Here is a 56180-nt window from a genome sequence, read left to right as displayed (position 1 = left end):
GCATGGTGCTGACGGCCATCGTCATCACCGTCGGCATCGCCGCCTTCATCCTGGCCCTGACCTTCCGGTTGTTCCAGATCAACCAGGCGGCCGAGGACGAGGAGATGCCGCCGGGCGCCGAGATCGCCACCGACGACGAGCTCGGCGACGACGAGGAGGACGTCAAGATCCTGTTCGGCACCCCGGACTCGCAGCCGGACCGCGACCGCAGCGACGACCCCCGGACCGGCGCGGACACGGTGGTCGGCGACCTGTTCGACAAGCGCGGCAACCCGCTGACCGCCGACGAGTTCATCGCCGCCCACGTCAACGTCCACGAACCCGACCTGATGCCCGAGGACGCCGACGTCCTGGAGCATCTGCCCGACGACGGCGACGAGATGCCGCACGACGACGACGCCTCCGACGACGACGATGAGAGCGAGGTGATCCGATGACCTCGCACGTGTCCGCCGCGCCGAGTCTGGCACCTACGGCCTCCTGGATTCCGGTCCTGATCGTCCTGCCGACCCTGGTGCCGATGCTGGCGGCCGCGGTGACGCTGCTGGCCGGGCGCAGCCCCAAGATCCAGCGCGCGGTGACCGTCACCGCGATCACGATCGCCATGGTCGCCTCGTGCCTAATGCTGTACCTGACCGCCGGGCACGGCACGTTCGCCGTCGACATCGGCGGCTGGAACGACCGCGGGTTCGCCGGCACCGTCCTCGGCATCACCCTCGTCGTCGACCGGCTGGCCGCGCTGATGCTGGTGATCTCGCTGACCGTGCTCCTGTGCGTCGTCGTGTACGCGATCGGGCAGGGCATCCGCGACGGCACCACCGAGCAGCCGGTGTCGATCTTCCTGCCGACCTATCTGATCCTGACCGCCGGCGTCTGCAATTCATTCCTCGCCGGCGACCTGTTCAACCTGTACGTCTCGTTCGAGGTCCTCCTCGCGGCGAGCTTCGTGCTGCTGACGCTGGGGGCCAGCGCCGACCGGGTCCGCGCGGGCGCGTCGTACATCATGGTGTCGATGGTGTCGTCGCTGATCTTCCTGGCGGGCATCGCCTTCGCCTATGCGACCACCGGAACCCTCAACCTGGCCGAGATGGCGGTGCGACTGGACGACGTCCCCGACGGCACCCGCAACGCCCTGTACGCGGTGCTGCTGGTGGCCTTCGGGATCAAGGCCGCGGTCTTCCCGCTGTCGACGTGGCTGCCCGACTCCTACCCCACCGCGCCCGCGCCGGTGACCGCCGTCTTCGCCGGTCTGCTCACCAAGGTCGGCGTGTACGCGCTGATCCGCACCCACACGCTGCTGTTCCCGGGCGGCTCCATGGACGACGTGCTGATGATCGCCGGTCTGCTGACGATGCTCGTCGGCATCTTCGGCGCCATCGCCCAGTCGGACATCAAACGTCTGCTGTCGTTCACTCTCGTCAGCCACATCGGCTACATGGTCTTCGGCATCGCCGTCGGCTCCCAGCTGTCGACGTCGGCGGCCATCTACTACGTCGCGCACCACATCCTCGTCCAGACCACGCTGTTCCTGGTCGTCGGGCTCATCGAACGTCAGGCCGGTTCGGCGTCGTTGCGCCGACTCGGCGGTCTGGCGGCCAGCCCGCTGCTGGCCGCACTGTTCCTGATCCCCGCCTTCAACCTGGGTGGGATCCCCCCGTTCTCCGGGTTCATCGGGAAGGTCGCGCTGTTGGAGGCGGGCGCCGAGGACGGCTCGGTCCTGGCCTGGCTGCTGGTCGCCGGCTCGGTCGTCACCAGCCTGTTGACCCTGTACGTGATGGCCCGCATCTGGACCAAGGCGTTCTGGCGTGCCCGCGCCGACGCCCCCGAAGGCGATCGCGCCTCGAGCACCGCATCCGCGCTCATCGAGGAGGGCACCGACGTGCTCCTCGAAGAACGCGAAGACGTGGGGCGCATGCCCGCGACGATGGTGGTGCCGACGATGGCGATGGTCGCGGCCGGGCTGGCGCTGACCGTCTGGGGCGGGCCGATCTTCGGCTTCACCGACGACGCCGCCGACGCCGTCATCGACCGCGGCCAGTACATCTCGACGGTCCTGCACGAACCCGCGGAGGCACCCCGATGAGCAAGACCCCGTACCCGGACCGTCCGCACGCCAAACCGGTCGGCAAGCGTCCGGTGGCCGCCTTCTTCGGCAACCTGTGGCGGGTGACGCTGGTCAATCTCGCCTGGCCGGCCGTGCGCGCCTACGTGTGGTTGAGCGAGCACATGCGGGCGCCGTCGTGGGCGGGCAACTCCCTGCGCGAGTTCGGCCTGCGCCTGTGGGGATTCGCGTGGCTGACCTTCGTGTGGGTGCTCCTGTGGGGCGAGATCACCTGGGGGAACATCGTCGCCGGGGCCGTCATCGCCCTGCTCGTCATGGTGCTGCTGCCGCTGCCTCGGGTCGCGGTGGAGGGCCGCTTCCACCCGCTGTCGGCGCTCAAGCTCGTCGTCACGATGATCTACAACTTCTTCATCTCCAGCGCGCAGGTCGCGTGGGCGTCGATCAAGCCCGGCGAGCCGCCGCTGGGTGCGGTGGTCCGGGTGCACATGGCGATCAAGTCCGACCTCACGCTGACCCTGGCGGTCGACTACATCAACCTCGTGCCCGGCACGATGGTCGTCGAGATCGACCAGCCCGCCCGCATGCTCTACATCCATGTCTTCGACGTCCGCAAGCAGAGCCACATCGACGAGTTCATGAAGCAGATGGCGTATGTGGAACGCCAGTTCATCAAGGCCTTCGAACGTGACGACGAGTGGCGCCCCAGCCCGCTTCACGGCATCGACGACGACTTCCACCACGTGCCGTACGCCGACCGTCGGCGCGTCGCCGAACAGGACCGAGCCCGGAAGGAGAAGCCGTGACCGTCGTCTGGATCATCAGCGCCGCCATGCTGCTGACGGCCGTGTTGCTGACCACGTACCGCACCCTGCGCGGGCCGAGCACCCTGGACCGACTCGTGGGGGTCGACGCGCTCGTCGCCATCACCACCTGCGGACTGGCCGTGTGGGTCGCGTACACCACCGACACCACGGTGGTGCCGGGGATCGTCGCGCTGAGCCTGGTCGGCTTCATCGGCTCGGTGGCCGTGGCCCGCTTCCGAGTCAGGGACGATCAACTGTGATCGTCGACGTCGTCGCCGCCGTGCTGATCCTCGTCGGCTCGCTGCTGGCCCTCACCGCCGCCATCGGCATCGCCCGGTTCCCCGACACGCTCAGCCGCATGCACGCGGCCACCAAACCGCAGACCTTCGGCATGATCCTGGTGCTGATCGGCGCCTTCATCAAACTCGAAGGACACCCGGACGGCGGCATGCTCGTCCTCACCGGACTGTTCACCCTGATCACCGCGCCGGTGGTCGCTCAGCGGGTGGGACGCCTGGTGTACCGCGAACAGTCGCTCGGCGAAGACGTCGTCGACGAAGACGAGTTCACCTGCCCCACGACGAGAGAACGCTGACGCCCGGTCAGGAGAGTTCGGCGACCACCGAGTCGACGACCGTCCGCATGTCGCCCGTCTCGGCGAACACCGCGCGCTGACGCTGGTAGCTGGCACCGCGGGCGATGATGTCGGCGACGCCGCCGAGCTCGTCGAGACAGCCCAGCGAGGCCGCGACCGGCTCCAGCCGCACCAGCAGCTCGGCGAGGTCGTCGGTGACGAGCCGCTCGGCGCAGTCCGCGTCCTGAATGACGATCGCGTCGAGCCCGTAGCGCGCGGCCCGCCACTTGTTCTCCTGGACCAGCCAGGGCGCCATCTGCGGAAGCTGCTCGCCCGCGGTGAGCCTGCGGTCGAGATCGACGATCAGGCAGTGCGTCAGGGCGACGATCGCGGCGAGCTCCCGCCGGTTCGAGACCCCGTCGCAGACGCGGACCTCGATGGTCCCCAGGCTCGGCGAGGGCCGGATGTCCCACCGGATCTCGTTGAGGTGATCGATGATCCCGGTGGTCTTCTGGTCGTGCACGAAGTGCTCGAACTCGCCCCAGCGATCGAATTGGAAGGGCAGCCCGGCGGTCGGCAACTGCTGGAACATCATCGCCCGGTTGCTCGCGTAGCCGGTGGAGCCGCCGGCCCACATCGGCGACGACGCCGACAGCGCGAGCAGGTGCGGATAGTACTTGAGCAGCGAGGACAGGATCGGGAGCACCTTGTCGCGGTCGTCGATCCCGACGTGCACGTGCACGCCCCAGATCAGCATCTGCCGTCCCCACCACTGGGTGCGTTCGATCAACTCGGCGTACCGGTGACCTTCGGAGAGCTGCTGGGCGGACCATTCGGCGAACGGGTGCGTGCCCGCGCCGTAGAGGTCGACGCCGATCCGGTCGCACAGCCCGCGGACCACTTCGAGGGACGACCCGAGATCATCCATCGCCTCGCCGACCGTGGTGCAGATCCCGGTCACCAGCTCCACCGTGTTGCGCAGCAGTTCCCGATGGATCCGGCCCTGCTCGGCAGGGTGGTCACCGACGCGGGCGTCGACGAGACCGAACAGCTCGTCGGCCGCATTCGCGAGATCACGACTGGTCTTGTCGACCAGTGCCAGTTCCCACTCCACGCCCAGCGTCGGCCGCGGCGACCGCGTGAACGCGATCGGCGCGGGGAAGCTCACCGGTGACCCCCTGCTCGGCGGATCAGCTGGTCTGCGAGATGACGCCGCAGGCCAGGCGCGGCGCCTCGGCGTCGCCGTTGGCGAGGTCGTGCAGGATCAGCGACTTGCCGCGGATCTGCTGGACGTTGAACGCGTCGGTGGTGTAGGTGCCGGAAGCCGTGCCGTCCTTGAGGACGTTGAGGTTCACCAGGTCGCCGCTCTCGGGCTTGCCGGTGTGGCCGTCGGCCTGGAAGTGGCCGCCCGCGGTGGTGAAGTTGGTGGCCGCCTCGCACTTGCCGGTGGTGTGGATGTGCAGTCCGTGCTCGCCGGGCTTGACGCCTGCCACTCGCGCGGACACCTTCACCGCGTTGCCCTCCTGGGTGAAGCTGACGAAACCGACGCGGTTGCCGTCCTTGTTCACCAGGGTCGTCGACGCGGACTGGGCCTGGTTGCCTGCCGGGATGTTGTCGGCGTTCACGACGTCGCCGGGAGTCACCTGGTCGCCGGTGACGACGGCGGGGGTGGTGCCGGGAACGTCGGTCGCGTGCTCGTTCGGGGTGCAGGCCGACAGCGCGAGGGCCGCGCCGCCCGCTGCCGCGACGGCCGCGATGACCCGGACGGTCGAAGCGCGATTGCTACGGACGGTCATGTGTGCTCCTTAGTCGTCGGCACGATGCTCATCGTCGGGCGGGCTGGCCCGCTCTGCTGGGCACCGGGGAGTTGCCGTGTTCACCGATGGTTCTGTTCGCCACTAATTATGACCGGTGCGTCCGGTCGACGTGCTACCGGCTCACCACGATGACCGCCAACTCGTCGGCGCAGCGCGTGAAGACGGCCGGCCGGGCCGCGAGATCGGCTCCGCCGGGCACCGCGGCGGCGACCTTCTTGGCCGCCTCCTCCTGGTCCGGGTTGAAGAAGATCGTGTTCTCGCTGATGCTGCCCGTGCTGAGGTTCGCGGTCTCGCCGACCTTGAATCCCGCGTCGGTCAGGGTCTTGCTGACCTCGCCGGCGAGTCCGGTGACATTGCCCGCGTTGAGCACGCACAGCTTCGGCACGCCCGCGGTGTCGGCGGTGCGCGCGCTGGTCTGCGCGGGCGTCGACGACGGCGCCTCCTGCTGCGATCGTTCCGCCGAGGCCGCGGCCTGTGCGCTCTCGCCTGCCGCCTTGAGCCCCGCGTCGGGGGCCTCATCGCTCATCGTCAACTGGTGGATGCCGAGCCCGAGGCAGACGACCGCGATCGCCAGCAGCAACATGGCACCCGCGCGAAGCGGAAGTCGGTTGGTTTCTCGATCAGCGTTCATCACGGCAACTCTAACCCACCGACCATCCGGCGGACCGGACCGCCGACGAAGCAGACATACCGCCGGACACTAGGTGATGTCGAAGCCGAGGCGACGCGCGGCGCGCGCCTTCTGACGCGAGGCCCGCAGGCGGCGAAGCCGTTTCACGAGCATCGGATCGGCCGCGAGCGCTTCGGGCCGGTCGACGAGCGAGCCGAGGACCTGGTAGTAGCGGGTCGCCGACAGGTTGAACAGTTCTTTGATCGCGTCTTCCTTCGACCCGGCGTACTTCCACCACTGTCGTTCGAAGTTCAGGATCTCCCGTTCACGCCTGGTGAGCCCGTCCGGGCCGAGTTCGTGAGGGTCGAGGTCCGCAGACCGGTCGCGAGCTCCCTCGACCGAGGCGGGCGTCACCGAGACCGGTTCGTCTCCCTTTGGACTACGCGCCGTTGCGCCGTTCATCTTGCTCCTCAAACAGCTGAACCATGCATCCACACCGCGTCCGTTGCGAGCTCTCGACGGACGAATTACGTCGGTGTGGTCCCGCCGAATATCTAACCACGGCCTGCAGCCCGTCACCGGGCGACGCACCGCAGCGAGGTCGGCCGTGTCGCGCAGTAGACTGTGCTGTCATGGCAATTCTCCCGATCTGCATCGTCGGCGAACCCGTCCTCCACCAACCGACCGCGCCCGTCGACCTCGACGGCGACCGCAAGCCGTCGGCCGAGATCGTGGCGCTCCTCGACGACATGTACGAGACGATGGACGCCGCCAACGGCGTCGGCCTCGCCGCGAACCAGGTGGGCCGCGGGCTGCGGATGTTCGTCTACGACTGCCCGGACGTGGGCGGCCGTCGGCGCGGCGAGGTCATCAATCCGGTGCTGGAGACCTCCGAGATCCCCGAAACCATGCCCGACCCCGACGACAACGACGAGGGTTGCCTGTCGGTGCCGGGCGAGGGATTCCCCACCGGTCGTGCCGAGTGGGCGAAGGTCGTCGGCACCGACCGCAACGGCGACCCGGTCGAGATCGAGGGCGAGGGCTTCTTCGCCCGGATGCTGCAGCACGAGACCGGCCACCTCGACGGCTTCCTGTACGTCGACGTGCTCCTGGGCCGCAACGCCCGCGCAGCCAAGAAGGCGATCAAGCGCAATGGCTGGGGCCGGCCCGGGCTGAGCTGGCTGCCCGGCAGCGTCAGCGACCCCTTCGGCCACGACGACTAGTCGTGTCGACCGACGACGCTGCGCGCCACCGGCCGGCCGCCGGTGCCTCGTCGTCCCCGGCGCCGACCGTCGGGGACCGCGTGGTGATCCGCTATCGGCTCGGCGCCGACGCACCGGCCGACTGGCGCGGTTCGGCGAATCCGCCGGTGGCCGAAGGTCGTCCCGGACAGTCCGACATCACCGGCATCCTGCGTGACCGCGACGCCGAAGCGGTGACCGTGGAACGCGACGGCGTCGCCCACCGGGTTCCGGCGGCGGCGATCTCATCGATCCGGCTGCTGTCGCGCCGGGTGGTCCGCAATTCGGAGATCCGCGAGATCGAACGCACGTTGATGCTCGCCGCGGCGACCGCCGAACACGGGTCGATCGACGGCTGGCTCGCCAATGGCGCGGGCCCCGACCTGCGGTCCGGGGCCGTCGCACCGATCGACTTCGGGTCCACCGCGGGCGGCCTGCGCCCGGCACTGGACTGGCTCGAGGCGCGCGGCCTGCCCGGCCGCGTCGTCCTGGCGGACCGGCTGCTGCGCCCCGCCGGGCTCGGCGCGGCGACCACCACCGCATACGAGGTGCTGGTCGGTCCGCAGCCCCGCCCGGACTCCGAGCCGGCCGACCTCGGCCCGTGGTCCCTCCTCTCCGACGGCGTGGCCGCCGCCACCGTCGCGGCGACCGACGATGCGGCCCGCGCCGCGTGGCGGTCGCGCGGCTTCGAACTGCACCACACGTGCCGTCTGCTCACGTTCTGACCGCGCGACGATGATTTACCGTGGAGGACGATGTCGAACTCCCCGCAAGACCCGGATCTGACTCGCCGTCGCGCCACCGCGTCGGTGCTCGCCGTCATCGCGCTGCTGGCCGTGGTGGCCTTCACCTGGTGGATCGACGGGCGCGACAGTCCCGACGGGGCGGCACCCGCGGCCGTCTCGTCGTCGGCAGCCGCGTCGCCGGTCGCGCCGATCGGCCCACGCACCTCGGCCCCGCGCACCTCGGCTCCCCGCCCCTCGGCGCCCCGGACGACCGCCGTCCCCGAGACCGGCCGGAACATCCCCGCGCGAGTGACCAAGACACTCGGCCAGATCGACTCCGGCCGCTGGCCCGAAGCGGCGAACGCTCCCGGCACCCGGGGCGGCGACACCTTCCGCAACAACGAACGTCGGCTTCCGATCACCGACTCCAGCGGACGGCGTATCGCGTACAAGGAGTGGGACGTCAACGCCAAGAAGGCCGGCCGCGGCCGTGATGCCGAACGCATCGTCACCGGCAGCGACGGGTCGGCGTGGTACACGCTCGATCACTATCAGACCTTCACCCTGATTCGAGGACCGACCGCATGAGTGCAGTGCTACCGCCCGACCTGCTGACCGGACCGGGACCCGCCGTGGCTCTGGCCGTCGGCGACATCGACACCTACGGTCGCGGCGCGGTGGTGCGCCGGCTGCCGGGCGCACAGATGCGAACCCTGGCCGGACTGTACGAGGTGTTCGCCGAGAGCTGGCGCTTTCCAGCCCATTTCGGCCATAACAAGGACGCCTTCGACGACGCCGTCGGCGATCTGCCGGTCGGCCTGCGGACCGCCGCGGGCGCCCCGGCCACCGGCTTCCTGACGGTGATCGACGACGCCGATCAACTGCTCGCCGACGCCGATCCGGACGACTTCGCGTGGTTCGCCGAATCCGGCACCCACTGGCGCGAGCGCCAGGCACGGAACGGCCTCGGATTCGGAATCGTCCTGGTCGCGCCCACCGAGGCTGCGGCGAGCGCTGTCGCCGCCCACTGGGAGGCCGCCGACGCACCGCTGATCCGGCTACGGCAGGATTGACCTCCATGCGCCTCGCGACGTGGAACGTGAACTCGATCCGCGCCCGATCCGAGCAGGTCGTGGCATGGATGAACCGGCATGCGATCGATGTGCTCGCGATGCAGGAGACCAAGTGCACCGACGACCAGTTCCCGGTGATGAGTTTCCTCGCGCACGGATACGACGTCGCCTTCCACGGGACCGGCGCATACAACGGGGTGGCGATCGCCTCCCGGCTCGGTGTCCACGAGGTCCACATCGGGTTCGACGGTCAGCCCGCGTACGACGGCGTCGTCGAAGCGCGCGCGATCTCGGCGACCTGCGGCGGCGTGCGGGTGTGGAGTCTGTACGCGCCGAACGGCCGCGAACCCGAGCATCCGCATCTGCAGTACAAGCTCGACTGGCTCGGCGCGCTCGCCGACGTGACCTCGCTGGAGCTCTCGCATGATCCCGCCGCCCAGGTCGCGCTGGCCGGCGACTGGAATGTCGCGCCGACCGACGACGACGTCTGGGATCCGGAGTACTTTCGGGGTCGCACGCACGTCTCCGACGCCGAGCGCGCCGCGTTCGGGCGGTTCATCGACGGCGGTTTCGCCGACAGCGCGGCCCCTTTCACCCCCGGCCCCGACGTCTACACGTTCTGGGACTACCAGTCGGGCCGCTTCGCGCGCAACGAGGGCATGCGCATCGATTTCGCCCTGTGCTCCCCCGCCCTCGACGACCGCATCCACGACGCCTTCATCGACCGCGCCGCCCGCGCCGCGGCGGGCGCCAGCGACCACGCCCCCGTCGTCTTCGACATCAGCTGAGCCAACGAGCAGCGCAGCCACAGGCTGGTCGAGCAGCCAGCGGAGGTAGTGAGCGAGCTCGTCTCGATGCGCGGCCTCCGCTGCGCTCCGGTCACTTACTCGACAACCCTGGAAAAGGCTCACCGGCAACTCACAAGCCTCAACCCGGCCGAACAACACGCGAGCGCCAATAGGCTGGTCGAGTAGCCCGCGAACGTAGTGAGCGAGCGTATCGAGACCCCGCACCACGTCTCGATGCGCGGCCTCCGCTCCGCTCCGGTCGCTTACTCGACAACCCTGGGGACGACAACCCCAGGAACAACCCTTCCAGGCTGGTCGAGTAGCCCGCGAACGTAGTAAGCGAGCTCGTCTCGACGCGCGGCCTCCGCTGCGCTCCGGTCGCTTACTCGACAACCCTGAAAACGACCCCTCCCAGGCTGGTCGAGTAGCCCGCGAACGAAGTGAGCGAGCGTATCGAGACCCCGCAGCCTCGATGCGCGGCCTCCGCTGCGCTCCGGTCGCTTACTCGACAACCCTGGGAACGACAACCCTTCCAGGCTGGTCGAGTAGCCCGCGAACGGAGTGAGCGAGCGTATCGAGACCCCCGCAACCCGATCAGGCGGGGGCCATCGCCACCATGCCCGGATGGGCGTCGAGGAAGTGCTTGGTGAAGGTGCAGAGCGGGCGGACCTTCAGGTTGTTCTCGCGCATGTAGGCCATCGCGCTGCCGGTGAGCCGGGTCGCCAGGCCGTGGCCGCTGTACTCGTCGTAGAGGACGGTGTGCAGGATCGTCACGACCTTGCCGCCGGGGCCCTCGTCGATGCGGTAGCCGAGCACACCGACCAGGTCGCCGGCGAGCCACAGCTCGAAGCGTTCGCGGTCGGCGTTGTGCGTCACCTGCGAGATCTGGTGCAGCAATGACCGCGCCGACTGCGGCGGATGCGCCTGACGAACCTTGCGATGCATTACTTCCTCCTGTGATCAGCATCACAAGGATATGGGCAGCCTCAAGTGAGATGCAAGTCACATCAGTCACATCTGCATCACGATGTGCCCTCGGCCGCGGCCGTGAGTAGGGTGGACCGCGCACAACTTCACACGCGGGGGCTCCCACGGAACCGGGGGCTGAGATGGCGACAGGCGGTCGTCGACCGCCTGAACCTGTCCGGATAATGCCGGCGTAGGGAGGAATTCTCATGGGTACGTCCATGCCCGAAAACACCGTCTCCGCTTCCGCGGAGGTCACCTGCGGTCCCATCGAAGGCAGCACCAAGCACTACCTCGACGTCGACGGCATGGCCGTCCCGCAGCGGCGCGTGCATCTGACCAACGGCGAGCACCTGGACCTGTACGACACGTCCGGCCCGTACACCGACGCGACCGCGACCATCGATCTGGAAGCGGGACTGCCGCGGACCCGCGATGCCTGGGAGCGACCGGCCCCCGTCGCCGTCCCCGCGAACGCCGACCGCGGCACCGCCGGTCACAACGCTCACACGCAGCTGGCGTGGGCGCGCGCCGGAATCATCACCCCCGAGATGTCGTTCATCGCCGCCCGCGAGGGCGTCGACGCCGAGCTGGTCCGCGACGAGGTCGCGGCCGGCCGCGCGGTGATCCCGGTCAACCACCGCCACCCCGAGTCGGAGCCGATGATCATCGGCAAGAAGTTCGCGGTCAAGGTCAACGCCAACATCGGCAACTCGGCGGTCACCTCGTCGATCGCCGAAGAGGTCGAGAAGATGGTGTGGGCGACCCGCTGGGGTGCCGACACGATCATGGATCTGTCGACGGGCAAGGACATCCACCTGACCCGCGAGTGGATCATGCGCAACTCGCCCGTCCCGGTGGGGACCGTGCCGATCTACCAGGCGCTGGAGAAGGTCAACGGCGACCCCACCGCCCTGACCTGGGAGATCTACCGCGACACCGTCATCGAACAGGCCGAGCAGGGCGTCGACTACATGACCGTCCATGCCGGCGTGCTGCTGCGCTATGTGCCGCTGACCGCCGGCCGCGTCACCGGCATCGTCTCGCGCGGCGGGTCGATCATGGCGGCGTGGTGCCTGGCCCATCATCGCGAGTCGTTCCTGTATACCAACTTCGACGAGCTCTGCGAGATCTTCGCCCGCTACGACATCACCTTCTCCCTCGGCGACGGTCTGCGCCCCGGTTCGATCGCCGACGCCAACGACGAGGCCCAGTTCGCCGAACTGCGCACCCTCGGCGAGCTCACGAAGATCGCCAAGGCGCACGGCGTGCAGGTGATGATCGAGGGTCCCGGACACGTCCCGATGCACAAGATCGTCGAGAACGTCCGCCTCGAGGAAGAATGGTGCGAGGAGGCGCCGTTCTACACGCTCGGGCCCCTCGCCACCGACATCGCGCCGGCCTACGACCACATCACCTCGGCGATCGGCGCGGCGATGATCGCCCAGGCGGGCACGGCCATGCTCTGCTATGTGACGCCGAAGGAACACCTCGGCCTGCCCGACCGCGACGATGTGAAGGTCGGTGTCATCACCTACAAGATCGCCGCGCACGCCGCCGACCTCGCCAAGGGCCATCCGGGTGCGCAGGCGCGCGACGACGCTCTGAGCAAGGCGCGCTTCGAGTTCCGGTGGACCGACCAGTTCAACCTGGCGCTCGACCCGGACACCGCCCGTGAGTACCACGACGAGACGCTGCCCGCCGCCCCCGCCAAGACCGCGCACTTCTGCTCGATGTGCGGCCCCAAGTTCTGCTCGATGCGGATCTCGGCCGATGTGCGCGCCTACGCGGAGGAGAACGGCCTGGTGACCCAGGCCGACATCGATGCTCGCCTGGCCGAGGAGATGGCGGGCAAGTCGGCGGAGTTCACCGCCGCGGGCAGCCGCGTCTACCTGCCGATCGACGAGGCTGCACCGGCCCGATGACTCCCGATCAGGCCGCGCCGCGACTGCCCCTGCCCGCGGCGGGCGCCACCCCGGTGCGGGTGATGACGGTCGCCGGGTCGGATTCCGGCGGCGGGGCGGGCATTCAGGCCGACATGCGGACCTTCGCCCTGCTCGGCCTGCACGCCTGCGTCGCCGTCACGGCGGTCACCGTCCAGAACTCGACCGGAGTCAGCGGCATCGCCGAGATCGATCCGGCGGTGGTCGCCGCGCAGATGCGCTCGGTCGTCGACGACATCGGCGTATCGGCGGTCAAGACCGGGATGCTCGCCTCCGCGCCGATCATCGCCGCGATCGCCGAGGCCGCCGCCGACCTCGGGATCGGCGGCGACGGAGCGCTCGACGAAGGCGGAATGCCGCTGGTGGTCGACCCGGTCTGCGCGTCGATGCACGGGGATCCGCTGCTGGCCGCCGACGCCCTCGGCACGCTGAAGGAGCAGTTGTTCCCGCTCGCCACGGTGGTGACCCCGAACCTCGACGAGGTCCGGTTGCTGACCGGCATCGACGTGGTCGACGCGGCCACCCAGCGCGAGGCCGCCGTCGCCCTGCGCGACCTCGGCGCCCGCTGGGCGCTGGTGAAGGGCGGACACCTGCGCGGCAGCGACCGCAGCCCGGACGTGCTGTACGACGGGATCGAGTTCCGGGAGTTCCCCGGTCCTCGCATCGACACCCCGCACGATCACGGCGCCGGCGACACCCTGGCCGCCGCGATCGTCGGTGCGCTGGGCCACGGCTACTCCGTCCCCGACGCGGTGGCCTTCGCCAAGGCCTGGGTCACCCGCGGGTTGGCCGCGGCCTATCCGCTGGGTGCGGGGCACGGCCCGGTGAATCCGCTGTGGCGGTTGTCCGCGCAGTAGCCGCTCCCCCGGAAGACGTCTCGAGCCCCGTCCAGCGGACGGGGCTCGAGACGTCGGGTGCGACCGGACTCAGGCGCGCACGCGGTGCCGGTACTCGACCGGCCCCACCCCGTAGCGGGCCTTGAAGCGGTTCCGGAAGGTCGCGACCGTCGGGAACCCGGACGAGAACGCGATGCTGCTGATCGACGCCGACGGATTCTGCACCAGCAGTTCGTGAGCGGTCTGCAGCCTGCGGTCGGCGATGCGACCGGCCAGCGAGTTGTCGCAGTTCTCGAAGTAGCGGTACAGCTGGCGCCGGGACAGGTGCAGGTGTTCGGCGATCACGTCGGGGGTGAAGCCGGCGTCACGGTGGTGACGGTCGATCAGATCGCTGGCCGCCTCCTGCACGAACAGTGCGTTGTCCTCCATCCCGGAGGGCGATCCCTCGAGTTCGGACAGCGCGGCGACCAGCAGGTCGACGGCGGCCTGCTCGGACACCGCACCGGTCGACGGCGTCGACTGCATCACCGACGTCTCCGCGGCGAACCGGCGCACGAAGACGGCCGCGGCGCGGGCCAGCGGGGTGTTGGCGGCCACCGGTCGCTGCAGGCGCTCGGCCACATGCCGGTGCTTGCCGAGACGGCTGAACGGGATCAGCATGCCCGCCGGGTCGGACACCGCGGTCGAGACGATGCTGTAGGGCGCCGCATTGTTGACGAAGATCAGGTCGCCGGGACCGTAGGTCGATTCCCGACCGCCCTGCCGGATGATCGAATGTCCGCGCATCCCGCTGACGCTCACCAGCAGGGCCTCGGACGGATCGGTGCGCACCCGCTCGGCGGTCCGCTCCAGGACCATCGCGGGCTGCAGCGCGCAGTAGGTGGCGATCGACGAGAGGTTCTGCGCGAAGCGCATCGCGTGGAACGACTCGGGCTCGGCGATCCGCACGTCGACGGTCGGACTGTAGGTGACGGTGCCCGCAGAACCGGTGAAGCGGTCTGCGCGGGGCCGAGGCGAAGCATTGCCGACACCCAGACGCGCTTCCCATTCGGCGACGGTGCGCGGCGTCAGCCGCGTCGCCAGGGTGGGGCGGCCGCCGGACGATGCGAGCGGACGGTTTTTGGGCAGGGTTGAACCAACGGGCATGGGGAGACCTTCTACGCATGGGGGACATGACGAGATGCGGCCTGGCTTTGGGAGGGAGCCTTGCGTTCTCATCTGACATGATGGCACACCACAATCGCAGATGTCGAATGAATCACAGATTTCCGACGAGGCGCGGATCCGTCACTTCCGAGACTCCGGACCGACGTTTTCGGGTCAACCCGTGCGTCTGCATGCGCGGAACCGGTATCGCGAGCACTTCACGACATTCCCGGCACGGTAGTGTGCTTGCAGAACGTGTGATTTCGAGTGCACACAGTATGACCACCGCTCGCCGGTGGTCTTCGTCAGACCGTCGATTCCGTCGCCGAGGAGCGCCCGTGACAGAGCCGTCCCACACCGGCCCCCAGGGCGATGATCGGACCGCCGAAACGGTGGCGATCCGACGTTGGCGCCTCATCACCACCGTCGCCTGCCTCGCGGCCGCGATCGTGATCATCAGCTTCTTCCTGGTCGGCAAGCGGGCCGGTGCCGACACCGGTGTCCCGGCGACCGAGACGATCACCGCGACGACGACGGAGATCTCGACCACGGGCACCACCGTCACACGGACGGCCACCGAGTCGCGGACGCATACCGAGACCGAGACGAAGACCGTGACCAAGACCGAGAGCGCACCGCGCACCTCGGCCGACACCGTCACGAAGACCGCGACGGTCACCGACACCACGACCACGACGGTCTACACCACGCCGCCCTCAGGCCAGGCGCAGTAGACACGGCCGCATTATCGCGCAGCGGCACCAAGCAACGAGCACGACGGCGATGAGCACCGGGACACCGGACCGGATGCCGGCTCGGTCGGCGAACCCGTCAGTGCGCGGCCGCGTCCGCCATCGTGTCGCGGAACTCGTTGGGCCCCATCCCGAAGGCACGCCGGAACCGCAGCCGGAACGGACCGAGTGAACCGAATCCGCTGGCCCTGGCCACCGAGGCGATCGACGCCTCCGGGTTAGATACGAGCAGGGTACGTGCCGCCTGCAGGCGCCGGTCGGCGATCAACTCGGCGACACCGCGGTCGGAGTTCTCGAAGTGCCGATAGAACTGTCGGCGCGACAGGTGCAGTCGGTCGGCGATCGCCGTCGGGGAGAACTCCGGATCTCGGTAGTGCCGCTCGATGAGCTCCTGCGTCTCCCGCTGAACCTGCTGGGTGCTCGACGACGCCGACGTGCGGCGGGCGGTGGCCTCGGCCGCCGCCGCCGACAACAGCTCCAGAATCGCGAACTCGGCCGCGGCCGTCGACTCCGACGGCGGTGCACCGATCACGCCGGCCCCGAAGCCTCGGATGCTGCGCGCCACGGTCTGCGCCAGGAACGAGTCCATCACCGCCAGCCCACCGCAGTTCCGCAGCAGTGCGCGGGCCGAACCGAACTCGACGAACGACATCCGCAACGCGGTGACTTCGGCGACGCCGTTGGTGACGAGGCGATGTCGGGCACCGGAAGCGAAGACGATCAGCTGATCGGGCCGGTGCATCTCGGTGTGCCCGTCCGCGCTCTCGATCACCATCGACGTGCCGACGGTGGCGACCACCACCTCGTCGCCGCCGGTTCCGCCGACGTCCCCGCCTCCCAGTTCCATCGACAGCGGCGTGAGCAGCAACGACGTCACCGTCATCGTCGACAGGCGGCGCCGCCACAGGACAGCGGCGAACTCGCTGACATCGAGGCTTCGCGCTCGGCCGAGGGCGATCCGCCGATTGAACTCGAGCAGCCCTCCGCTGCCGCGCAACGCGGCCGGCGCGTCTTCCGGTGCCAGGCCGAGCCGCAGACTCCAGTCGGTCACCGCCGTCGGCTGCAGGGATTCGGCGGTCACGACGTCGAACCCGCTCGGGGCAGTACCACCGCGGAGGCGAGGAAGAAGCAGATCGCACCGACGAAGGTGCCTGCGTTCGCCAGCACGGCGTCGACGGTGTTTCCGGAGCCGTTGACGAACGACGCCACCGCCGAGACCCCGAAGGCCACGCAGCCGAGGAAGTTGATCTGTCCGGACCACCAGTTGCGATCACCGGGAGCCCACTGCGTGCCCGCGGTGTGCCGATAGGCCACCAGGACGAAGTATCCGCTGATCAGGAAGGCCACCGAGCCCGCCGCGTCGGGGTTCCAGACCAGGTGTTCCTGCCCCTTCACCGACCGCACGGTCAACGCTGCTCCGGTGCTGACGTTGAACAGCAACGTACCGAAGAACTGAGTAGACCCGGCCAGCCATTCCGCGCGGAACATCGTTCCGGTCCCGTACTTGACCGGCACGGTCATCGCACCGCTGAGCACCAACTGGATCAGCGCGGCACCGGTGAAGAACCACGCACCGATGAAGTAGCAGATGTTCGATGCCGATGCCCCGGCCCAGGTGCCGAAGCCGGGCGCCGACCCGAGTGCGAACAGCGCCGAGCCGATCATGAAGCCGACGCACTGCTTCAGCGTGGTCGGGGTGAGCAGTCGGCTCGACTCGGCAGAAGCCGAAATGGACATGGAACGGTGTCTCCCCTGCGAATGCCGACCGTCTGCGTCCGGCCTCGGACGCAGACGGTCGCGATGGATTCTTCTAGTGGTGGAAGTGCGACGCGGCGCCCTCGCGCGGCATCGGCGCGTCGAGGTTGTTCAGGAAGTCCACCTCGGTGCGCATGTCCTCGAGGACCTTGTCGGCCAGGTCGTGGCTCAGGCCGGCACGGACCACGATCCGCTGCACGGTCATCTCGGCGAGATCGTCGGCCAGCGGGTAGGCCGGGATCTGCCAGCCCTTCATGCGCATTCGGTCCTGCAGGTCGTACAGATTCCAGTTCGGGTTCGCGTCCTTCTTGAGCCGCCATGCGAACACCGGGATGGTGTCACCGCGGCTGACCAGCTCGAACGGACCCATCTTCTCGATCTCCGACGACAGGTACTGCGCCACGTCGAGCGAGCCCTGCTGCACCACGCGGTAGCCTTCACGGCCCAGTCGGAGGAACTGGTAGTACTGCAGCAGCACCTGCGCGCCGGGCCGCGAGAAGTTGAGCGCCAGGGTCGGCATGTCGCCGCCGAGGTAGCTGCAGTGGAAGACCATGCTCTCCGGGAGCGCCTCGGCGTCACGCCAGACGATCCAGCCCACACCCGGGTACACCAGGCCGAACTTGTGCCCGGAGGTGCTGATCGAGGCGACGCGGTCGATGCGGAAGTCCCACTCCAGCTCGGGCTGGCAGAAGGGCGCGATCATCGCGCCGGAGGCGCCGTCGATGTGGATATGGACATCGAGTCCGGTGTCGGCCTGGATCTGGTCGAGCTTGGCCGCGATCTCCTTGACCGGCTCGTAGGCGCCGGTGTAGGTCTGGCCCATGATCGCCACGACGCCGATGGTGTTCTCGTCGACGTACTTCTCCAGGTCGTGGCCGTCGAGGAACATGTGGTCCTCGCTGACCGGGACCCAGCGCGGCTCCACCTCGAAGTAGTTGGCGAACTTCTCCCAGCACACCTGGACCGCAGTCGACATGACGATGTTCGGCGTCTCGGTCGACTTGCCCTCGGCCTTGCGCTTGGCCTGCCAGCGGCGCTTGAGCGCCAGCCCGCCGAGCATGCACGCCTCCGACGAACCGATCGTCGAGGTGCCGAAGGTGGACTCGACATCCGGGTTGTTCCACAGATTGCCCAGGATCCGCCAGCAGCGGTCCTCGATCGCGGCGGTCGCCGGGTACTCATCCTTGTCGATCATGTTCTTATCGACGGTCTGCATGTAAAGAAGCTGAGCTTCCTTGTCCATGTAGGTGGAGACGAAGGTCGCCAGATTGAGGCGCGCGTTGCCGTCGAGCATCGCCTCGTCGTGGACGATCTGGTAAGCCGCGCTCGGCAGCATCATATCGTCCGGCATGTCGAACCGGGGCAGCTCCGTCGCCTCGCCGTCCAAGGCGAACACGGGCTTGAGAACAATCGAATCGTTCGAACGCGAGTTGGACATCAAATCTCCTTCGACGTGCTTTGGATTGGTTCGGTTGCCTGCCACCCGGTCACACTTCGACCGGCGGGTAGAGGCGATCCATCGTGTACTGACGGTTGCGGTGCGCGGCCCACGTCGATACGGCGATGAAGACAAGGGTCAGGCCGATGACGACGGCGAGCGCCACCCACAGTCGGTAGTCGATCCCGCCCAGGGTCAGCTGCCGCAGTCCGTTGACGGTGTAGGTCATCGGATCGCCGTAGTGCATGTACTGGAAGGGTTTCGTCGTCGTCTGCACCGGATAGATGCCGCCCGCCGAGGTCAGCTGGATCATCAGGAAGGCCAACGTGACCACTCGTCCGACCGCCGGGCCGAACAGGGCGTTGAACATCTGGATCATCGCTAGGAACATCGCGACGATGAGCAGCATGAATCCCAGTGTGGCGGCCGGATACTCGGGCCGCATGCCGATCGCGTAGACGACCACCGCGTACAGGATGGCGGCCTGCAGGATGCCCACCGCGAAGGTCGGGAAATAGGACGCCAGCACGACGCGCAACGGGTTGAGGCCCTGGGCGACCGGCCGCGCCTGAATCGGCGTGAAGAGCATCCAGGCGATGATGCAGCCGACGAACAGTGCGAGCGAGAAGAAGAACGGGGCGAAGCCGGTGCCGAAGGTCGCGGCCTCGTGCTCGGTGTTCTGGGTGAGCTTGACCGGCTGCCCCAGGGTGTCGGCGAGTTCCTTCTTCTGCGCGGCGGTCCAGTGCGGGATCGCCTTGACGCCCTCGTCGAGACCGGCCGCCAGCTCCTTGGCACCGGTCGACAGCTCGACCAGGCCTGCGGTGAGCTTGTTCGCACCCGCACTGAGTTCTTCGGCTCCGGCGCGCGCCTTCATGATGTCGTCGTGCGCCACACCGGGCTCGAGCAGCGTCATCGCCATCCGGAGCGGGCTGTTCGGGTTGGCCAGCTCACGGCTGACCGCGGCCGAGTCGGTGCTGATCTGCTGCAGTTCGGCCGGCTTCGTCGCCGGGCTGTCGGTGCTCAGCAGCCGCTGCCGCACGCCCTCCAGAGCCTGCCCGGCCGAGCGGACCGCCGGATCCGGGTGCGCCTTCAACCGGCTGATCACCGAGCCGAGGGCGTGGGCGGCCTGACTCTCGCCGGTCGCCGCGGTGCCGCTGATCTTGCTGAGGGCGTCGGCCGACCGGCTCATGCGGTCGGCGGTCGCCGCCAGCTCGGCCGCGCTCATCCCGTTGCCCTGGTTCTCGGTGAGCTTGAGCAGCGGATCGGTCGCCTTGATGACGGCACCGCTGAGCTCGTCGATCGCCGACGACAGTTCCGCGGACCCGTCGTGGGCGGTCACCAGACCGGCGCTGATCTCGTTGGCGCCGTCGGCGGCCTGCTTGATCTTGCCGACCATCGAGCCCGCGTCGTTGAGGACGATCGAGAAGGTCTGCTGCCCCACCTGCGCGCCGACCTGGTTGACCACCTGCTGGGCCGCGTCCTGGCCCATGATCGTCGCGAGGTAGTTGTTGGCGTCGTTGTAGGTGAAGATCAGCTCGGCCGACTCCGGCTTGTCGGAGGTCGGCGAGGCGATCTTGGTGCTGAAGTCGGCGGGCAGGGTGATCGAGAAGTAGTACTTGCCGTCCGCGACGCCCTTGGCGGCCTCCGACTCCGAGACCACGTTCAAGTCGAGTTGCTTCGAGTCGATCAGACCCGTCACCACTTGGTCGCCGGCGTTGAGCTTCTCGCCCATCACCTCGGCGCCGGTGTCCATGTTGACCAGGGCGACCGGGATCTTGTTGACCGCGTTGAACGGATTCCAGAAGGCCCACAGGTAGAGCGCGCCGTACATGAGCGGCATCAGGATGATGACCACCAACGCCAGTCGCGGCATGCGGCCGCGGTAGTAGCGCTTGAAGTCACTGCCCGGAGAGAACGCAGCAAACATGTTCAGTTGGTCCGATCTGCCGGCTCGAGCCGGACGAATTCGTCGTCAGTCAGGTTGTCCACGGCCACGACCCGCACCTGCCCGGCGTGCGCGGGGGCGCCGTTGACGTCGGCGGTGACGACCGTCTGCGTGCGGCCCAGCTCGATGAGCCGGTCGAGCATCAGGTTCGAGTTCTCGACGCGCGTCAGGTTGTCGACGCCGCCGACCACCAGCAGTTCGGGGCGGCGGATGTTCGCCACCGCGACCCGGAACAGCGCGGCGGTGAGTTCGGGCAGTTCTTCGACGTAGGAACGCAGCGAGGGCAGCTGCAGGTCGTCGCCGAAGACCGGGCGGCAGATGCGTTCCAGATCATCGTCGGTGGCCTGCCGCACCCAGCGATACCAGGGAGCGTGCCAGCGGAGCTGCTCGGTGAGCACATCGCGGACCCGGATCGTCTGCTCGATGCCGTCGACCTCTTCGATGAAGCCCATCGCGGCGTGCCGGAACAGGAAGTGCGCGTCGTTGGTGCGCCCGAACGCCTCCAGCGTGCCGCTGGTCGGCTTCATCCGCCCCGACAGCGTCAACAGCAGCGCGGTGCGGCCGCGGCCGCCCGAGCCCTGCAGGACCGTGACCCCGCCGGGCAGGACGCTGACGTCGGTCGGTCCGAAGATGTGGCCCCACGATGCCGCCACGCCGATTCCGGCAGCGTGCACCAGCGGCGCGTCTGCGGGCAGGGCGCCCGGCAGAGAGTCGTCGATCCTCACGCAGCCATCACCGAACCCGACCAAGCGGTCACGCCTGAAAACTCACGCTCGATGCCGGTAATACACCGATCACGCAAAAAACCCATACCGGAAAACCTATCGTTTCAGCGTGATTCACGCCTCGCAATGACGCTTTCGTCGCGACCCGTCACCGCGGACCATGAGGGATTGTGAAGACACGCTGAACTGCGGTTTAGACAGTACAGGCATCATGACCAGGCGTCCTGTCGGCGCCATCCATGACACAGATCGAAGCACCCTCGGCCAAGATTCGTCCAATCGCTGTAGCATGTTCGGACTAAGGACCCGAGTCGCGAGCGGCACGAAAACGACTGTCCGCGACACCGTCCCGGCTGTCGGCCGACGACGAGACGCGCATCGACCGGCCACCGGCCACCGGCCACCGCCGAGCATTGCCGCCCCCGGCGCGCGGGCGCGGTGGACAATGGAGCCATGACGGTCAACTACCTGATGGACATGGACGGTGTGCTGATCAGTGAGGAGCGGCTGATCCCGGGCGCCGACGCCTTGATCGCCGAACTCCGGGACCGTCAGACACCGTTCAGCGTGCTGACCAACAATTCGATCCGCACGCCGCGCGACCTGCGAGCCCGGCTGCTCGCGTCCGGCCTCGACGTCCCCGAGGCCAACATCTGGACCTCGGCGCTGGCGACCGCGCAGTTCCTGCGGTCGCAGCGACCCGAGGGCAGCGCCTACGTCGTGGGCGAGTCAGGACTCACCACGGCACTGCACGACATCGGCTACGTCCTCACCGACGCGGACCCCGACTACGTGGTCCTCGGGGAGACGCGGACCTACTCGTTCGAGGCGATCACCACCGCGATCCGGTTGGTGGAACGCGGTTCCCGGTTCATCGCCACCAACCCGGACGCGACGGGTCCGTCGTCGAGCGGCCCACTGCCGGCGACCGGCGCGGTGGCCGCACTGATCACCCGGGCCACCGGCCGCGAGCCGTATTACGTCGGCAAGCCCAACCCGCTGATGATGCGCAGCGCGCTGCGGCGGATCGGCGCCCACTCCGAGAACACGTTGATGATCGGCGACCGGATGGACACCGACGTGGTCTCCGGTCTCGAAGCGGGACTGCAGACGATCCTGGTGCTCAGCGGCATCTCCACGCGGGAATCGGTCGAGGCGTACCCGTTCCGCCCGACCCGAGTCATCGAGTCGGTCGCCGAACTGGTCGGCCGCACCGACAAACCGTTCGACGACTGAGCCGCGGACTCAGGCCAGCTCGCGCAGCTTCGGCACCACGTCGGTGGTGAACGCCTCCAGGAAGCGACGCTGGTCGTGGCCCGGATTGTGGAAGACGAGGTGGTTGAGACCGGCGTCGAGGTAGGTCTTGATCTGCGCGACGGCGTCGTCGGGGTCGGAGGCGACGATCCACCGCTTGGCGACCTGCTCGATCGGCAGTTCGTCGGCCAGCCGCTCCATCTCCACCGAACTGTTGACGCTGTGCTTCTGTTCGGGCGTCAGCGACAGCGGCGCCCAGAACCGGGTGTTCTCCAGCGCCTGCCGCGGGTCGGGATCGTAGGAGATCTTGATCTCGATCATCCGGTCGATCTGCTCGAAGTCCCGCTCGGCCTTGGCCGCACCCTCCTTGACCGCCGGGATCAGTTTCTCGGTGTACAGGTCCATCCCCTTGCCCGAGGTGCAGATGAAGCCGTCGCCGACGCGGCCGGCGTACCGTGCGACCACCGGCCCGCCCGCGGCGATGTACACCGGCACCGGCTTGGCCGGAACGTCGTACATGTACGCGCCCTGCGTGTGGTAGTAATCGCCCTCGAAATCGATCTTGTCGCCGGTCCACAGCTCACGCATCAGCCGGACCGCCTCGCGCAGCCGAGCGAAACGCTCCTTGAACTCGGGCCAGTCGCCGCGGAATCCGGTGGCGTACTCGTTGAGGGCCTCGCCGGTGCCGACCCCGAGCATCACGCGCTCCGGGTACAGGCACGACATGGTCGCGAAGGCCTGCGCGACGACCGCCGGGTTGTATCGGAACGTCGGCGTCATCACCGAGGTGCCCATCTGGATGCGCCGGGTCCGCTCGCCGACCGCCGCCATCCACGCGAGCGAGAACGGGGCGTGGCCGCCGTTGTGCCGCCACGGCTGGAAGTGGTCGCTCACCGTCACCGAGTCGAGTCCGAACTCCTCGGCCATCACCCCGACCTCGACCAACTCGCGCGGATCGAACTGCTCTGCCGACGCCTTGAGTCCGAGCTTCAACGGTGCTGCCATGTGTCTTCTCCGTAGGGGCTAGTCGTGAATGATCCGATCCGTCTGCGCCGACGCATCGCGTCGCCGACGTGATCCAGCTTACGGCGCGACCATATCCCGCAGGTCCGACAACGACCGGCACGCCGAAGTCGCCGCTCACCGCGCTGCGGGACCGCGGGAGCTGTTGCACAATGACCTGGGCGCATCGCGGTGGTGCGCCCGCTGGTCGCTGCGTTCCCGGAGGTCAATCGCCCGTGCCAACCCCGCCCGTGAGGATCCCCCGGCAGTATCTGCTCGGCGACCAGGCACCCGCGCCCCGCACCCTGTGCGACCTCCTCGCGGCGACCGCCCGCACCCACCCCGATGCGCCGGCGATCGACGACGGCGACCAGATCGTCTCCTACTCCGAGCTGATCGCGCTCGTGCGACGGGTGGCGCGGCGGCTCGGCGAGATCGGCATCGGCCGCGGCGATCGGGTGGGCATCCGCATGCCCTCCGGCGACCGGCACCTCTACATCGCCATCCTCGCCACCCTCTACGCAGGCGCCGCCTACGTTCCGGTCGACGCCGACGATCCGGAGGAACGCGCCCGCCTGGTGTTCGGCGAGGCCGACGTCGACGCCGTCATCGACGCCGAGGGCGTGCACCGACGCACCGACCGACCGACCGACGCACCGGCCCCCGCCTTCACCGCCTCCCCCGCGACGCTGTCGGACGATGCGTGGATCATCTTCACCTCCGGGTCCACCGGCAAGCCAAAGGGCGTCGCGGTCACCCACCGCAACGCGGCGGCCTTCGTCGACGCCGAAGCGCGGCTCTTCCTGCAGGATGAGCCGCTCGGGCCCGGCGACCGCGTGCTCGCCGGACTGTCGGTCGCCTTCGACGCCTCGTGCGAAGAGATGTGGCTGGCCTGGCGGCACGGGGCCTGCCTGGTCCCGGCACCGCGCGCGCTGGTCCGATCGGGCATGGATCTGGGTCCGTGGCTGGTCAAACGTGACATCAACGTGGTGTCGACGGTGCCCACGCTGGCCGCGATGTGGCCCGCGGAAGCGCTCGAAGCCGTCCGGCTGCTGATCTTCGGCGGCGAGGCCTGCCCGCCCGAGCTGGCCGACCGTCTCGCCACCGACGACCGCGAGGTGTGGAACACCTACGGGCCCACCGAGGCGACCGTCGTCGCCTGCGCGGCGCAGATGCACCGGGGCCGACCGGTCCGCATCGGGCTGCCCCTGCTGGGCTGGGATCTGGCGGTCGTCGGACCGGATCAGCAGCCGGTCGCCGTCGGCGAGTCGGGCGAGCTGGTGATCGGCGGCGTCGGCCTGGCCCGCTACCTCGATCCGGTCAAGGACGCCGAGAAGTACTCGCCGATGCCGACCCTCGGCTGGGATCGCGCCTACCGCAGCGGCGACGTGGTGAAGCTCCTCGACGAGGGCCTGGAGTTCGTCGGCCGGGCCGACGACCAGGTCAAGATCGGCGGCCGCCGCATCGAGCTCGGCGAGGTCGACAACGCGCTGCAGAACCTGCCCGGCGTCAGCGGGGCCGCGGCCGCCGTCCGCAAGACGGCCACCGGCAACGCCCTGCTGGTCGGCTACCTGGCCTCCACCGACCCGGGGTTCGACCTGTCGGCGGCGCAGGCGCACCTGCGTGAAGAACTGCCCGCCGCCCTGGTGCCCCGGCTGGTCCTGATGGACGAGCTGCCCACCCGCACCTCGGGGAAGGTCGATCGCGACGCGCTGCCGTGGCCGGTGCCCGGCACCGACGCCACCGACGGCGGCGACGACCTGACCGGGACGCAGGCGTGGCTGGCCGAGCAGTGGACCGGGGTCCTCGGGGTCCGGATCGGCTCGGCGAAGGCCGACTTCTTCGCCGAGGGCGGCGGTTCGCTGTCGGCGGCCCAGCTGGTCACCGCGCTGCGGGTCCGCTACCCGGACATCACCGTCGCAGATCTGTACGACCACCCGCGCCTGGGCTCGCTCGCCGAACTGCTCGACTCGCGCAACCCGGGCGCCGCGGTCACCCCGCGCACCGTCCGACCGGTGCCGCGCGCGACCGGGCTGGCCCAGGCGGTGGCGTCGGTCCCGCTGGCCACCCTGACCGGCATCCAGTGGATCACCTGGCTCGGTGTCGCGAACAACGCCGGTCGGGCCGTCGCCGACGCCCTCGACTACCGCGCATCGTGGCTCGTCTCGGTGAACTGGTGGCTGCTGATCGCGGCCTTCCTGGTCTTCGTGACCCCGTTCGGTCGACTGGTGATCGCCGCGGCCGGTGCACGCGCCCTGCTCGGCGGCGTCGCCCCGGGCGTCTATCCGCGCGGCGGCTCGGTGCACGTGCGGCTGTGGCTGGCCGAACGGTTGATGCAGGCCAGCGGCGCCTACAACCTGTCGGGGGCGCCGTGGCTGCCCACCCTGGCGCGGGCGCTGGGCGCGCGGATCGGGCGCGGCGTCGACCTCCATTCGCTGCCGCCGGTCACCGGTCTGCTGGAGATCGGCGACGGCGCCGCGATCGAGCCCGAGGTCGATCTGGCCGGCTGGTGGCTCGACGGCGACGACCTGGTCATCGGGCGGATCGACATCAAACCGGGCGCGACCGTCGGCTCGCGGTCGACGCTGCTGCCCGGCGTCGTCGTGGGCCGCGACGCGATCGTCGACCCCGGGTCGGCGGTCATCGGCAAGGTCAAGGCGCGGCAGCAGTGGTCGGGTTCACCAGCCGTCAAGGTCGGCAAGGCGAAGGCGCAGTGGCCCGACCATCGCCCGCCGCAGCGCAAGTGGTGGGTGCCGCTGTATGCCGCGACCGCCATGATCATCTCCGGGATCCCGCTGGTCTCGCTGGCCGCCGGGCTGGCCGTGATCGGCGCCTGGGCGCTGTCGGCCGACACGATGGCGGCGGCCGCGCTGCGCGGACTGGCGATGGCCCCGGTCGCCGCGGTGGCCGCCATGGCCGTGTTCGCGCTGCTGATCCTGCTCTCGGTCCGCGCCCTGTCGGTCGGCATGCGCGCGGGCGTGTATCCGGTGCGCTCGCGCACCGGCTGGCAGGTGTGGGCCACCGAACGGCTCATGGATTCGGCGCGCACCTACCTGTTTCCGCTGTATGCGAGCCTGTTGACGCCGTGGTGGTTCCGCGCGCTCGGCGCTCGCATCGGCCGGGGCACCGAGATCTCGACCGCCCTGGTGCTCCCGAAGTTCACCACGGTCGGCGACGACTCGTTCCTGGCCGACGACACGCTGATGGCGTCGTACGAGCTGGGCGGCGGGTGGATGCGCGTCGGTGAGGCAAAGGTCGGCAAACGGGCCTTCCTCGGGAATTCCGGCATGGTCGCTCCGTCACGGAAACTGCCGAAGAACTCCCTCGTCGCGGTCCTGTCGTCGGCGCCGGTGAAGTCCAAGAGCGGGTCGAGTTGGCTGGGCAGCCCGCCGGTCCGCCTGCGACGCACCCCGTCGGAGTCGGACGCCGCGCGGACCTTCGCGCCGACGGCCGGTCTGCGCGCCGCACGCGGCGCCGTCGAAACCCTGCGCATCATCGCGGTGATGGTCTCGTTCGGCATCGGCATCAGCGTTCTGTTCGCCATGCAGGCGCTCGCCGTCGAATGGGGGGTGTGGGCGTCCGTGCTGCTGAGCGGGGTGATCCTGCTGGCCGCCGGCGCGATCGCCGGCCTCGTCGCCGCGGTCGCGAAGTGGACCGTCGTCGGCCGGATCCGACCCGCCGAGCACCCGCTGTGGAGTTCGTTCGTCTGGCGCAACGAGCTGTCGGACGCCTTCGTCGAGACCGTCGCGGCACCGTGGTTCGCCAATGCCGCCGCGGGGACGCCGGTGCTCAACCTGTGGCTGCGGGCACTGGGCGCCAAAATCGGCCGCGGCGTCTGGTGCGAGTCGTACTGGCTGCCCGAAGCCGACCTCGTCGAACTCGGCGACGGCGCCACCGTCTCGCGCGGCTGCGTGGTGCAGACGCACCTGTTCCACGATCGGGTGATGGCCATCGACACGGTGGTCCTGGCGGCCGGTGCGACGCTCGGCCCGCACTGCGTCGCCCTGCCTGCCTCCGGTGTCGGCGAGTCGGCGACGGTCGGACCCGCGTCGCTGGTGATGCGCGGCGACGTGGTCCCGGCGCACACGCGCTGGCAGGGCAACCCGATCGCCCCCTGGCCGCGCTGACCCGGCCTGCACTGATCCGACCTGCACTGACCCGGCCCCACGCCCGCGCGACAGCGGGCCGACCCCCTCAGCGGTACCCTCGAGGAGTCGTACCGACGAACGAACGAAAGGCTGGTTGTGCCGGGCAAACTCGGGAAGACCGCGTGGCACACCCCCACCCTCAGCGCCGCCTCGCACGAACTCGACCCGTACCTGCCCCGCAGCGGGAACCTCGGCTATCGGGTCTCACGCTACGACCTCGATCTGACATACAAGGTCAACAGCAACCGACTCGACGGCGTCGCGACCATCACCGCGTCGTCGTACCAGCAGCTCAACCGCTTCAGCGTCGACCTCGCCTCGACGATGCGCGTCGACAAGGTGTCGGTCAACGGCCGTCGCGTCCGCTACTCGCACCGCTCCGACAAGCTGACCGTCACCCCGGCGGCACCGGTTCCGCCCGGCGGCGCACTGGCCGTAGAGATCCGCTACGGCGGCAACCCGCGCCCCATCCGCACCACCTGGGGCACCGTCGGCTGGGAGGAACTGGAGAACGGCTCCCTGTGCGCCAACCAGCCCAACGGAGCGCCGTCGTGGTTCCCGTGCGACGACCATCCCGAGGCCAAGGCGCCCTTCCGCATCGAGATCACCACCGACAGCCCGTACTACGCGCTGGCGAACGGCCGACTGGTCGGCAGACGTCGCCGCGCCGCCCAGACCACCTGGGTGTACGAGCAGGTGGAACCGATGGCGACCTACCTCGCGGCCGTCCAGATCGGCCAATACGAGCATCGCACCATGACCGACGGCCCCGTCCCGGTGCGCGCGCTGCTCCCGGCGCACCTCGGTGCCGACTTCGACGTCAGCTTCGGCAGGCAGCCGCAGATGATGAAGGCCTTCACCGAGATGTTCGGCCCCTACCCGTTCCCCGAGTACACCTCGCTGATCACCGAGGACTCGCTCGACATCCCGCTCGAATCGCAGGGCTTCTCCACCTTCGGCGCCAACCACTGCGACGGCACCCTCGATCACGAACGACTGGTGGCCCACGAGTTGGCCCACCAGTGGTTCGGCAACTCGGTCACCGTCGCCCGCTGGCGCGACATCTGGCTGCACGAGGGCTTCGCCTGCTACGCCGAATGGTTGTGGAGCCAGCATTCGGGCGGCCGGTCGGCCGACGAGTGGGCCCGGCACTACTACGCGAAGCTGGCCGCCGCGCCGGTCCGCGTCCCGCTCGCCGACCCCGGCGCGAAGGACATGTTCGAGGACTGGGTGTACAAGCGCGGCGCCATGACCCTGCACGCGCTGCGGCTGCGGATCGGCGACGGCCAGTTCTTCGCCCTGATCCGCCGCTGGACCGAGAAGTACGCCTACCGCTGCGTCACCACCGAGGACTTCATCGCGCTGGCATCGACGTTCTCGGCGACGTCACTGGCCGACCTCTGGCGGGACTGGCTGTTCACGCCGGAGTTGCCCGCGTTCCCGGCGCTCGGGTGACGCTCGGCGGTTCTCCACCCGGGCCCGGTCCTGACCCGTCACCGTCGCGGGCGCGCGGTCAGCGCTGATCGCCGACGAACCGGGTGACCGTCGCATGATCGGGCAGCAGTCCCGCCTCCCGCGCCTGCGACAACCGCGGTGCGGCGGCGTCCTTGTCGGACAGCAGGTACTCGAGCGGCGCACCGTCGCGACCCACGCGCGGCCAGTCGATGCCCAGTTCCGGGTCGGTCGGGTTCACGCCGTGCTCGGCGCCCGGGCGGTACCCGGTGGAGCACAGGTAGGTGACGACCGAATCGTCCTGCAGCGCGCAGAATGCGTGTCCGAGACCCTCCGACAGGTACACCGCACGACGGTCGGCGTCGTCGAGCAGCACGGCGTCCCAGCGGCCGAAGGTCGGCGATCCCACGCGCACGTCGACGACCACGTCCAAGACGGCGCCCACCGTGCACGTGACGTACTTGGCCTGCCCCGGCGGGACGTCGGAGAAGTGCACGCCGCGGATCACGCCGGCCGCCGAGACCGACGTGTTGACCTGCGCCAGGTCGAACCGGTGCCCGATGGTCTGCGCCACCACGTCGGCCTTGAACGCCTCCAGGAAGACGCCGCGGTCGTCGGTGTGACGGACGGGTGTGAAGGCCCAGGCGCCGTCGATGCTCAGCGGTCGTACGTCCATGCGGTCACAGCTCCCGTCCGTGCTCGAGCAGGTCGAGCAGATATGTCCCATAGCCGGATTTCACCAGCCGCTCGGCGCGGGCGCGGAGTCGATCGTCGTCGAGGTACCCGAGGCGCCACGCGATCTCCTCGGGCACACCGATCTTGAGGCCCTGCCGCTGTTCGACGGTCCGCACGAAGTTCCCCGCGTCGAGCAACGAGTCGAAGGTACCGGTGTCGAGCCACGCCGTCCCGCGCGGGAGCACGGTCACGTGCAGTTTGCCGCGCCGCAGGTACTCGGCGTTGACGTCGGTGATCTCGTACTCCCCGCGGGCCGACGGCGCCAGCGCGGCCGCGATGTCGACGACGTCGTTGTCGTAGAAGTACAGGCCCGGCACCGCGTAGCGGGACTTGGGCCGGGCGGGCTTCTCCGCCAGCGACACGGCGGTTCCGTTCGCGTCGAACTCGACGACCCCGTACGCGCTGGGGTCGGCGACCCGATAGGCGAAGATCGCGCCGCCGTCGAGGCCGTCGAACCCCTGCAGCTGCGATCCCAGACCGGGGCCGTAGAAGATGTTGTCGCCCAGCACCAGCGCGACCGTGTCGTCGCCGATGTGGTCGGCGCCCAGGACGAAGGCCTGCGCCAGTCCGTTCGGCTCGTCCTGCACGGCGTAGGTGATGCGCACGCCGAACTGCGAGCCGTCGCCGAGCAGCCGTTCGAAGGCGTCGCGGTCGGCCGGGGCGGTGATGACGAGGACGTCGCGGACCCCGGCCAGCATCAGGGTCGAGAGCGGGTAGTAGATCATCGGTTTGTCGTAGACCGGCACCAGCTGTTTGCTGACGCCCTGGGTGATCGGGTGCAATCTGCTCCCGGTGCCGCCCGCCAGGATGATTCCGCGCATGCGGTCAGCCTATCGGTAGAGTCGGACGAGGCGGATTCTCGCGGATGCGGGCCTGCCCACCGACGTCCATCGACGACCTTCAGGAGCAGCGGCATGCGGGTGCTTGTGACCGGCGGCGCCGGATTCATCGGCGCCAATTTCGTCCTGCGCACCTTGCAGACCAGGCCCGACGCCCGGCTGACCGTGCTCGACAAGTTCACCTACGCCGCCAATCCCGCCACCCTGGAGCCGGTCGCCGACCGCGTCTACGTGGTCCGCGGCGACATCGCCGACGCCGCGGTGGTCGACGGCCTGGTCGCCGACGCCGATCTGGTGGTGAACTTCGCCGCCGAATCGCACAACGACAATTCGCTGGCCGACCCGTCGGCCTTCGTGCAGACCAACCTGGTCGGCACCTACACGCTGCTGGAGGCGGTGCGCCGCCATCGTGTGCGGTTGCATCACATCAGCACCGACGAGGTGTACGGCGATCTCGATCTCGACGATCCGTCACGGTTCACCGAGGATACCGCCTACCGTCCGTCGAGCCCGTACAGCGCCACCAAGGCGGGTTCGGACATGCTGGTGCGCGCGTGGGTACGCTCGTTCGGCGTCGACGCCACCCTGTCGAACTGCTCCAACAACTACGGCCCCTACCAGCATCTGGAGAAGTTCATCCCCCGCCAGATCACCAACGTGCTCACCGGGGTGCGACCCAAGCTGTACGGCGACGGCCGCAATGTCCGCGACTGGATTCACGTCGACGACCACAACGACGCCGTGTGGACCATCGTCGATCGCGGTGCCATCGGTGAGACGTACCTGATCGGCGCCGACGGCGAGGTCGACAACCGCACCGTCGTCGAGTCGATCCTGACCGCGCTCGGGCAGCCGGCCGACGCCTTCGACTTCGTCACCGACCGCCCCGGCCACGACCGCCGCTATGCGATCGACGCCACCCGCCTGCGCACCGAGCTCGGCTGGACTCCCCGCTACCGCGACTTCGCCGCCGGGCTGGCGGCGACCGTCGACTGGTACCGCGACCATCGCGACTGGTGGGCGCCGGGCAAGGCCGCGGTGGAGGCCGAATACGCCCGTACCCAGCGCGTTCTCGATTGACCACAGCCCGAAGAACCCCAGCCCGAAGAATCACAGCACCGAAGAAGATCGGAGACCGAAACCTCATGCGCGTTCTCGTCACCGGCGGCGCCGGCTACATCGGCTCCCACACCGTTCTGCAACTGCTGGCCGCCGGGCACGACGCGGTGATCGCCGACGACTTCAGCAATGCCAAACCGGCGGTCGTCGATCGGCTCGAGGAGTTGGCGGGTCGGCCGATCACCGTGCACCGTGTCGACCTCACCGACAAGGCCTCCACCGAGGCGGTCTTCGCCGCCGAGCCGGTCGACGCCGTCATCCACTTCGCCGGGTTCAAGGCGGTCGGCGAATCGGTGGCCGAGCCGCTGAGCTACTACCGGAACAACCTGGACACGGCGTTCACGGTGCTCGAGGCGATGGCCTCACACGGCGTCCGGCAATTCGTCTTCTCGTCGTCAGCCACGGTGTACGGGGAGAATCCGGTGCTCGAGCGCACCGAGGACATGCCGACCTCGGCGACCAATCCCTACGGCTGGACGAAGGTGATGATCGAGCAGGTGCTGCGCGACCTCGCCGTCGCCGACGACACGTGGCGGATCGCGCTGCTTCGCTACTTCAATCCGGTCGGCGCCCACGTGAGCGGCCGGATCGGTGAGGATCCGAGCGGGCTGCCGAACAATCTGATGCCGTTCGTCTCGCAGGTGGCGGTCGGGCGGCGCGAGAAGCTGTCGGTCTTCGGCGACGACTACGACACCGTCGACGGCACCGGCGTGCGCGACTACATCCACGTCGAGGACCTCGCGGCCGGCCACATCGCCGCGCTCAAGCGGATCGGCGAGCACGACGACGCGCTGTCGGTGTGGAATCTGGGCAGCGGCGAGCCGGTGTCGGTGCTGCAGGTGATCGACGCCTTCTCGCGCGCCAGCGGCCGCGAGATCCCCTACGAGGTGGTGCCCCGCCGTCCCGGCGATCTGCCCGCCTACTGGGCCGATCCGTCCAAGGCCAACCACGAACTCGGTTGGCGCACCACCCGTTCCATCGACGACATGTGCGCCGACACCTGGCGCTGGCAGTCCCAGAACCCCGACGGCTACCCCGACCGCTGAGCGCAGGCGATCAAGACCATCCCAGGCTCATCGAGTAGCCCGTGAACGAAGTGAGCGAGCGTATCGAGATGCCTCGATCACGGCCTACTCGACAACCCTGAACGGCACACGCCCCATACACAGGCAGCCCGCGAACGACGTAAGGGAGCGTCCCACGATGCCTCGATACGCCGTCTCGCTGCGCTCGATGGCTACTCGACAACCCTAAGCGGCACACGCCCCTCCCAGGCTGATCGAGTAGCCCGCGAACGAAGTGAGCGAGCGTATCGAGATCCCCCGACCACGACCTACTCCGACACCCCTGAACGGCACACGCCCCTCCCAGGCCGATCGAGATGCGCGGCTCAGGTCATCGGACCCCGGCCGCACGGTTCAGCACGACCTCCTGCTCGGCGGCGACCGCCGGCCGCGGACCCGCGATCGACGTCCGGTTGGCGACGGCGACCACCGCGGCGCTCAGGACCGTCATGGCGATGCCGAAGCCGAACATCTCCGGGTACCCGATGGACTCGAACCGCTCGGTGACCCACGACATGATGGCCGGCGAGGCGAACCCGAGGTAGGTGAGCGTGTACAAGACGGCGGTCAGACCGGCGAGGTCGTCGGGGCCGGCGATCCGCTGCACTTCCAGCAGACAGGAGATCAGCGCCATGCCGTATCCGCAGCCCAGCACGGTCGCAGCGACGATCGCCAACGGAATCGACGGTGCCGCGGCGACGCCGATGGCCAGGGCCAGACCGGCTGCGACCAAGACCATCGCAACGATCATCGCGCGCGGCGAACCGGGCCGGTCGATGCGTTTGCCCAGGCTCTGAATGAAGAAGCCGGCAGTCAGCCCGGCGACGCAGCACACGCCCGCGAAGGCGATCGCCGTGCCCGGCGTGTGCGCAGTCATCAAGGCGGGGATCACGGCGTAGCCGACGGCGCACGCGCCGAACACCCACGGGGCGATAGGTGCCACGATCAGCCAGAACCGCGGACTCCGCGCCGACGGGATCGCCAACGCGTCGCGCAGTCGGCCGCCCGCCGCCGGGGTGCGGGTCTCCGGGGTTCGGATGATGAGCAGCAGCGAGGCGATCGCCAGCGCGACGTTGATCGTGTAGGCCGACTGCCCGGGGAACGGGGCCCACTGCGCCAGAACCGCGGCCAGGCCGGCACCGATCCCGAAGCCTGCGGTCAGACTGAGTGCCGCTCGCCGCGCGCCCGCCGAGATCGGGTCGCCGGCCCGGTCCGACAGCTCCTTGATCCAGGTGCCGCCGACCGCCATCGCCAGGCCCAGGGCGATGCCGCTGAGGATCCGTCCCGCGGCCAGCAGCGGCACCGAGTGCTCGCCCGCCGCCAGCAGGACCGATCCGGTCGCGGCGATCACCGGCGAGGGCAGCATCAGCGTTCGACGGCCGAATCGGTCGGACAGCGGCCCGCCGATCAGCAGCGCGGGCACGATCCCCAGGACGTACAGGAACAGCAGGACGTCGACGGTCACCGCGGAGAAGTCCGACACCGTCCGGTACATGACCAGCAGCGGCGTGAACTCGTTGCCGCCCCAGGCGGCGGTGAACACGGCCAGGCAGACCGCGGGCCAGCCGGCCGTCGCGGCGCGCTCGGCGACTCGGCTCGTCATCGCCCCTCCGTTCCGTGCACACCGGCCAGGTGTGCGGTCAACACGGCTGCGAACCGGTCGGCGTCGCCGGACTGCACGATCTGCTTGAGTTCGGTGTGGTCGGCGACGATCCGCTGCGTCACCGCGGCGTCGCGCCGCAGTCGATCGGCCGTCATCCGCCGCTGACGTTCACCGAGCGAGACGTAGAAGTCCGACAGCAGTCCGTTGCGACCGGCGGCGACGATCAACTGGTGGAACTCCGCATCCAAGCGCGCGAACTGGGCGGCGTCGGCCCGGTCGACGAGTCGATGGCGCGCGAGGTTGTCGTCCAGTCGATCCACCAGGTCGGCGATGGCCGCCGGGTCGGCGGTCATCGACCGCAAGGCGTGGGTCTCCAACAGCACGCGGGCGTCGAGCACCTCGCGCGCCTCACCTTCCCCGATCGGCACCACGAGGGCGCCCCGTTTGGGGTACAAGCGCATCCATCCTTCGGCCGCCAAGCGCAGGAAGGCTTCGCGCACCGGAGTCCGGCTCACCTCGAAGCGGGCCGCGATCTCACCTTCGCTGATCATCTCGCCACCCGGGATCTCGCAGGTCAGGATCAATTCCTTGACCTCGTCGTACACCCGATCCGCCGATGAATACGTCATAGACACAAGATGTACATTAGCGCGTGACGGCGCTTCGGGCCCACCCGGGCCGCCGAGATCACAGCCGGGCGCGCACCTTCCCGGGGCCGGTGGCAGAATCGCTGGAGTGCCGCGCCGGCACCACCTCGTCGGCGCCGCACGACCGCCGCTGTTGCCGGGTCGGAGCCGATCGCTCGCCGCGATGCGACGTTCACCGCGACATGACCACGCGTTCCCACCGTGCGGAAGCGGGTTCCGCACAACACAGATCCGCGGAGCAGAGTTCAAATGCGGCCGATTCGCGTCCGCATCGAGGAGTACACAGTGACCAGCACGGCAGACGAGACAATCGCTGCACCGAGTGAGCCGGAGATCACCGACATGCCCATCACCGACGACGAGATCTTCCAGTCGCACGAAGGCGGCAAGCTGTCCGTCGAACTGAGTTCGCCGATCCAGACGCAGCGCGATCTGTCGATCGCCTACACCCCCGGCGTCGCGCAGGTCTCGCGCGCCATCCACGCCGACGCCGCCCTCGTCGACAAGTACACGTGGACCCAGCGGCTGGTGGCCGTCGTCTCCGACGGCACCGCGGTGCTCGGTCTCGGCGACATCGGTCCCCGCGCCTCGCTTCCGGTGATGGAGGGCAAGGCGGCCCTGTTCCGCAGCTTCGCCGGGCTCAACGCGATTCCGCTGGTCCTGGACACCACCGACCCCGACGAGATCGTCGAGACGCTGATCCGACTGCGGCCGAGCTTCGGCGCGGTCAACCTCGAGGACATCTCGGCGCCGCGCTGCTTCGAGATCGAGAAGCGCGTCATCGAGGCCCTCGACTGCCCGGTCATGCACGACGATCAGCACGGCACCGCCATCGTGGTCCTCGCCGCCCTCAAGGGCGCCGCACGCTTCCTGGGCCGGGACCTGGCCGGCCTCAAGGTCGTCGTCTCCGGTGCCGGCGCCGCCGGCGTGGCGTGCGCCGAGATCCTCCGGGCCGCGGGCATCGAGGACATCGTCGTCCTCGACTCGAAGGGCGTCGTGCACTCGGGCCGCACCGACATGGTCGAGTACAAGAATGAAGTCGCGAAGTGGAGCAATCCGCGCGGCCTGACCGGCGGCATCGCCGAGGCACTGAGCGGCGCCGACGTCTTCCTCGGCGTCTCCGCCGGCACCGTCGACGAGGAGCTCGTCGCCACGATGGCCGACGACGCCATCGTCTTCGCCATGTCGAACCCGGATCCGGAGATCCACCCGGACGTGGCCGCCAAGTACGCGGCGATCGTCGCGACCGGACGCAGCGACTTCCCGAACCAGATCAACAACGTCCTGGCGTTCCCCGGCGTCTTCGCGGGCGCGCTCGACGCCGGCGCCCGTCGGATCACCGAGAACATGAAGATCGCCGCGGCCGACGCCATCCTGGCCGTGGTCGGCGACGACCTCGCCGCCGACCGGATCGTCCCGAGCCCGCTCGACGAGCGCGTCGCGCCGGCCGTGGCACGGGCGGTCGCCGACGCCGCACGGGCCGACGGCGTCGCCGACTGACGCGAGTTCCACTGGCCGAGACCGTCGTCGTGCGAGCAGACTGGGACCCATGATGTCCCTCTGGCACGGCGACGGTCTCGATCTCTCGGCGTACCTCGGCAGACTCGGGCTGGCCCGACGACCGGCGGCCACCGTCGAGGGGTTGCGCCTGCTGCACCGCGCGCACGTGACGACGATCCCGTTCGAGAACCTGGAGATCATCGTCGGCCGCCCGGTCCGCCTCGACCTCGACTCGGTGCAGGCCAAGCTGGTCGCCGAGCGACGCGGCGGCTACTGCTTCGAGCACGTCACGCTGTTCGCCGCGGCCCTGGAAGCGCTGGGCTTCCGCTTCACCGCGCTCACGGGCCGAGTCACCCTCGGCCGCGAGGCGCACACCCGCCCGCCCACGCACGCCTTGCTCGTGGTGGAGTTCGCCGACGGCTCACGGCACCTGTGCGACGTCGGCTTCGGCCGCGGACCGCTGGAACCGCTGCTGCTGGTCGACTACGCCGAGTCCGACCAGGACGGTTGGCGGTTCCGTCTCACCAGCAGACCCATGGACGACGTCTTCGGCACCCGGTCGTGGACCGCCTGGCAGCGCGGCACCGACTGGACCGACCGGCACGTGTTCACGTTGAATCCGCAGTTCCCGATCGACTACGCGGTCGGCAACCATTTCGTGTCGACGTCGCCGCACTCCCCGTTCACCGCCCGCACCTACGTCCAGCGATTCTCCGAGCGTGAGCATCACACGCTCGACGCGCTGACCTGGACGGCCGAGACGCCCGACGGCACCGAGACCGTCCGCGAGGTCGCGGCCGCCGAGGTACCGGATCTGCTGGCCGACGTCTTCGGCATCGTCTTGGGCTCAGACGATCGCCGCACGGTGGTCGAGCGGGGCGCGCCGACCTCCTCTCGGGCCGTCTAGCACCCGTTTTGCTTGCGGGGCCGACGACTCGGTACGATCATGAGCGCTGTCGCGAGACGGCACGCCGCCTTAGCTCAGTCGGTAGAGCGATTCACTCGTAATGAATAGGTCAGGAGTTCGATTCTCCTAGGCGGCTCCACGAGAACAGCCCGGCCACCTGCATCGCAGGGGCCGGGCTGTTCTCTTTCCCCGCCGGGGAGAGCGACACACCCATCAGCTCTTCTGGGTCAGCGACCAGCGCTTTCGTGCCGTCCGCCTCAGCCGATTCGAGACCGATGCCCTGTTCTCCATAAACTCGGTTACGATTCTGCCCCCGATCTTCCACGAGGACGTGCTCATGATTCCCCGTACCCTCCGGCGCTCGCTGCTGGCAACCGCCGCGGTACTCGCGATGCTCACCGGTTTCATCTTCGCGAGTCCGGGGCAAGCCGCCGCGGCCGACCGCTACCAGGGCCCCCAGCTCAAGGCCGAGCAGGGCTCGTTCGGCGACAAGAACTTGAAGCTGACTCTGACGAATCCGAACAGCACGGCAGGGTTCTTCAACGAGTCGAGCTGCACGTCGGTCCTGCTCAGCGGCACCCAGGCCCTGGAGGCCTACATCGCGTACAACGCCAAGGACTACATCAAGCTGGTGGCGATCATGCTCAAGTCGGAGTCGAAGGCAGGCCCCGCAGCCAGCAACAACCTGCTGAGCCCCGGCCCCAACTCGAACTCGAAGAACGTCAAGGCCGCTGACGGCGTCTACATATTCCTAGGCACCTGCGGCGGCATCAAGTCGCTGGAGCCGGGCAACGTCGGCGTCGGCATGCTCCCGATCGTCGTTCCCAGCGGCATCGGCAGCATCGGCTCGGTCCTGGACTTCGGCAGCCTCGCCCTGGAATCAGGTGCGGGAAGCTCCGACGTCGCGACCCTGATCGGTCTGCTCAGCGGGAGCTAGGCGACCCCCAGGCTCTCGTCGATGCCCCGCCCGTCCCCTGGACGGTCGGGGCATCGACGCATTCGGAGCCGGCGGAATATCCTGGTCTAGCGACGGCGTTGAAGTCACTCGTCCGCCGGCGCCGACCGAAAGGGTGCGAATCATGCCGACCACTCCGTCCGCCGACCGCATGCCCGCAATCTTCCTCAGTCACGGCGCACCGCCGCTGGTCGACGATCACCGCTGGGTGTCCGAGCTCAAGGCCCTGGCGACCCAGTTGCCGCGACCGAAGCAGATCCTCGTCGTGTCGGCCCATTGGGAGGCCGCGCCGCTGACGGTCGGCGCCACCGACTCGCGCGTCCCGCTGACCTACGACTTCTGGGGCTTCCCCGACCGCTACTACGAGACGACCTACGACGCCCCCGGCGCACCCGACCTGGCCGCGAGCGTCGCCGCGCTGATGCCCGCGAACGAACCGGTCCACCACGACCACCACCGCCGACTCGACCACGGGGCCTACGTCCCGCTCACCGTGATGTATCCCGACGCCGACATCCCGGTGCTGCAGGTCTCGATGCCGACCCTCGACCCGACCCGTCTGCTCGCGCTCGGCGAGCGACTCGTCCCGCTGCGCGACGAGGGCGTCATGATCATCGGCTCCGGCTTCACCACCCACGGCCTCCCCTACCTCACCGACCCGACGCCCGGCGCCGTCCCACCCCAGTGGTCGGTGGAGTTCGACCACTGGGCTCGCGAACGGTTCGACGCGGGCGACGTCGACGGTCTGCTCGACTTCGCCGACCGCGCCCCCGGCATGCCGTACGCCCACCCGCGGACCGAGCACTTCGCGCCGCTGTTCGTCACCCTCGGCGCCGCCACCAGCGTCGGCGAGGTCCCCGATCAGCCGATCGACGGATTCTGGATGGGCCTGGCCAAGCGCAGCATCGTCGTCGCCTGAGCCCTTCCGCATCTGAGCGCCCTGCGACACCGGCGCGGGAGACCCCCACGGCGGCCACCGCACCGATTCGCCGCATTTCAGCGATGATGGAGCCATGGAACTGCGCATCTTCACCGAACCCCAGCAAGGCGCCACGTACGACGACCTGCTTCGGGTGGCCCGGGCGACCGAAGATCTCGGCTTCGACGCCTTCTTCCGCTCCGACCACTACCTCGCGATGAACGTCGACGGTCGGCCCGGCCCCACCGACGCCTGGCTCACGCTTGCGGCGCTGGCCACCGCGACCTCGCGGATCCGCCTCGGCACCCTGGTCACCTCGGCCACCTTCCGCCATCCGGGCCAGCTCGCCATCCAGGCGGCGCAGGTGGATCAGATGAGCGGCGGCCGGGTCGACTTCGGCCTCGGCGCGGGCTGGTTCGCCGAAGAGCACGCAGCCTACGGGATCCCGTTCCCGCCGTTGGGTGAGCGATTCGACCGCTTGGAGGAGACCCTCGACATCGTCACCGGGCTGTGGGCCACCCCGGACGGGCAGACCTTCGACTACGCCGGCAGGCACCTGAGCATCGAGAACTCGCCGGGACTGCCCAAGCCGGTCCAGTCGCCGCGACCGCCGATCATCATCGGCGGCGGCGGGCCGGTGCGGACGCCGAAGCTGGCCGCGAAGTTCGCCGACGAGTTCAACGTGCCGTTCGCGCCGACCGAGAAGGTCGCCGACATGTACCGCCGGGTGGACGCCGCGTGCGAGACGATCGGGCGCGACTCCGCCGAGATCGTGCGGTCGGCCGCACTGGTCCTGTGCTGCGGCAGCACCGAGGCCGAGTTCACCGCCCGCGCCGGCCGGATCGGGCGCGAGCCGGCCGAGCTCCGCGCAAACGGCGCGGCGGGCACCGTCACCGAAGTGGTCGAGGCGATCGAACGGTACCGCGAGGTCGGCGCGCAGCGCATCTACCTGCAGGTCTTGGATCTCGCCGACCTCGACCACCTGGCCCTGGTGGCCGACCGCGTGGCCCCGCAGCTGTCGGCGGCCGCTCAGGCATAGCGCCCGGGGCGAGCGCCGGTCACATCAGCCAGCCCAACCACAGCCCGACGGCGCACGCCGCCACCGATCCGGCGAGGGTGAGCGCGGCGTATCCGACGCCGCGCCGTCCGGCGCGGAGGGTTTCGATCATTGCGGTGGAGAACGTGGTGTAGCCGCCGCAGAAGCCGGTGCCGATCACGGTCAGCCAGTCGTGGTCGGCGCCGGCGAACATCACCAGGCCTGCGATGACGCCGATCAGCAACGACCCCGTCACGTTGATGACGAAGGTGGGACCGGGGAACGCCGTCGGCCATCGGCGGCGGCTGAAGTCGTCGACCAGGTAGCGCGCCACGGCGCCGCCGGCACCGGCCAGGACGGTCAGCAGCAGGGTCATGCCGCAGCGTCCGGAGACGGCAGCAGCCGGCGTGCTGCTTGCATCCCCGTCGATGCAAGCAGCACGCCGGCCGCCACACTCACGATCGCGTAGGCCACTGCCAGTCCGAAATGCTCACTTCGACCCAACAGGCTGATCTCCAACGCGAACGCGCTATAGGTGGTCAGGGCTCCGCAAAAACCCGTGCCCACCGCAAGCCTGGTCCGACGACGCCACCCGGCGTCGCGCCCCAGACGCGCTAACCCCTCTAATAGCGCGCCCAGAACGAAAGCCCCGGCAAGGTTCACTGCGAACGTCCCCCACGGCCACTGGCCGTCGCCCGCAGGCCACATCTGCTCGGCCGCCCAGCGGACCGCGGTCCCCGCTGCGCCTCCGACGAAGACCCAGCACGCCGCCGCAAAAGTGCCATTCTCTGCCATCGGACCCCTTCGTCTGCTCAATAACGAAAGAGTACGACTCCCTCACTCCTCGGTCTGACTCCCAGACCTATAGTTGAGGCAACTTCCACACCGTCTCAGGAGACTCCCATGTCTGAGTTCATCGACAAGATCAAGGCGAAAGCCGAAGCCGTTTCCGCCGCGATCGACAATGAGTTGACGGTGTTGGAAGGCGCCGGCGGCGACGACCCACTGGCCGAGTCCGCCGAGGAGCCCGATTCCGCGGACTCCTCCAACTGACCGCTACGCGTCCCCCGCGTCAGCGACCGTTCGCATCAACAGCCATCCCGCAGCGAGCGGAAGGAAGATGATGCCTGCGAACACCGCGGTGCCCACCATCGGCTGAACCAGCACGTCGAATCCGCTGGAGCCGACGGTGCCGTGATACAGCACCGCGATCACGTAGTAGAGCGCGGACGCCATCGCCAATCGTGACAACATCTGTCCGCTCCGGCCGACTCGGTCATCCGAGTTCTTCCCACTGAGCATGGAACCCATTCCACGCGCTCGCGCGCGCCGCACCAACTCCATCCGGCGCGGCATCGGGCGAATCCGCAGGTGAGGACGTCGCAAAAAGTTCTCCGGACCGGAGAACACGAGGACGCGGCCACGCCGAGACCGGCCGGTATTCGGATGTTCGGGTGATGTCAGCGATGGACCAGTCGGCGGTTCAACCGCACCACCATCGCGTCGACAGCGAACTTCGGTTTGACGTTCCGCTCCAGTGCGTCCCGGCATTCGAGGACCGCTTCGATGCATCCCAGGAGCTCCTCGGACGTCGCGTGGCGGGCCATCGGTCCGGTCAGATCCGCGGCCTTGTCCGGGTGCATCAGGGTGACTCGGGCGTGCATCGACAATGCCAGCGCGTCGCGGAACAGCGCCGCCAGATCGACGAGCGCGCGGTCGAGGACGTCGCGCATCAGTCGGGTGCGCCGGGACTTCTGGCGCCGTTCCAGATCCTTGATCACTCCGGCGGTGCCTCGCGGCGGACGCGCGGTCCCCTTGCCGGTGCCGCCCGCGCCCAGCGCCGTCATGAGCTCTTCGGTCTCGGCGGCATCTCGTACGGCGCTGATCGCGGCGGCGGCCTCGGTCGCAGTCGCGACGAGCTTCTCCGCGGCGGCGTAGGCGGTCGAGTCGCGGGTCGCCGCGCGTGCCAGTCCGAGCGCCTGATCGCGCTGCTCCCGGGCCGCGGCGTCGGTGGCCAACCGCTTCGCCCGCCCGACGTGACCGCCGGCCACCGAGGCGGCCCACTCGGCGCGGTCGCGCTCGATGCCGTCACGGTCGATCAGCACTCGAGCGATGTCGGCGGCGGCCGGTGCCGTCAGCCCGACGTGTCGGCACCGCGACCGCAGCGTGATGGCGATGTCCTCCGGCGCCACCGACGGCGCGCAGAGCAGGAAGATGGTCCGCTCCGGCGGCTCCTCCACGGCCTTCAGCAGAGCGTTTGCGCCCTGCTCGGTGAGCCGATCGGCGTCCTCGACCACCACGATCTGCCAGCGTCCGGTGGTCGGACGGCGCGCGGCGAGCTGCACGATGCTGCGGATCTGGGCGACCGAGATCGTCAGACCTTCGGGCACGATGTGCCGCACATCGCCGTGCGTTCCGGCGAGCACGGTGGTGCAGGCACGGCATTGCCCGCACCCGATCTCGTCGGGCGACTGGCACTGCAGTGCGGCAGCGAAGCACGTCGCCGCCACCGATCGACCGCTGCCGGGCGGGCCGGTGAACAGCCAGGCGTGCGTCATGGAGGCGCGGTCGCCGCCGCCGGTGTCGGCGGGAGTGCCGTCGAAGAGCCCGGCGTCGTGGTCTGTGCGACCGAGCTGCGCGGCCACTGCACGCGCGGCGGTCGCGGCCGAGGTCAGGTCGTCGATCAACGTCTGCTGGCCGATCATCCTGGCGAAGACATTTGTCACATGAGCCAGCCTAAAGCCCTGCTGACGCAGACTCCTATCCTCAAGTCTGTTTAACAATTGCAAGCAGCCCGCTACCTTGGATGACATGGTCAAACGACGGTCCGGTCTGTCGAGGGCGGCGCACACCCTGCGCTGGCTGGTACACACCCCCTGGCCCGTCCTCGCCCTCGATATGCTTCGCGCCAACCTGATCGGCGCCCTGTTCACGTTCGCCTTCCTCCGATTCGGGATGCCGCAGGTCGACTCGATCTCGATCAGCCAGTTCAACGCCCAGAACCAAGCGGCCTTCGGGCTGTATCTGGTGGTGGCCGTCCTGGTCGGCATCTACCTGACGATTCACTTGAGCATGCCGGTGCTGATCTGGCATCGCCGCCGCACCCGGCTCGACGACGCCGCCGCCCGCAAACGCGCACTCAACCTGCCGACCCTGCTGACCGGGGTGAACCTGACGCTGTGGGGCATCGGCGGTGTGCTGCTGGCCTTCATCAACCTGCGCGCGTCGATGAAGGACTTCGTCATCGTCATCATCGCCAGCCTCATCGGCGCGCTGGTGACCGGTGCGCTCAGCTTCATGCAGGCCGAGAAGGTCCTGCGCCCGATCACCATCGCGGCGATGGCCAACGATCCCGACAACTCCAATGCACCCGGCATCGCCACCCGGATCACGGTCTTCTGGGTGATCACCGTCGCGGTTCCGATGATGGTGATCGCGGCGCTGATCATTCTGCAGCGCACCCAGGTGATCGACACCGACGCCGAGGGACTGCAGCGCCCCATCCTGTGGATGGCCGCCGCCGCCCTGGTCTTCGGTCTGCTCGCGATCAGCCGGCTGGTCCGCTCGATCACCGACCCGGTCAAGCAGATGCGCGTCGCACTCAACCAGGTGCGGGCGGGCAACCTGAACGTGGCCGTCAAGATCTACGACGGCAACGACGTCGGCCTGCTGCAGGCCGGTTTCAACGACATGGTCGCCGACCTGCGCGAACGACAGGAACTGCGCAACCTGTTCGGCCGCTACGTGGGCGAGGACGTCGCCCGACGCGCCATCGAGACCGGCACCGAGCTGGGCGGCGAGGAGCGGTACGTCGGCGTGCTCTTCGTCGACATCGTCGGCTCCACCCGCCTCGCGGTCAACCGGCCGCCGCGCGAAGTGGTCGAGCTCCTGAACGACTTCTTCGAGGTCGTCGTCGAGGTGGTGGGCCGCCACGGCGGTTTCGTCAACAAGTTCCAGGGCGACGCCGCCCTGGCGATCTTCGGCGCACCGCTCGACCAGGACGACTTCGCCGGTGCCGCGCTGGCCGCCGCACGCGACCTGCGAGTCGAGCTGTCACGGCGGTTGGGCGATGTCGACATGGGCATCGGCGTCTCGGCGGGCAAGGCCGTCGCCGGCCACATCGGCTCCGAGCAGCGACTCGAGTACACGGTGATCGGCGACCCGGTCAACGAGGCGGCGCGCCTGACCGAACTGGCCAAGGACGAACCGACCCGTGTGCTGGGGTCGGCGCGCGCGGTGTTCCTCGCCGGTCCCGACGAGGCCGCCCACTGGCACATCGGCGAGGGCGTCGAACTGCGAGGTCGGGGAATCGAGACGCTCCTGGCCCGGCCCGACATCGACGTCGCCGAACCCAGCACGCCGTTCGACGACGAGCACTGACCCCGAAACGGTTCGGCCCGTCCGGTTCGGCAGTGCGCCGAACCGGACGGGCCGCTGTCCGCGGGAACCGCCGGGGTCAGTCCTCGGTCGTCGGCGCAGCCTTCTTGGCCGCGGTCTTCTTAGCCGCAGTCTTCTTGGCCGCCGTCGTCTTCTTGGCCGCCGTGGTCTTCTTGGCCGCGGTGGTCTTCTTCGCCGCCGTCGTCTTCTTAGCCGCGGTCTTCTTGGCAGCCGTGGTCTTCTTTGCAGTGGTCTTCTTGGCAGCGGTCTTCTTGGCAGCGGTCTTCTTGGCCGTCTTCTTCGCGGCCTTCTTGGCCGGCCCCCGGGCCCGACGATCAGCGAGCAGTTCCATCGCGCGCTCGTCGGTGATGGTGGCGACCTCGTCGCCCTTGCGCAGGCTCGCGTTGGTCTCGCCGTCGGTCACGTAGGGACCGAATCGGCCGTCCTTGATCACCATCGGCTTCTCGCTGACGGTGTCGGTGCCGAGTTCGCGCAGCGGCGGCGCCGCGGCCGCGCGCCCCCGTCGCTTGGGCTCGGAGTAGATCTTGAGCGCCTCGTCGAGCGTCACCGTGAACAGCTGATCCTCGCTGGTCAGCGACCGCGAGTCGGTGCCCTTCTTCAGGTACGGGCCGTAGCGGCCGTTCTGCGCGGTGATCTCCTCGTTGCTCTCCGGGTCCACGCCCACCACGCGCGGCAGCGACAGCAGCTTCAGCGCGTCCTCGAGGGTGACCGTCGAGATCTCCATGCCCTTGAACAGCGAACCCGTCCGCGGCTTGGGACCGGCCTTCTTCGCGACCTTCTTCGCCGCCTTCTTCGCCGCCCTCTTCGCGGTGGTGGTCGACGTCGCCGTGGCCACGCCGCCCGCCGGGACCTCATCGAGGGCCACCACGTCGTCGCCGGCCGGGCTCACCGTCGCCCCGCCGTCGCGCGGGGTCGGGCCCGCCGGGATGGTCGGCACCGGCGCCGAGGCACCGGGATCCTCGTCGCCGTCCTCGTCCTCAGCCGGCAGGATCTCGGTCACGTACGGACCGAAGCGGCCTTCCTTGGCGACGATCTGATTGCCGCTGATCGGGTCGACACCCAGGATGCGCCCCTCCTGCGGGGTCTCGAACAGCTTCTCGGCGACTTCGAGGGTCAGTTCGTCGGGCGTCATGTCGGACGGGAGGTTGGCGCGCTTCAGGTCGGGCTCGGCGTCCGGGCCGGCGACATTGCGTTCCAGGTAGGGCCCGTAGCGCCCGACGCGCACGAAGACCGGGCGACCTTCGGCGTCGTCGAAGAGCTTGATGGAATTCACCTGTCGGGCGTCGATGCCCTCCAGGTTGACGCCGACGAGCTTCTTGAGCCCGCCCACCCGCGCCATCGCGCCCGCGGCGTCGTCGTCCTCGTCCTGCTGCCCCTCGTCGGCGCCGAAGTAGAACTCGCTGAGCCAGCGGGTGCGGTCGGCGTGACCGGAGGCGATCTGGTCGAGGTCGTCTTCCAGCGACGCGGTGAAGTCGTAGTCGACCAGGCTGTTGAAGTAGCTCTCCAGCAGCCCGATCACGGCGAACGCGATCCACGACGGGACCAGCGCGCTGCCCTTCTTCACCACGTACCCGCGGTCCTGAATGGTGCCGATGATCGAGGCGTAGGTCGACGGGCGACCGATGCCGAGCTCCTCCAGGACCTTGACCAGCGACGCCTCGGTGTAGCGGGCGGGCGGGTTGGTGGAGTGTCCGTCGGCGGTCAACGACGCCGCGGTCAGCGCCTGCCCTTCACGCAGGTTGGGCAGCCGGTTCTCGGCGTCGTCGGCCTGACCGCCCGCGAGCGCGTCGACGGTCTCGACGTATGCCGACAGGAAGCCGGGGAAGGTGATGGTACGGCCCGATGAGGCGAAGGTGACCTGTTCGCCGGTCGCCGCCTGGCCGCCGATCCGCAGGCTCATGGTGGTGCCGCGCGCATCGGCCATCTGGGAGGCGACGGTCCGCTGCCAGATCAGCTCGTAGAGCCGGAACTCGTCGGTGTCGAGCGCCGAGGCCACCTGGCCGGGGGTGCGGAAGGTGTCGCCTGCGGGTCGGATCGCCTCGTGCGCCTCCTGCGCGTTCTTCACCTTGCGGGTGTACTGGCGCGGGGTCGGGTGCACGTAGTCGTCGCCGTACAGCTGGCGGGCCTGTGAGCGCGCGGCGTTGATCGCCGACTCCGACAGCGTCGTGGAGTCGGTACGCATGTAGGTGATGTAGCCGTTCTCGTACAGCCGCTGCGCGATGCGCATGGTGCGGTCGGACGAGAAGCGCAGCTTGCGGCCGGCCTCCTGCTGCAGCGTCGAGGTCATGAACGGCGCGTACGGGCGGCGCGTGTACGGCTTCTCCTCCACCGAGGTGACGGTGAGGGCGGCGCCTTCGAGGCCGGCGGCCAGCGCGGTGGCGCGGGCCTGGTCGAGGACGGTGATCCCGGCGGCCTTCTTCAATCTGCCGTCGGGTCCGAAGTCGCGGCCGGTGGCGACGCGGTCGTCGCCGATGTTCACCAGTCGGGAGGCGAAGGTGCGCGGTGAGGCGTCGGCGCCGGCGTCGAGGGTGGCGGCGATGTCCCAGTAGTCGGCGGAGACGAACGCCATCCGCTCGCGTTCGCGTTCGACGATGATGCGGGTGGCGACCGACTGCACGCGGCCGGCCGAGAGCTTCGGCATCACCTTCTTCCACAGGACCGGCGACACCTCGTAGCCGTAGAGGCGGTCGAGGATGCGGCGGGTCTCCTGCGCGTCGACCATGTCGATGTCGAGGTCGCGCGGGTTCTCGGCGGCCGCGCGGATGGCCGATTCGGTGATCTCGTGGAAGACCATCCGCTTGACCGGGATCTTCGGCTTGAGCGTCTCCAGGAGGTGCCAGGCGATGGCCTCCCCCTCGCGGTCACCGTCCGTGGCGAGGTAGAGCTCGTCGACGTCGCGCATGAGCGACTTCAGCTCGGTGACCGTCGACTTCTTGTCGGCCGAGACGACGTAGAGGGGCTCGAAGCCGTCGTCGACGTTGACGCCGAGCCGCGCCCACGGCTGGCCCTTGTACTTGGCCGGCACGTCGGCCGCGCCGCGCGGAAGGTCGCGGATGTGCCCGCGAGACGACTCGACAACGTAGTTCCCGCCGAGATAGCCCGCGATCTTGCGTGCTTTCGTCGGCGACTCCACGATGACGAGTCGCCGGACGGCTGGGGATGCGTTGTCGGTGGCGGCCACGGGTGCCCTTCGTTCAGAGAATCGCTACTCGATGCCGTTGTACCTTATATAACGCGTCTTCTGCACGTCACCTCAGATAGTTCCCGTGGGACGTTAGTCCCCGCGCGGATGCGCGATCATCGGGCGAACAGCGGACACCGGCCGATCGAGCAGGCCCCTTCGGCGCTGATCAGGCCCCCGGCCACACCCCGGCGGGGGCGCCTTCCGGCGCCAGGCCGACGGTCTCGGTGAGCCGGGTGATCCGCTTGCGGCTGGAGATCCGCAAGGCGTGCCCGGCGCCGCGGAGGCCGACCAGCGTGGGTGCGATGCCCATCCGCATCAACGACGTCGCCAGCGGCGCGTGGGTGTCGGGCGCGGTCGGATCCAGGCCGAGGACGTAGTGCGCGCCGTCGGGGCGGCCCGCGGCCAGCGTCCACAGCCGCAGGGCGTGCGGGGTCGGCGTCCAGCCTTCGGGCACCGCCTTCACCGCGCCGGCGGTCCAGGCGCGGTGCAGCGCGGTGATCCGCGGGTTGGCCTCGGTACGAGCGAGCGGATGTCCGTCTTCGGACTCGATGATCTCGGCCTCCAGGCCCGCCTCGCGGATCTCCTGGCAGATCGCCTCTGCCCGCCACTGATCGGCGACGACCACCGAGACCCGGGCACCCCAACTCGTGTGCACCGACTGACCTTGTGCCGCAAGCAGTCCGGCGAGGTCCGCGATGAATGGATCCTCGATCTCGGCAGAGAACAGCGACATCTGGCTCACGTCACCATCCTACGGTGCGCAGGTGAGCTCGCCGCCCTGGCCCGCAGGACGCGGAGCGGGGGTTGTCGGGCGACACCGCCCAGACGCAGAAAGGCCGGACTCCCGGCCGCTGACGCGGTCCGGGAGTCCGGGAAGTCTTTAGTCGAACCCTGCCGGGCTCAGTGGAGACTTAGAGAGCGTGAACGCCGGTGGCCTGCGGGCCCTTGGTACCCTGACCGACCTCGAACTCCACGCGCTGGTCCTCTTCCAGGGTGCGGAAGCCGTTGCCCTGGATCTCGGAGTAGTGGACGAAAACATCGGCGTCGCCGTCGTCAGGCGCGATGAATCCGAAGCCCTTCTCCGCGTTGAACCACTTCACAGTTCCCTGTGCCATTTACTGCATTCCTTTACATTGCATTGCATACCCGGCGCGGCGGAGCCGCGACGGTGGCCTGTTTCGACCGCCGTACTTCAACGAACCTCGCCGGGAGGCGATGGAACAAACTGCAGTACACCGGTCGCAACGAACTCCGTAGGACACGGAGCCTGCGACCGCTTATAAGCTAAGCACGTTCAGCGCCGCAATGACACCCTCATGCGGCAGGTCGTGTCCCGACACGCCGAATCGGGCCCAAAGTCCCTGCGTACGATGGGTGGTTCAGATACCAACTCTGCGCACCGCGAGGGACGAAACACGATGGGGCAGCTCAGTTACGGCAGCGAGCTGCTCGGTCGCACCCTCGCCGGGGTGCCCGACGACGCGAGTCCGCTCACGCACATGGCCGTGATCGACGCCCGCTCGGCCGAGTTCACCGACTGGCCGAACTGGGTGCATCCGGCCGTGCGCGACGCCTTCGTCGACCGCGGGCTCCGGCAGCCGTGGCGCCACCAGGCCGAGGCGGCCTCGCTCGCGGCCGCCGGTCAGCACGTGTGCATCTGCACCGGCACCGCCTCGGGAAAGTCGCTGGCCTACCAGCTGCCGGTGCTCACCACCTTCGCCTCCGACCCGAACTCGACGGCCCTGTACCTGTCGCCGACCAAGGCGCTGGGCACCGATCAGCTGCGGTCCATCGCCCAGTTGATCGCCGGCCGACCCGAGTTCGCGCACCTGCAGCCCTGCTCGTACGACGGCGACACCGACTCCGAGCTGCGTCAGTGGGCGCGCATGCATTCGCGGTGGATCTTCACCAATCCCGACATGCTGCAGATCGGGATCACCTCCACCCACCCGCGGTGGCGGGCGTTCTTCGCGAAACTGCGCTACATCGTCGTCGACGAGTGCCACCACTATCGCGGCGTCTTCGGCTCGCACACCGCACTGGTGCTGCAGCGAACGCTGCGGATCGCCCGCAAATACGGTGCCGAGCCGGTCGTCATCGGCGCCAGCGCCACCGTCTCCAACCCGGCGCAGGCCTTATCGCGGCTGATCGGCGAGCACGTCGTCGCCGTCACCGACGACGCCTCCCCGCACGGTGAGCGGACCGTCGCCATGTGGGAGCCGGGCTTCCTCGACGACGCGACCGGCGAGAACGACGCCCCCGTGCGCCGCTCGGCCGGTTCAGAGGCGGCCCGCCTGCTGGCCGACTTCGTCATCGAGGGCGCCCGCACGCTGTGCTTCGTCCGCAGCCGCCGCGGCGTGGAGGTGACCGCGGTGCGCGCCAGGGCGATCCTCGCCGAGGTCGCGCCCGAACTGGTCGACCGCGTCGCCGCCTACCGCGCCGGATATCTGGCCGACGACCGCCGCCGGCTCGAGCAGGCGATCACCGACGGCAAGCTGCTCGGGGTGGCCACCACCAACGCCCTCGAGCTCGGCGTCGACATCTCGGGCCTCGACGCGGTCGTGGTGGCCGGCTATCCCGGCACGGTCGCCTCGTTCTGGCAGCAGGCCGGCCGCGCGGGGCGTCGCGGCGAGGGTTCGGTGGTGGTGATGGTGGCCCGCGACGACCCCCTCGACACCTACCTCGTCCACCACCCCGAAGCGCTGCTCGAGCGTGCGGTGGAGGCCACCGTCACCGACCCCACCAATCCGTTCGTGCTGCGCCCGCACATCCTGTGCGCGGCCACCGAGTTCCCGCTCACCGAGGCCGAGGTGCAGGCGTTCTCGGCCGAGCAGGTGGTGGCCGAGCTGACCGCGGAGGGAAAGCTCAAGCGCCGCAAGGCGGGCTGGTACGCCGCGCCCGGTCTGGACCCGCACGGCGACGTCGACATCCGCGGCGGCATCGGCGGCCAGGTGCTGATCGTCGACGCCACCAGTTCCCGACTGCTCGGCACCGTCGACACCGCCCGCGCCATGACCTCGGTGTACCCGGGTGCGGTGTATCTGCACCAGGGCGAGAGCTTCGTCGTCGACGAGCTCGACCTCGACGACGGTCTGGCCCTGGCGCACCCGGAGGAGCCGGACTGGACCACCTCCGCGCGCGAGGTCAGCGACGTGACGATCACGCAGATCCATCAGCGCCGCGAGTTCGGCCCGCTCACCGTCGCGCTGGCCTCGGTGGTGGTGACCGAGCAGGTCGTCGGATTCCTGCGCAAGGCGCTCAGCGGCGAGATCCTCGACTCGGTGCCGCTCGACCTGCCCGAACACCGCTTGGAGACCCGCGCGGTGATGTACACGCTCACCCCGGAGGCGATGATCGACGCGGGCATCGCCCTCGACAAGTTCCCTGGCGCACTGCACGCCGCCGAACACGCCGCCATCGGCATGCTCGGCCTGGTCGCGACCTGCGACCGCTGGGACATCGGCGGCCTGTCCACCGCCCTGCATCCGGGCACCGGACTGCCGACGGTGTTCGTCTACGACGGCTTCCCGGGCGGCGCCGGATTCGCCGATCGCGGTTTCGAGGCGTTCACCGAGTGGATCACCGCCACCGACGTCGCCGTCTCGTCCTGCGGCTGCACGTCCGGCTGCCCGTCGTGCGTGCAGTCCCCCAAGTGCGGCAACGGCAACGAGCCGCTCGACAAGGAGCATGCGATCAAGCTGCTGCGGCTGATCGGCCGGCTGCACGAGTAGCGACCCGGGGCGCTCACGGCTCCCCCGCCTCCACCGGCCCGGCCCGCGCGACCGCCGTCGCCTCCCGCACGCCGAACCGGCCCAGCCGCACGGTCACGGCGACCAGCACCTGGACGTCGTCGCCGTCGACCACGCAGCGCTGCACCCGCGGCGCGCCCTCCTGCCTGCCCGCCGACTCCCGGGCCACCGCGCACCCGTCCGAACCGTCGCCGAGTACCGCGGCCGCCCCGGCGAGCGCCGCGAGATCGGCCGCCGACTGCGCCCGATGTCGCGCCACCACCGCGCCCCCGACGTACAGCACCGCCACCAGCAGGACCGCGAGCCCGGCGATCACCGCCGCCCCCGTGACCGTCGAGAATCCTTCCTCCCCAAGGACTCCCGCGGCCGCGCCGCGCCGTGAAGCGTTCGCCCGACTACTCCTGCGCAGCCGGTTCTCGGGCGGCGACGGCCCGCGCCGACACGGTGACCATCGGCAGCAGCGGCACTCCCGCAGAAACCCTGGCCACCACCCGGTCGCCGTCACCGTCCACCTCGATCGTCGCCCCCGCCGGCGCCGCGGCGGCCCCCACCCGTCGCGCCGAATCGTCGCCGGCCGCGGTCAGCCGCGCCACCTCGCGAGCGGCGTCGGTGCAGCGGATCTGCGCCGACACCCCGGCGACCGCCCCGACACCCACCAGGAGGAACGCCGAAATCGATGCCATCGCGTACGCGGCCTCGACGGTGACCATCCCCGCCTCGTCCCGGCTGAGCCTGCGGACCAGAGCACGGCCCCGCCGACGCACCCCTCATCCCGCCGGGGTGCTGAGCGCCTTGCCGACGATCCCGGTCAACGCGCTGAGAACCGAGTCGCCGGTGACCACCGTGTACAGCAGAGCCCCGAACGCTGCCGCCGCGATCGTCCCGATCGCGTACTCAGGTAGAAATGTTTACACCCATTGGCTAGCGTCTGACACATGGGAGCGATGAAGAGGCGGGCCCTCATCGTGATCCGTCTGTCACGGGCGACGGAGGCGACGACGAGCCCGGAGCGTCAGCTGGAGGCGTGCGAAACGCTGTGCCAGGACCGAGGGTATGACGTCGTCGGGATCGCCGACGACATCGACGTATCGGCCGCCGTGCCGCCTTTCGAGCGGAAGAAGCTCGGCGCATGGCTGACGACACCGCAGCGGTACGACGTGATCGTGTTCTACCGCATGGACAGGTTGGTGAGGCGTCTGGCCGACCTCGCCGACCTGATCTCTTGGGGGCAGAAGCACAGTGTGAAGCTGGTGTCGGCGACCGAGAGGTTCCTCGACCTCGACGCTCCGTTCGGCGATGTGATCGCCCTGTTGGTCGCCAAGGTCGCGGAGATGGAACTTGAGGCGATCCGGTCGCGAACCGGCTCGGCGTCGCGACACACGATCACGGCTGGCCGGTGGAGAGGCGGCGTGCCGCCGTGGGGGTACATCCCGGAGAAGGACGGCGCGCACCACCGGCTGGTTCAGGATGTCGAACAGGTCGAGGTTATCCGCGAGGTCGTCGATCGCGTGCTCGCGCATGAGTCGCTGAGGAGCATCGCCCACGACCTGACGACACGGAAGGTTCTGACTCCGCGGGATCGCTTTGCGCAGCTCCGGAAACGCAAAGTCCATGGGTACCAGTGGCACAGCGCTCCACTGAAGCGTGCGTTGACCTCGTCGGCCATGCTGGGCCGTGTTGTCACCAGGGACGCGGTGCTCGGCGCGGACGGTCAGCCGCTGCGAGATGCCAAAGGCAATCGCGTCCTCGGCCCGGAGACCGTCGTCGTGGACGAGACGGGAGCGCCGATCGTTCGGGCGGCCCCGATCCTGACGAAGGCCGTGTTCGACCGGGTGGGGAAGGAACTCGCCGGCCGAGAGAACCGCAAGGAGCCGACGACGCGGAGTGCTGCCCTGCTCACGCAGGTGTTGTTCTGCGGAGCGTGCGGTCGGCCGGGCTACCGGCTCAAGGGCGGCAAAGGGAGGCGGCCCAGGTACCGCTGCGCCAGCGCCCAGTACAAGGACCCGTGTGGCAACCGAACCCTGTCATTGGAGTGGGCCGACAAGGAGGTCGAGGAGAAGGTGCTCGGCGTGTTGGGGCCGATGGAGCGTCGTCGGCGCGTGTGGTTCACGGGCAATGAGGTGACGAGCGAATTGGCCGAGGTCAGGGAGATGTTGACCGACGTGGAGCTGATCGGCACGCCGGGCTACCGAAAGGGGACGCCGCAGCGCGAACGTCTCGACGCCCGCATCGCCGCGCTGACGGCACGGCAGACGGAGCTGGAGCAGACACCGGTGGAGGAGAGCGGCTGGCGGTACGAGGGGACCGGTCAAACCGTGGCGGAGTGGTGGGCTCAGGTCGATCAGGCGGAGCGAACGCTGTGGCTGCGGCAAAGCGGTATCCGGGCGAGTTGGACGAGCCAGACGGAAGCGGAGAGGAACCGCACGGAGGTCACGAACTTCACCGTCGACATGGGCGTGCCGGATCTCGACGCCGAGACTCTCCCCGGCCCGGTCGCCGCGATGGCCGAAGCGCGCGCGGCCGGCGGATGGGACGGCGATGGGTGGGGCTCCATTTCCGAAGCGTTGGCGGGCCGCTACTGGCGTGATGGTGCCGATGCTGATGTGGTCGACAGACCGTAGACACTCCGATGTCCCCGATCGCTGTCCCAATCTCGGATCGGGACAGCAAAGTTCCCTGTGACCTGCACAGATGTCAGAGGTGCCCCGAATCTCGCTTCGCGTGTTTGGGACAGCGAAGTGGTCTGTGACCTGCGCAGATGCCCGGAGTGCTCCCGCTGTCCCCGATTCGACCGTCGAAAAATAGAGCGTTGAAGGACCCCTGTTCGGACGAGACCTGATCCACCCCGGGTTTTCCGGAGAGCTCAGTTGTTGAGTGCTGCCTCCGGATTGAGGGAGCTCGTTCGAGCGTAGTGGAGTCGCTCAGCGTGGTCGGGGGTCAGGTCCTGGCAGTAGCTGTGTGGGCGTTCCCGGTTGTAGAACGCGACCCATTCGGCCGTTGCCAGGGACAGTTCGGCCAGCCCGCGGTAGCGTGCCCCGAAGTCGACGAGTTCGTTCTTGTAGTCGGCGTTGACCGACTCGGCCAGCGCATTGTCGTAACTGTCGCCGACACTGCCGATCGACGCGGCGATGCCGGCTTCGGCCAGACGTTGCCCGAACGCGATCGCCGTGTACTGGGTGAATTCAATCGGTCGTCGCAACACTTGACGTTTGTAGTGACTGTAGATGATCGTCAAGGGCTTCGGCGGGAGTTCGCCACCCAAGCGTCTTTCGTGGCCGTGTGTTGAGGGTGTGTGCGATGGCTGCAAGGTCTTCTGCGGTCCAGCGGGAGAGGTCGGTGCCCTTCGGGAAGTACTGGCGCAGCAATCCGTTCGTGTTCTCGTTAGAGCCCCGCTGCCAGGGGCTGCGGGGGTCGGCAAAGAACACCGGCAGACCGGTCTCAACGGTGAACTGGGCATGCGCCGACAGCTCTTTGCCGCGGTCCCACGTCAACGAGCGCAGGAGGTGCTCGGGTAGGTCGGTGATCGTCCTGGCCAGCGCCCGCGACATGCTCTCGGCGCCGTATCCGGACAACGCGGGCCCGTTCTTCACTCGTGGCGTTTGCCCGTAGCCCTCCTCGCGGGGCAGATGCACGAGCATGGTGAACCTCGTGGTGCGCTCAACAAGGGTGCCGATTGCGGAGCGGTTGAGGCCAATGATCAGATCGCCTTCCCAGTGCCCGGGCACGGCCCGGTCCTCGGCTTCGGCGGGGCGCTCACTGATCAGGACTTTGTCGTTCACGTGCGCCCACGTGGCCGAACGGGTGCGCTCGCGCGGCACCCGCAGAGCGCGGCCCGTGCGCAGGCAGGTCACGAGTTCCCGCTTGAGAGCACCTCGCCCTTGGATGTAAAGCGCCTGGTAGATGGCTTCGTGGGAGATGCGCATGGACTCATCTTCTGGGAAGTCGACCTTCAGGCGGTTGCTAATCTGCTCGGGGCTCCAGCCCTTGACCCACCGGCGATCGCCTCGATGCGGCTTGTTGCGGCCCGCCCATTTTGCTTCCTCCGGCCCGTCGACCGGGGCTCCGTCACTGTCGGTGATCCTGCCGGCCAGTCGGTCCTGGACGTACTCGCGCAGGGGCTCGTTGCCGACCAGCTTCGCCTCTTTGGGGCGGGCGGCGAAGATCTCCGACTTCCACTGCGCAACCGATGCCCGGTACTCGAGCTTGCCGCCGCGAGTGGCAGCGTTGCGGCGCAGTTCGCGCGAGATCGTCGACGGCGCGCGATCCAGTGTGCGGGCGATTTCGCGTACCCCCTTACCCTCGGCGACCATCACCGCAATCTCTTCGCGCTCAAAGAAGGACAAGGGTCAAGTCCCTGGTAGTGGTGTAACTCGTTTCTGATCCTTCGTTGGTGATCAGGCGGGAAGTTGCATCAGGTCGTCTGTGGCTACCTCCGTCGTTGGGCTGGTGTCGGTGTTCAGGGTGAGGCGG

Annotated in this window: 53 protein-coding genes, 1 tRNA gene, 2 pseudogenes and 1 riboswitch (1 of these 57 running past the window's edge); of the genes and pseudogenes, 28 read left to right on the top strand and 28 right to left on the bottom strand. The window is 69.0% G+C overall.

Going from position 1 to position 56180, the window contains the following annotated elements; genetic code table 11:
- The 5 genes in view from AAFO60_RS18535 to mnhG are tightly spaced (at most 26 nt apart) and all read left to right on the top strand, a layout consistent with a single transcriptional unit that may run on beyond the window.
- A protein-coding gene (locus AAFO60_RS18535) for a Na(+)/H(+) antiporter subunit C (protein ID WP_347957712.1) crosses the window boundary here: on the top strand, positions 1 to 437 show its 3' portion. 223 nt of this gene lie to the left of the window's left edge; 437 of the gene's 660 nt are visible here — the last part of the coding sequence; the start codon falls outside the window, past its left edge; its stop codon occupies positions 435 to 437.
- Between the two features lie 26 nt (positions 438 to 463).
- Positions 464 to 2083 carry a Na+/H+ antiporter subunit D gene (locus tag AAFO60_RS18530; protein WP_347957735.1) on the top strand — a complete coding sequence of 540 codons (1620 nt, stop codon included), beginning with the start codon at positions 464 to 466 and terminating at the stop codon, positions 2081 to 2083.
- The gene (locus tag AAFO60_RS18525) at positions 2080 to 2865 is read left to right on the top strand and encodes a Na+/H+ antiporter subunit E (RefSeq protein ID WP_347957711.1); all 786 of its coding nucleotides are present in this window, start codon (positions 2080 to 2082) and stop codon (positions 2863 to 2865) included. The genes AAFO60_RS18530 and AAFO60_RS18525 overlap by 4 nt, the downstream gene beginning before the upstream one ends.
- Positions 2862 to 3125: a monovalent cation/H+ antiporter complex subunit F gene (locus tag AAFO60_RS18520; protein WP_347957710.1), complete on the top strand. Its 264-nt coding sequence runs from the start codon at positions 2862 to 2864 to the stop codon at positions 3123 to 3125. The genes AAFO60_RS18525 and AAFO60_RS18520 overlap by 4 nt, the downstream gene beginning before the upstream one ends.
- Positions 3122 to 3460, top strand: coding sequence for a monovalent cation/H(+) antiporter subunit G (gene mnhG, locus AAFO60_RS18515; protein WP_347957709.1), 339 nt, complete (start codon positions 3122 to 3124; stop codon positions 3458 to 3460). Before AAFO60_RS18520 ends, mnhG begins: the two co-directional genes overlap by 4 nt.
- Positions 3461 to 3467: 7 nt before the next feature.
- On the opposite strand, the gene AAFO60_RS18510 is transcribed toward mnhG, so the two are convergent.
- From AAFO60_RS18510 to AAFO60_RS18495, 4 genes are all read right to left on the bottom strand, one after another.
- Positions 3468 to 4607, bottom strand: coding sequence for a glutamate--cysteine ligase (locus tag AAFO60_RS18510; protein WP_347957708.1), 1140 nt, complete (start codon positions 4605 to 4607; stop codon positions 3468 to 3470).
- 22 nt (positions 4608 to 4629) lie between these two features.
- Positions 4630 to 5235 carry a superoxide dismutase family protein gene (locus tag AAFO60_RS18505; protein ID WP_347957707.1) on the bottom strand — a complete coding sequence of 202 codons (606 nt, stop codon included), beginning with the start codon at positions 5233 to 5235 and terminating at the stop codon, positions 4630 to 4632.
- Positions 5236 to 5368: 133 nt separating this feature from the next.
- On the bottom strand, positions 5369 to 5887 hold the full coding sequence (locus AAFO60_RS18500; RefSeq protein ID WP_347957706.1) for a LytR C-terminal domain-containing protein: 519 nt from the start codon (positions 5885 to 5887) through the stop codon (positions 5369 to 5371).
- 69 nt (positions 5888 to 5956) lie between these two features.
- Positions 5957 to 6328 (bottom strand): DUF3263 domain-containing protein, encoded by a 372-nt coding sequence (locus tag AAFO60_RS18495; RefSeq protein WP_347957705.1) that lies wholly within the window; start codon positions 6326 to 6328, stop codon positions 5957 to 5959.
- Between the two features lie 170 nt (positions 6329 to 6498).
- Here AAFO60_RS18495 and AAFO60_RS18490 point away from each other — a divergent pair, with 170 nt between their 5' ends.
- From AAFO60_RS18490 to AAFO60_RS18470, 5 genes are read left to right on the top strand one after another with little or no spacing between them, the layout of a single operon-like run.
- On the top strand, positions 6499 to 7089 hold the full coding sequence (locus AAFO60_RS18490; RefSeq protein ID WP_347957704.1) for a peptide deformylase: 591 nt from the start codon (positions 6499 to 6501) through the stop codon (positions 7087 to 7089).
- Between the two features lie 2 nt (positions 7090 to 7091).
- On the top strand, positions 7092 to 7832 hold the full coding sequence (locus AAFO60_RS18485) for a GNAT family N-acetyltransferase, cg3035/Rv0428c family (protein ID WP_347957703.1): 741 nt from the start codon (positions 7092 to 7094) through the stop codon (positions 7830 to 7832).
- A 30-nt stretch (positions 7833 to 7862) separates the two neighbouring features.
- Positions 7863 to 8420, top strand: a complete 558-nt coding sequence (locus AAFO60_RS18480) for a ribonuclease domain-containing protein (RefSeq protein WP_347957702.1) — start codon at positions 7863 to 7865, stop codon at positions 8418 to 8420.
- The gene (locus AAFO60_RS18475) at positions 8417 to 8905 is read left to right on the top strand and encodes a barstar family protein (protein ID WP_347957701.1); all 489 of its coding nucleotides are present in this window, start codon (positions 8417 to 8419) and stop codon (positions 8903 to 8905) included. The genes AAFO60_RS18480 and AAFO60_RS18475 overlap by 4 nt, the downstream gene beginning before the upstream one ends.
- A 5-nt stretch (positions 8906 to 8910) precedes the next feature.
- Positions 8911 to 9693: an exodeoxyribonuclease III gene (locus tag AAFO60_RS18470; protein ID WP_347957700.1), complete on the top strand. Its 783-nt coding sequence runs from the start codon at positions 8911 to 8913 to the stop codon at positions 9691 to 9693.
- Positions 9694 to 10287: 594 nt separating this feature from the next.
- Here AAFO60_RS18470 and AAFO60_RS18465 read toward each other — a convergent pair.
- Positions 10288 to 10638 carry a GNAT family N-acetyltransferase gene (locus AAFO60_RS18465; RefSeq protein ID WP_347957699.1) on the bottom strand — a complete coding sequence of 117 codons (351 nt, stop codon included), beginning with the start codon at positions 10636 to 10638 and terminating at the stop codon, positions 10288 to 10290.
- A gap of 124 nt (positions 10639 to 10762) precedes the next feature.
- Positions 10763 to 10877, top strand: a riboswitch (TPP riboswitch).
- Here AAFO60_RS18465 and thiC point away from each other — a divergent pair.
- The gene (gene thiC, locus AAFO60_RS18460) at positions 10869 to 12584 is read left to right on the top strand and encodes a phosphomethylpyrimidine synthase ThiC (protein ID WP_347957698.1); all 1716 of its coding nucleotides are present in this window, start codon (positions 10869 to 10871) and stop codon (positions 12582 to 12584) included. It overlaps the preceding riboswitch by 9 nt.
- Positions 12581 to 13459 (top strand): bifunctional hydroxymethylpyrimidine kinase/phosphomethylpyrimidine kinase, encoded by an 879-nt coding sequence (gene thiD / locus AAFO60_RS18455; protein WP_347957697.1) that lies wholly within the window; start codon positions 12581 to 12583, stop codon positions 13457 to 13459. The genes thiC and thiD overlap by 4 nt, the downstream gene beginning before the upstream one ends.
- 69 nt (positions 13460 to 13528) lie before the next feature.
- Here thiD and AAFO60_RS18450 read toward each other — a convergent pair whose 3' ends face one another.
- A complete protein-coding gene (locus AAFO60_RS18450) occupies positions 13529 to 14584 on the bottom strand; it encodes a helix-turn-helix domain-containing protein (RefSeq protein WP_347957696.1) in 1056 nt (351 codons plus the stop codon).
- A gap of 338 nt (positions 14585 to 14922) precedes the next feature.
- Between AAFO60_RS18450 and AAFO60_RS18445 the strand changes: the two genes are divergently transcribed.
- The gene (locus tag AAFO60_RS18445; RefSeq protein ID WP_347957695.1) at positions 14923 to 15318 is read left to right on the top strand and encodes a hypothetical protein; all 396 of its coding nucleotides are present in this window, start codon (positions 14923 to 14925) and stop codon (positions 15316 to 15318) included.
- Between the two features lie 97 nt (positions 15319 to 15415).
- Here the strand turns inward: AAFO60_RS18445 and AAFO60_RS18440 are convergent, their stop codons facing one another.
- From AAFO60_RS18440 to AAFO60_RS18420, 5 genes are all read right to left on the bottom strand, one after another.
- Positions 15416 to 16417 (bottom strand): helix-turn-helix domain-containing protein, encoded by a 1002-nt coding sequence (locus AAFO60_RS18440; protein WP_347957694.1) that lies wholly within the window; start codon positions 16415 to 16417, stop codon positions 15416 to 15418.
- Positions 16414 to 17073, bottom strand: a complete 660-nt coding sequence (locus AAFO60_RS18435; RefSeq protein WP_347957693.1) for a hypothetical protein — start codon at positions 17071 to 17073, stop codon at positions 16414 to 16416. The genes AAFO60_RS18440 and AAFO60_RS18435 overlap by 4 nt, the downstream gene beginning before the upstream one ends.
- A 73-nt stretch (positions 17074 to 17146) precedes the next feature.
- Positions 17147 to 18529: a glutamate decarboxylase gene (locus tag AAFO60_RS18430; RefSeq protein WP_347957692.1), complete on the bottom strand. Its 1383-nt coding sequence runs from the start codon at positions 18527 to 18529 to the stop codon at positions 17147 to 17149.
- A gap of 49 nt (positions 18530 to 18578) precedes the next feature.
- Complete coding sequence (locus tag AAFO60_RS18425; RefSeq protein WP_347957691.1) at positions 18579 to 20456, bottom strand: YhgE/Pip domain-containing protein; 1878 nt, start codon at positions 20454 to 20456, stop codon at positions 18579 to 18581.
- A 2-nt stretch (positions 20457 to 20458) separates the two neighbouring features.
- Complete coding sequence (locus AAFO60_RS18420; RefSeq protein ID WP_432211728.1) at positions 20459 to 21199, bottom strand: ATP-binding cassette domain-containing protein; 741 nt, start codon at positions 21197 to 21199, stop codon at positions 20459 to 20461.
- Positions 21200 to 21652: 453 nt separating this feature from the next.
- Between AAFO60_RS18420 and AAFO60_RS18415 the strand changes: the two genes are divergently transcribed.
- Positions 21653 to 22435: an HAD-IIA family hydrolase gene (locus AAFO60_RS18415; RefSeq protein WP_347957690.1), complete on the top strand. Its 783-nt coding sequence runs from the start codon at positions 21653 to 21655 to the stop codon at positions 22433 to 22435.
- A gap of 9 nt (positions 22436 to 22444) precedes the next feature.
- On the opposite strand, the gene fgd is transcribed toward AAFO60_RS18415, so the two are convergent.
- The gene (gene fgd, locus AAFO60_RS18410; protein WP_347957689.1) at positions 22445 to 23458 is read right to left on the bottom strand and encodes a glucose-6-phosphate dehydrogenase (coenzyme-F420); all 1014 of its coding nucleotides are present in this window, start codon (positions 23456 to 23458) and stop codon (positions 22445 to 22447) included.
- A gap of 248 nt (positions 23459 to 23706) precedes the next feature.
- Between fgd and AAFO60_RS18405 the strand changes: the two genes are divergently transcribed.
- Together AAFO60_RS18405 and AAFO60_RS18400 are read left to right on the top strand one after the other, a co-directional pair.
- Complete coding sequence (locus AAFO60_RS18405; RefSeq protein WP_347957733.1) at positions 23707 to 27582, top strand: Pls/PosA family non-ribosomal peptide synthetase; 3876 nt, start codon at positions 23707 to 23709, stop codon at positions 27580 to 27582.
- Between the two features lie 117 nt (positions 27583 to 27699).
- On the top strand, positions 27700 to 29058 hold the full coding sequence (locus AAFO60_RS18400; protein WP_347957688.1) for a M1 family metallopeptidase: 1359 nt from the start codon (positions 27700 to 27702) through the stop codon (positions 29056 to 29058).
- Positions 29059 to 29116: 58 nt separating this feature from the next.
- Here the strand turns inward: AAFO60_RS18400 and AAFO60_RS18395 are convergent, their stop codons facing one another.
- Positions 29117 to 29731: a dTDP-4-dehydrorhamnose 3,5-epimerase family protein gene (locus AAFO60_RS18395; protein ID WP_347957687.1), complete on the bottom strand. Its 615-nt coding sequence runs from the start codon at positions 29729 to 29731 to the stop codon at positions 29117 to 29119.
- Positions 29732 to 29735: 4 nt separating this feature from the next.
- The gene (gene rfbA / locus AAFO60_RS18390; RefSeq protein WP_347957686.1) at positions 29736 to 30611 is read right to left on the bottom strand and encodes a glucose-1-phosphate thymidylyltransferase RfbA; all 876 of its coding nucleotides are present in this window, start codon (positions 30609 to 30611) and stop codon (positions 29736 to 29738) included.
- 93 nt (positions 30612 to 30704) lie between these two features.
- On the opposite strand from rfbA, the gene rfbB reads away from it, so the two are divergent.
- Together rfbB and galE are read left to right on the top strand one after the other, a co-directional pair.
- Positions 30705 to 31709 (top strand): dTDP-glucose 4,6-dehydratase, encoded by a 1005-nt coding sequence (rfbB, locus tag AAFO60_RS18385; protein WP_347957685.1) that lies wholly within the window; start codon positions 30705 to 30707, stop codon positions 31707 to 31709.
- Positions 31710 to 31774: 65 nt separating this feature from the next.
- A complete protein-coding gene (gene galE, locus AAFO60_RS18380; protein ID WP_347957684.1) occupies positions 31775 to 32794 on the top strand; it encodes a UDP-glucose 4-epimerase GalE in 1020 nt (339 codons plus the stop codon).
- 349 nt (positions 32795 to 33143) lie between these two features.
- Here galE and AAFO60_RS18375 read toward each other — a convergent pair whose 3' ends face one another.
- Complete coding sequence (locus tag AAFO60_RS18375) at positions 33144 to 34415, bottom strand: MFS transporter (RefSeq protein WP_347957683.1); 1272 nt, start codon at positions 34413 to 34415, stop codon at positions 33144 to 33146.
- Positions 34412 to 35044 (bottom strand): GntR family transcriptional regulator, encoded by a 633-nt coding sequence (locus AAFO60_RS18370; protein ID WP_347957682.1) that lies wholly within the window; start codon positions 35042 to 35044, stop codon positions 34412 to 34414. The genes AAFO60_RS18375 and AAFO60_RS18370 overlap by 4 nt, the downstream gene beginning before the upstream one ends.
- Before the next feature lie 303 nt (positions 35045 to 35347).
- On the opposite strand from AAFO60_RS18370, the gene AAFO60_RS18365 reads away from it, so the two are divergent.
- The 6 genes from AAFO60_RS18365 to AAFO60_RS18340 all read left to right on the top strand — a co-directional run bounded on the left by AAFO60_RS18365 (position 35348) and on the right by AAFO60_RS18340 (position 40382).
- Complete coding sequence (locus tag AAFO60_RS18365; protein ID WP_424326968.1) at positions 35348 to 36562, top strand: NAD(P)-dependent malic enzyme; 1215 nt, start codon at positions 35348 to 35350, stop codon at positions 36560 to 36562.
- Between the two features lie 49 nt (positions 36563 to 36611).
- Positions 36612 to 37469 (top strand): arylamine N-acetyltransferase family protein, encoded by an 858-nt coding sequence (locus AAFO60_RS18360; protein ID WP_347957681.1) that lies wholly within the window; start codon positions 36612 to 36614, stop codon positions 37467 to 37469.
- A 63-nt stretch (positions 37470 to 37532) separates the two neighbouring features.
- A tRNA-Thr gene (locus AAFO60_RS18355) sits at positions 37533 to 37608 on the top strand.
- A gap of 198 nt (positions 37609 to 37806) precedes the next feature.
- The gene (locus AAFO60_RS18350; RefSeq protein WP_347957680.1) at positions 37807 to 38406 is read left to right on the top strand and encodes a hypothetical protein; all 600 of its coding nucleotides are present in this window, start codon (positions 37807 to 37809) and stop codon (positions 38404 to 38406) included.
- A 142-nt stretch (positions 38407 to 38548) separates the two neighbouring features.
- Positions 38549 to 39343 (top strand): dioxygenase family protein, encoded by a 795-nt coding sequence (locus AAFO60_RS18345; RefSeq protein WP_347957679.1) that lies wholly within the window; start codon positions 38549 to 38551, stop codon positions 39341 to 39343.
- Positions 39344 to 39437: 94 nt separating this feature from the next.
- The gene (locus AAFO60_RS18340) at positions 39438 to 40382 is read left to right on the top strand and encodes an LLM class F420-dependent oxidoreductase (RefSeq protein ID WP_347957678.1); all 945 of its coding nucleotides are present in this window, start codon (positions 39438 to 39440) and stop codon (positions 40380 to 40382) included.
- 19 nt (positions 40383 to 40401) lie between these two features.
- Here the strand turns inward: AAFO60_RS18340 and AAFO60_RS18335 are convergent, their stop codons facing one another.
- On the bottom strand, positions 40402 to 40755 hold the full coding sequence (locus AAFO60_RS18335) for a fluoride efflux transporter FluC (RefSeq protein WP_347957677.1): 354 nt from the start codon (positions 40753 to 40755) through the stop codon (positions 40402 to 40404).
- Positions 40752 to 41174 carry a fluoride efflux transporter FluC gene (locus tag AAFO60_RS18330; RefSeq protein ID WP_347957676.1) on the bottom strand — a complete coding sequence of 141 codons (423 nt, stop codon included), beginning with the start codon at positions 41172 to 41174 and terminating at the stop codon, positions 40752 to 40754. Before AAFO60_RS18330 ends, AAFO60_RS18335 begins: the two co-directional genes overlap by 4 nt.
- A 108-nt stretch (positions 41175 to 41282) precedes the next feature.
- Here AAFO60_RS18330 and AAFO60_RS18325 point away from each other — a divergent pair, with 108 nt between their 5' ends.
- A complete protein-coding gene (locus AAFO60_RS18325) occupies positions 41283 to 41432 on the top strand; it encodes a hypothetical protein (protein WP_347957675.1) in 150 nt (49 codons plus the stop codon).
- 3 nt (positions 41433 to 41435) lie between these two features.
- On the opposite strand, the gene AAFO60_RS18320 is transcribed toward AAFO60_RS18325, so the two are convergent.
- On the bottom strand, positions 41436 to 41633 hold the full coding sequence (locus AAFO60_RS18320) for a hypothetical protein (RefSeq protein ID WP_347957674.1): 198 nt from the start codon (positions 41631 to 41633) through the stop codon (positions 41436 to 41438).
- A gap of 206 nt (positions 41634 to 41839) precedes the next feature.
- Entirely contained in the window at positions 41840 to 43105 is a 1266-nt protein-coding gene (locus AAFO60_RS18315; protein ID WP_347957673.1) for a DNA polymerase III subunit delta', read from the bottom strand.
- Between the two features lie 85 nt (positions 43106 to 43190).
- Between AAFO60_RS18315 and AAFO60_RS18310 the strand changes: the two genes are divergently transcribed.
- On the top strand, positions 43191 to 44759 hold the full coding sequence (locus AAFO60_RS18310; protein ID WP_347957672.1) for an adenylate/guanylate cyclase domain-containing protein: 1569 nt from the start codon (positions 43191 to 43193) through the stop codon (positions 44757 to 44759).
- A gap of 76 nt (positions 44760 to 44835) precedes the next feature.
- Here AAFO60_RS18310 and topA read toward each other — a convergent pair whose 3' ends face one another.
- From topA to AAFO60_RS18295, 3 genes are all read right to left on the bottom strand, one after another.
- A complete protein-coding gene (gene topA, locus AAFO60_RS18305; RefSeq protein ID WP_347957671.1) occupies positions 44836 to 47958 on the bottom strand; it encodes a type I DNA topoisomerase in 3123 nt (1040 codons plus the stop codon).
- A 169-nt stretch (positions 47959 to 48127) separates the two neighbouring features.
- Positions 48128 to 48703, bottom strand: coding sequence for a hypothetical protein (locus AAFO60_RS18300; protein WP_347957670.1), 576 nt, complete (start codon positions 48701 to 48703; stop codon positions 48128 to 48130).
- Positions 48704 to 48872: 169 nt separating this feature from the next.
- Positions 48873 to 49076 carry a cold-shock protein gene (locus AAFO60_RS18295; protein ID WP_009679429.1) on the bottom strand — a complete coding sequence of 68 codons (204 nt, stop codon included), beginning with the start codon at positions 49074 to 49076 and terminating at the stop codon, positions 48873 to 48875.
- A gap of 303 nt (positions 49077 to 49379) precedes the next feature.
- On the opposite strand from AAFO60_RS18295, the gene AAFO60_RS18290 reads away from it, so the two are divergent.
- Positions 49380 to 51692, top strand: coding sequence for a DEAD/DEAH box helicase (locus AAFO60_RS18290; protein WP_347957669.1), 2313 nt, complete (start codon positions 49380 to 49382; stop codon positions 51690 to 51692).
- 13 nt (positions 51693 to 51705) lie between these two features.
- On the opposite strand, the gene AAFO60_RS18285 is transcribed toward AAFO60_RS18290, so the two are convergent.
- From AAFO60_RS18285 to AAFO60_RS18275, 3 genes and pseudogenes are all read right to left on the bottom strand, one after another.
- Positions 51706 to 52119, bottom strand: coding sequence for an Rv3654c family TadE-like protein (locus AAFO60_RS18285; RefSeq protein ID WP_347957731.1), 414 nt, complete (start codon positions 52117 to 52119; stop codon positions 51706 to 51708).
- Positions 52106 to 52420, bottom strand: a complete 315-nt coding sequence (locus tag AAFO60_RS18280; protein WP_347957668.1) for a TadE family type IV pilus minor pilin — start codon at positions 52418 to 52420, stop codon at positions 52106 to 52108. The genes AAFO60_RS18285 and AAFO60_RS18280 overlap by 14 nt, the downstream gene beginning before the upstream one ends.
- 57 nt (positions 52421 to 52477) lie before the next feature.
- A pseudogene (locus AAFO60_RS18275) lies at positions 52478 to 52606 on the bottom strand (DUF4244 domain-containing protein); the annotation flags it as partial.
- 39 nt (positions 52607 to 52645) lie between these two features.
- Here AAFO60_RS18275 and AAFO60_RS18270 point away from each other — a divergent pair.
- Positions 52646 to 54331 carry a recombinase family protein gene (locus tag AAFO60_RS18270; protein WP_347957667.1) on the top strand — a complete coding sequence of 562 codons (1686 nt, stop codon included), beginning with the start codon at positions 52646 to 52648 and terminating at the stop codon, positions 54329 to 54331.
- A gap of 242 nt (positions 54332 to 54573) precedes the next feature.
- On the opposite strand, the gene AAFO60_RS18265 is transcribed toward AAFO60_RS18270, so the two are convergent.
- Both AAFO60_RS18265 and AAFO60_RS18260 read right to left on the bottom strand, forming a co-directional pair.
- Positions 54574 to 54912 carry an integrase core domain-containing protein gene (locus tag AAFO60_RS18265; RefSeq protein WP_432211727.1) on the bottom strand — a complete coding sequence of 113 codons (339 nt, stop codon included), beginning with the start codon at positions 54910 to 54912 and terminating at the stop codon, positions 54574 to 54576.
- Positions 54893 to 56053 (bottom strand): annotated as a pseudogene (locus AAFO60_RS18260) (IS30 family transposase); the annotation flags it as partial. The gene AAFO60_RS18265 and the pseudogene AAFO60_RS18260, both read right to left, overlap by 20 nt.
- Between the last annotated feature and the right edge of the window lie 127 nt (positions 56054 to 56180).

Source organism: Gordonia aichiensis (assembly GCF_039946255.1).
GTDB classification, from domain to species: Bacteria; Actinomycetota; Actinomycetes; order Mycobacteriales; family Mycobacteriaceae; genus Gordonia; species Gordonia aichiensis_A.
The sequence above is the reverse complement of the archived record's forward strand: the minus strand, read 5'-3'. Positions and strand labels throughout refer to the sequence as shown.

Excerpts from the sequence above, each read along its gene's own strand:
- AAFO60_RS18525 (WP_347957711.1), top strand. The coding sequence starts at position 2,080 with ATGAGCAAGACCCCGTACCCGGACCGTCCGCACGCCAAACCGGTCGGC.
- AAFO60_RS18505 (WP_347957707.1), bottom strand. The coding sequence starts at position 5,235 with ATGACCGTCCGTAGCAATCGCGCTTCGACCGTCCGGGTCATCGCGGCC.
- AAFO60_RS18500 (WP_347957706.1), bottom strand. The coding sequence starts at position 5,887 with ATGAACGCTGATCGAGAAACCAACCGACTTCCGCTTCGCGCGGGTGCC.
- AAFO60_RS18495 (WP_347957705.1), bottom strand. The coding sequence starts at position 6,328 with ATGAACGGCGCAACGGCGCGTAGTCCAAAGGGAGACGAACCGGTCTCG.
- AAFO60_RS18490 (WP_347957704.1), top strand. The coding sequence starts at position 6,499 with ATGGCAATTCTCCCGATCTGCATCGTCGGCGAACCCGTCCTCCACCAA.
- AAFO60_RS18480 (WP_347957702.1), top strand. The coding sequence starts at position 7,863 with ATGTCGAACTCCCCGCAAGACCCGGATCTGACTCGCCGTCGCGCCACC.
- AAFO60_RS18475 (WP_347957701.1), top strand. The coding sequence starts at position 8,417 with ATGAGTGCAGTGCTACCGCCCGACCTGCTGACCGGACCGGGACCCGCC.
- AAFO60_RS18470 (WP_347957700.1), top strand. The coding sequence starts at position 8,911 with ATGCGCCTCGCGACGTGGAACGTGAACTCGATCCGCGCCCGATCCGAG.
- AAFO60_RS18465 (WP_347957699.1), bottom strand. The coding sequence starts at position 10,638 with ATGCATCGCAAGGTTCGTCAGGCGCATCCGCCGCAGTCGGCGCGGTCA.
- thiC (WP_347957698.1), top strand. The coding sequence starts at position 10,869 with ATGGGTACGTCCATGCCCGAAAACACCGTCTCCGCTTCCGCGGAGGTC.
- thiD (WP_347957697.1), top strand. The coding sequence starts at position 12,581 with ATGACTCCCGATCAGGCCGCGCCGCGACTGCCCCTGCCCGCGGCGGGC.
- AAFO60_RS18450 (WP_347957696.1), bottom strand. The coding sequence starts at position 14,584 with ATGCCCGTTGGTTCAACCCTGCCCAAAAACCGTCCGCTCGCATCGTCC.
- AAFO60_RS18435 (WP_347957693.1), bottom strand. The coding sequence starts at position 17,073 with ATGTCCATTTCGGCTTCTGCCGAGTCGAGCCGACTGCTCACCCCGACC.
- AAFO60_RS18430 (WP_347957692.1), bottom strand. The coding sequence starts at position 18,529 with ATGTCCAACTCGCGTTCGAACGATTCGATTGTTCTCAAGCCCGTGTTC.
- AAFO60_RS18425 (WP_347957691.1), bottom strand. The coding sequence starts at position 20,456 with ATGTTTGCTGCGTTCTCTCCGGGCAGTGACTTCAAGCGCTACTACCGC.
- AAFO60_RS18415 (WP_347957690.1), top strand. The coding sequence starts at position 21,653 with ATGACGGTCAACTACCTGATGGACATGGACGGTGTGCTGATCAGTGAG.
- fgd (WP_347957689.1), bottom strand. The coding sequence starts at position 23,458 with ATGGCAGCACCGTTGAAGCTCGGACTCAAGGCGTCGGCAGAGCAGTTC.
- AAFO60_RS18395 (WP_347957687.1), bottom strand. The coding sequence starts at position 29,731 with ATGGACGTACGACCGCTGAGCATCGACGGCGCCTGGGCCTTCACACCC.
- rfbA (WP_347957686.1), bottom strand. The coding sequence starts at position 30,611 with ATGCGCGGAATCATCCTGGCGGGCGGCACCGGGAGCAGATTGCACCCG.
- rfbB (WP_347957685.1), top strand. The coding sequence starts at position 30,705 with ATGCGGGTGCTTGTGACCGGCGGCGCCGGATTCATCGGCGCCAATTTC.
- galE (WP_347957684.1), top strand. The coding sequence starts at position 31,775 with ATGCGCGTTCTCGTCACCGGCGGCGCCGGCTACATCGGCTCCCACACC.
- AAFO60_RS18375 (WP_347957683.1), bottom strand. The coding sequence starts at position 34,415 with ATGACGAGCCGAGTCGCCGAGCGCGCCGCGACGGCCGGCTGGCCCGCG.
- AAFO60_RS18370 (WP_347957682.1), bottom strand. The coding sequence starts at position 35,044 with ATGACGTATTCATCGGCGGATCGGGTGTACGACGAGGTCAAGGAATTG.
- AAFO60_RS18360 (WP_347957681.1), top strand. The coding sequence starts at position 36,612 with ATGATGTCCCTCTGGCACGGCGACGGTCTCGATCTCTCGGCGTACCTC.
- AAFO60_RS18350 (WP_347957680.1), top strand. The coding sequence starts at position 37,807 with ATGATTCCCCGTACCCTCCGGCGCTCGCTGCTGGCAACCGCCGCGGTA.
- AAFO60_RS18345 (WP_347957679.1), top strand. The coding sequence starts at position 38,549 with ATGCCGACCACTCCGTCCGCCGACCGCATGCCCGCAATCTTCCTCAGT.
- AAFO60_RS18340 (WP_347957678.1), top strand. The coding sequence starts at position 39,438 with ATGGAACTGCGCATCTTCACCGAACCCCAGCAAGGCGCCACGTACGAC.
- AAFO60_RS18335 (WP_347957677.1), bottom strand. The coding sequence starts at position 40,755 with ATGACCCTGCTGCTGACCGTCCTGGCCGGTGCCGGCGGCGCCGTGGCG.
- AAFO60_RS18330 (WP_347957676.1), bottom strand. The coding sequence starts at position 41,174 with ATGGCAGAGAATGGCACTTTTGCGGCGGCGTGCTGGGTCTTCGTCGGA.
- AAFO60_RS18325 (WP_347957675.1), top strand. The coding sequence starts at position 41,283 with ATGTCTGAGTTCATCGACAAGATCAAGGCGAAAGCCGAAGCCGTTTCC.
- AAFO60_RS18320 (WP_347957674.1), bottom strand. The coding sequence starts at position 41,633 with ATGTTGTCACGATTGGCGATGGCGTCCGCGCTCTACTACGTGATCGCG.
- AAFO60_RS18310 (WP_347957672.1), top strand. The coding sequence starts at position 43,191 with ATGGTCAAACGACGGTCCGGTCTGTCGAGGGCGGCGCACACCCTGCGC.
- AAFO60_RS18295 (WP_009679429.1), bottom strand. The coding sequence starts at position 49,076 with ATGGCACAGGGAACTGTGAAGTGGTTCAACGCGGAGAAGGGCTTCGGA.
- AAFO60_RS18290 (WP_347957669.1), top strand. The coding sequence starts at position 49,380 with ATGGGGCAGCTCAGTTACGGCAGCGAGCTGCTCGGTCGCACCCTCGCC.
- AAFO60_RS18280 (WP_347957668.1), bottom strand. The coding sequence starts at position 52,420 with ATGGTCACCGTCGAGGCCGCGTACGCGATGGCATCGATTTCGGCGTTC.
- AAFO60_RS18270 (WP_347957667.1), top strand. The coding sequence starts at position 52,646 with ATGGGAGCGATGAAGAGGCGGGCCCTCATCGTGATCCGTCTGTCACGG.